Origin of the sequence: Mycobacterium sp. 94-17 (assembly GCF_035617725.1) — a bacterium.
Taxonomy (GTDB): Bacteria; Actinomycetota; Actinomycetes; order Mycobacteriales; family Mycobacteriaceae; genus Mycobacterium.
Genome location: NZ_JAPIYN010000013.1, coordinates 56,477 through 113,169 on the forward strand (window position 1 = coordinate 56,477; position 56,693 = coordinate 113,169).

52 protein-coding genes, 1 tRNA gene and 2 pseudogenes (2 of these 55 running past the window's edge) are annotated in these 56,693 nt (G+C 67.2%); 21 read left to right on the plus strand and 34 right to left on the minus strand.

The genetic code is table 11. The features are described from left to right. Together OQ789_RS16125 and OQ789_RS16130 are read right to left on the minus strand one after the other, a co-directional pair. Positions 1-338: the start of an amidohydrolase family protein gene (locus tag OQ789_RS16125; RefSeq protein WP_324686992.1), read on the minus strand. Its footprint begins 862 nt before the window's first position; only the first 338 of its 1,200 coding nucleotides appear in the window; its start codon is at positions 336-338; its stop codon lies off the left edge, out of view. Between the two features lie 25 nt (positions 339-363). Beyond that, the gene (locus tag OQ789_RS16130) at positions 364-1,188 is read right to left on the minus strand and encodes an enoyl-CoA hydratase (RefSeq protein ID WP_324686993.1); all 825 of its coding nucleotides are present in this window, start codon (positions 1,186-1,188) and stop codon (positions 364-366) included. A gap of 353 nt (positions 1,189-1,541) precedes the next feature. On the opposite strand from OQ789_RS16130, the gene OQ789_RS16135 reads away from it, so the two are divergent. Beyond that, positions 1,542-1,781 (plus strand): CsbD family protein, encoded by a 240-nt coding sequence (locus tag OQ789_RS16135; protein WP_324686994.1) that lies wholly within the window; start codon positions 1,542-1,544, stop codon positions 1,779-1,781. A gap of 61 nt (positions 1,782-1,842) precedes the next feature. Here OQ789_RS16135 and OQ789_RS16140 read toward each other — a convergent pair whose 3' ends face one another. Both OQ789_RS16140 and OQ789_RS16145 read right to left on the minus strand, forming a co-directional pair. Beyond that, positions 1,843-2,859, minus strand: a complete 1,017-nt coding sequence (locus OQ789_RS16140) for a dihydrodipicolinate synthase family protein (protein ID WP_324686996.1) — start codon at positions 2,857-2,859, stop codon at positions 1,843-1,845. A gap of 43 nt (positions 2,860-2,902) precedes the next feature. After that, a pseudogene (locus OQ789_RS16145) lies at positions 2,903-3,473 on the minus strand (SDR family NAD(P)-dependent oxidoreductase). A gap of 193 nt (positions 3,474-3,666) precedes the next feature. Here OQ789_RS16145 and OQ789_RS16150 point away from each other — a divergent pair. Next, entirely contained in the window at positions 3,667-4,464 is a 798-nt protein-coding gene (locus OQ789_RS16150; protein WP_324687104.1) for a TetR/AcrR family transcriptional regulator, read from the plus strand. A gap of 19 nt (positions 4,465-4,483) precedes the next feature. On the opposite strand, the gene OQ789_RS16155 is transcribed toward OQ789_RS16150, so the two are convergent. After that, on the minus strand, positions 4,484-5,392 hold the full coding sequence (locus OQ789_RS16155) for an enoyl-CoA hydratase/isomerase family protein (RefSeq protein ID WP_324686997.1): 909 nt from the start codon (positions 5,390-5,392) through the stop codon (positions 4,484-4,486). Beyond that, a complete protein-coding gene (locus OQ789_RS16160; protein ID WP_324686998.1) occupies positions 5,389-6,084 on the minus strand; it encodes a hypothetical protein in 696 nt (231 codons plus the stop codon). The genes OQ789_RS16155 and OQ789_RS16160 overlap by 4 nt, the downstream gene beginning before the upstream one ends. A 173-nt stretch (positions 6,085-6,257) precedes the next feature. Between OQ789_RS16160 and OQ789_RS16165 the strand changes: the two genes are divergently transcribed. Genes OQ789_RS16165 through OQ789_RS16190 form a run of 6 tightly spaced genes read left to right on the plus strand, consistent with a single transcriptional unit; the run spans position 6,258 to position 13,290 of the window. Continuing rightward, on the plus strand, positions 6,258-7,079 hold the full coding sequence (locus OQ789_RS16165) for an enoyl-CoA hydratase/isomerase family protein (RefSeq protein ID WP_324687000.1): 822 nt from the start codon (positions 6,258-6,260) through the stop codon (positions 7,077-7,079). A gap of 52 nt (positions 7,080-7,131) precedes the next feature. After that, complete coding sequence (locus tag OQ789_RS16170) at positions 7,132-7,944, plus strand: enoyl-CoA hydratase/isomerase family protein (RefSeq protein WP_324687001.1); 813 nt, start codon at positions 7,132-7,134, stop codon at positions 7,942-7,944. 8 nt (positions 7,945-7,952) lie between these two features. Then, a complete protein-coding gene (locus tag OQ789_RS16175) occupies positions 7,953-8,747 on the plus strand; it encodes an enoyl-CoA hydratase/isomerase family protein (RefSeq protein WP_420716127.1) in 795 nt (264 codons plus the stop codon). After that, a complete protein-coding gene (locus OQ789_RS16180) occupies positions 8,747-10,216 on the plus strand; it encodes a class I adenylate-forming enzyme family protein (RefSeq protein WP_324687003.1) in 1,470 nt (489 codons plus the stop codon). Before OQ789_RS16175 ends, OQ789_RS16180 begins: the two co-directional genes overlap by 1 nt. Beyond that, complete coding sequence (locus tag OQ789_RS16185; protein ID WP_324687004.1) at positions 10,206-11,759, plus strand: class I adenylate-forming enzyme family protein; 1,554 nt, start codon at positions 10,206-10,208, stop codon at positions 11,757-11,759. The genes OQ789_RS16180 and OQ789_RS16185 overlap by 11 nt, the downstream gene beginning before the upstream one ends. Further along, on the plus strand, positions 11,752-13,290 hold the full coding sequence (locus tag OQ789_RS16190) for a class I adenylate-forming enzyme family protein (protein ID WP_324687005.1): 1,539 nt from the start codon (positions 11,752-11,754) through the stop codon (positions 13,288-13,290). The genes OQ789_RS16185 and OQ789_RS16190 overlap by 8 nt, the downstream gene beginning before the upstream one ends. A gap of 151 nt (positions 13,291-13,441) precedes the next feature. Here OQ789_RS16190 and OQ789_RS16200 read toward each other — a convergent pair whose 3' ends face one another. The 5 genes from OQ789_RS16200 to fabG are packed head-to-tail and all read right to left on the minus strand — an operon-like array spanning position 13,442 to position 18,532. After that, positions 13,442-14,158: a GntR family transcriptional regulator gene (locus OQ789_RS16200; RefSeq protein WP_324687006.1), complete on the minus strand. Its 717-nt coding sequence runs from the start codon at positions 14,156-14,158 to the stop codon at positions 13,442-13,444. Between the two features lie 4 nt (positions 14,159-14,162). Next, positions 14,163-15,356: an acyl-CoA dehydrogenase family protein gene (locus OQ789_RS16205; protein ID WP_324687007.1), complete on the minus strand. Its 1,194-nt coding sequence runs from the start codon at positions 15,354-15,356 to the stop codon at positions 14,163-14,165. A 22-nt stretch (positions 15,357-15,378) separates the two neighbouring features. Continuing rightward, positions 15,379-16,578: a CoA transferase gene (locus OQ789_RS16210; protein WP_324687008.1), complete on the minus strand. Its 1,200-nt coding sequence runs from the start codon at positions 16,576-16,578 to the stop codon at positions 15,379-15,381. Continuing rightward, positions 16,575-17,801 (minus strand): acetyl-CoA C-acetyltransferase, encoded by a 1,227-nt coding sequence (locus OQ789_RS16215; protein WP_324687009.1) that lies wholly within the window; start codon positions 17,799-17,801, stop codon positions 16,575-16,577. Before OQ789_RS16215 ends, OQ789_RS16210 begins: the two co-directional genes overlap by 4 nt. After that, positions 17,798-18,532 carry a 3-oxoacyl-ACP reductase FabG gene (gene fabG / locus OQ789_RS16220; RefSeq protein WP_420716130.1) on the minus strand — a complete coding sequence of 245 codons (735 nt, stop codon included), beginning with the start codon at positions 18,530-18,532 and terminating at the stop codon, positions 17,798-17,800. Before fabG ends, OQ789_RS16215 begins: the two co-directional genes overlap by 4 nt. Positions 18,533-18,658: 126 nt before the next feature. Here fabG and OQ789_RS16225 point away from each other — a divergent pair, with 126 nt between their 5' ends. From OQ789_RS16225 to OQ789_RS16235, 3 genes are read left to right on the plus strand one after another with little or no spacing between them, the layout of a single operon-like run. Next, positions 18,659-19,831 (plus strand): acyl-CoA dehydrogenase family protein, encoded by a 1,173-nt coding sequence (locus tag OQ789_RS16225; RefSeq protein WP_324687013.1) that lies wholly within the window; start codon positions 18,659-18,661, stop codon positions 19,829-19,831. Positions 19,832-19,859: 28 nt separating this feature from the next. Next, positions 19,860-20,681: a mycofactocin-coupled SDR family oxidoreductase gene (locus tag OQ789_RS16230; RefSeq protein WP_324687015.1), complete on the plus strand. Its 822-nt coding sequence runs from the start codon at positions 19,860-19,862 to the stop codon at positions 20,679-20,681. Positions 20,682-20,730: 49 nt separating this feature from the next. Then, on the plus strand, positions 20,731-21,159 hold the full coding sequence (locus OQ789_RS16235) for a pyridoxamine 5'-phosphate oxidase family protein (RefSeq protein ID WP_324687017.1): 429 nt from the start codon (positions 20,731-20,733) through the stop codon (positions 21,157-21,159). Between the two features lie 4 nt (positions 21,160-21,163). Here the strand turns inward: OQ789_RS16235 and OQ789_RS16240 are convergent, their stop codons facing one another. From OQ789_RS16240 to OQ789_RS16250, 3 genes are all read right to left on the minus strand, one after another. After that, positions 21,164-22,240, minus strand: a complete 1,077-nt coding sequence (locus OQ789_RS16240) for a phosphotransferase family protein (protein ID WP_324687019.1) — start codon at positions 22,238-22,240, stop codon at positions 21,164-21,166. A gap of 87 nt (positions 22,241-22,327) precedes the next feature. Continuing rightward, complete coding sequence (locus tag OQ789_RS16245) at positions 22,328-24,064, minus strand: ABC transporter ATP-binding protein (RefSeq protein ID WP_324687021.1); 1,737 nt, start codon at positions 24,062-24,064, stop codon at positions 22,328-22,330. Further along, positions 24,061-26,673, minus strand: a complete 2,613-nt coding sequence (locus OQ789_RS16250; RefSeq protein WP_324687022.1) for an ABC transporter ATP-binding protein/permease — start codon at positions 26,671-26,673, stop codon at positions 24,061-24,063. Before OQ789_RS16250 ends, OQ789_RS16245 begins: the two co-directional genes overlap by 4 nt. 248 nt (positions 26,674-26,921) lie before the next feature. Here OQ789_RS16250 and OQ789_RS16255 point away from each other — a divergent pair, with 248 nt between their 5' ends. Beyond that, positions 26,922-27,347, plus strand: a complete 426-nt coding sequence (locus OQ789_RS16255) for a thiol-disulfide oxidoreductase DCC family protein (protein ID WP_324687023.1) — start codon at positions 26,922-26,924, stop codon at positions 27,345-27,347. A 6-nt stretch (positions 27,348-27,353) separates the two neighbouring features. Here OQ789_RS16255 and OQ789_RS16260 read toward each other — a convergent pair whose 3' ends face one another. The 6 genes from OQ789_RS16260 to OQ789_RS16285 form a co-directional block, all read right to left on the minus strand. Then, positions 27,354-27,683: a hypothetical protein gene (locus tag OQ789_RS16260; RefSeq protein ID WP_324687025.1), complete on the minus strand. Its 330-nt coding sequence runs from the start codon at positions 27,681-27,683 to the stop codon at positions 27,354-27,356. 442 nt (positions 27,684-28,125) lie between these two features. Beyond that, positions 28,126-28,254: a hypothetical protein gene (locus tag OQ789_RS16265; RefSeq protein WP_324687026.1), complete on the minus strand. Its 129-nt coding sequence runs from the start codon at positions 28,252-28,254 to the stop codon at positions 28,126-28,128. A gap of 178 nt (positions 28,255-28,432) precedes the next feature. After that, positions 28,433-29,218, minus strand: coding sequence for an SDR family NAD(P)-dependent oxidoreductase (locus OQ789_RS16270; protein WP_324687028.1), 786 nt, complete (start codon positions 29,216-29,218; stop codon positions 28,433-28,435). An 83-nt stretch (positions 29,219-29,301) separates the two neighbouring features. Continuing rightward, positions 29,302-30,387 carry an acyltransferase gene (locus tag OQ789_RS16275; protein WP_324687029.1) on the minus strand — a complete coding sequence of 362 codons (1,086 nt, stop codon included), beginning with the start codon at positions 30,385-30,387 and terminating at the stop codon, positions 29,302-29,304. A 141-nt stretch (positions 30,388-30,528) separates the two neighbouring features. Continuing rightward, a tRNA-Leu gene (locus OQ789_RS16280) sits at positions 30,529-30,612 on the minus strand. A 532-nt stretch (positions 30,613-31,144) separates the two neighbouring features. Next, complete coding sequence (locus tag OQ789_RS16285; RefSeq protein ID WP_324687030.1) at positions 31,145-31,807, minus strand: TetR/AcrR family transcriptional regulator; 663 nt, start codon at positions 31,805-31,807, stop codon at positions 31,145-31,147. On the opposite strand from OQ789_RS16285, the gene OQ789_RS16290 reads away from it, so the two are divergent. From OQ789_RS16290 to OQ789_RS16310, 5 genes are all read left to right on the plus strand, one after another. Next, the gene (locus OQ789_RS16290) at positions 31,767-33,029 is read left to right on the plus strand and encodes a cytochrome P450 (protein WP_324687031.1); all 1,263 of its coding nucleotides are present in this window, start codon (positions 31,767-31,769) and stop codon (positions 33,027-33,029) included. The two genes, OQ789_RS16285 and OQ789_RS16290, sit on opposite strands and share 41 nt — an antisense overlap. Next, positions 33,022-34,080 carry a dihydrodipicolinate reductase gene (locus OQ789_RS16295; protein WP_324687033.1) on the plus strand — a complete coding sequence of 353 codons (1,059 nt, stop codon included), beginning with the start codon at positions 33,022-33,024 and terminating at the stop codon, positions 34,078-34,080. The genes OQ789_RS16290 and OQ789_RS16295 overlap by 8 nt, the downstream gene beginning before the upstream one ends. 58 nt (positions 34,081-34,138) lie before the next feature. After that, positions 34,139-34,603 carry a hypothetical protein gene (locus OQ789_RS16300; RefSeq protein ID WP_324687034.1) on the plus strand — a complete coding sequence of 155 codons (465 nt, stop codon included), beginning with the start codon at positions 34,139-34,141 and terminating at the stop codon, positions 34,601-34,603. A gap of 4 nt (positions 34,604-34,607) precedes the next feature. Further along, the gene (locus tag OQ789_RS16305) at positions 34,608-35,282 is read left to right on the plus strand and encodes a hypothetical protein (protein ID WP_324687035.1); all 675 of its coding nucleotides are present in this window, start codon (positions 34,608-34,610) and stop codon (positions 35,280-35,282) included. A gap of 145 nt (positions 35,283-35,427) precedes the next feature. Further along, positions 35,428-35,883 (plus strand): SRPBCC family protein, encoded by a 456-nt coding sequence (locus tag OQ789_RS16310; protein WP_324687037.1) that lies wholly within the window; start codon positions 35,428-35,430, stop codon positions 35,881-35,883. Between the two features lie 91 nt (positions 35,884-35,974). Here the strand turns inward: OQ789_RS16310 and OQ789_RS16315 are convergent. Continuing rightward, positions 35,975-36,451, minus strand: a pseudogene (locus OQ789_RS16315) (integrase core domain-containing protein); the annotation flags it as partial. A 124-nt stretch (positions 36,452-36,575) separates the two neighbouring features. Here OQ789_RS16315 and OQ789_RS16320 point away from each other — a divergent pair. After that, on the plus strand, positions 36,576-36,956 hold the full coding sequence (locus OQ789_RS16320) for a hypothetical protein (protein WP_324687039.1): 381 nt from the start codon (positions 36,576-36,578) through the stop codon (positions 36,954-36,956). Beyond that, positions 36,953-37,303 (plus strand): DUF3817 domain-containing protein, encoded by a 351-nt coding sequence (locus tag OQ789_RS16325; RefSeq protein ID WP_324687041.1) that lies wholly within the window; start codon positions 36,953-36,955, stop codon positions 37,301-37,303. The genes OQ789_RS16320 and OQ789_RS16325 overlap by 4 nt, the downstream gene beginning before the upstream one ends. A gap of 110 nt (positions 37,304-37,413) precedes the next feature. On the opposite strand, the gene rdgB is transcribed toward OQ789_RS16325, so the two are convergent. The 8 genes from rdgB to clpS all read right to left on the minus strand — a co-directional run bounded on the left by rdgB (position 37,414) and on the right by clpS (position 43,308). Then, the gene (gene rdgB, locus OQ789_RS16330; protein WP_324687043.1) at positions 37,414-38,043 is read right to left on the minus strand and encodes an RdgB/HAM1 family non-canonical purine NTP pyrophosphatase; all 630 of its coding nucleotides are present in this window, start codon (positions 38,041-38,043) and stop codon (positions 37,414-37,416) included. A 28-nt stretch (positions 38,044-38,071) separates the two neighbouring features. Next, positions 38,072-38,851, minus strand: a complete 780-nt coding sequence (gene rph / locus OQ789_RS16335; protein ID WP_324687045.1) for a ribonuclease PH — start codon at positions 38,849-38,851, stop codon at positions 38,072-38,074. 42 nt (positions 38,852-38,893) lie between these two features. Beyond that, on the minus strand, positions 38,894-39,676 hold the full coding sequence (locus tag OQ789_RS16340; RefSeq protein ID WP_324687046.1) for a cyclic nucleotide-degrading phosphodiesterase: 783 nt from the start codon (positions 39,674-39,676) through the stop codon (positions 38,894-38,896). A gap of 79 nt (positions 39,677-39,755) precedes the next feature. Then, the gene (gene murI / locus OQ789_RS16345) at positions 39,756-40,583 is read right to left on the minus strand and encodes a glutamate racemase (protein WP_324687047.1); all 828 of its coding nucleotides are present in this window, start codon (positions 40,581-40,583) and stop codon (positions 39,756-39,758) included. Next, positions 40,580-41,257, minus strand: coding sequence for a rhomboid family intramembrane serine protease (locus OQ789_RS16350; protein ID WP_420716128.1), 678 nt, complete (start codon positions 41,255-41,257; stop codon positions 40,580-40,582). The genes murI and OQ789_RS16350 overlap by 4 nt, the downstream gene beginning before the upstream one ends. A gap of 81 nt (positions 41,258-41,338) precedes the next feature. After that, positions 41,339-42,400 (minus strand): P1 family peptidase, encoded by a 1,062-nt coding sequence (locus OQ789_RS16355; RefSeq protein ID WP_324687048.1) that lies wholly within the window; start codon positions 42,398-42,400, stop codon positions 41,339-41,341. Next, positions 42,397-42,978, minus strand: a complete 582-nt coding sequence (locus tag OQ789_RS16360; protein ID WP_324687049.1) for a DUF2017 domain-containing protein — start codon at positions 42,976-42,978, stop codon at positions 42,397-42,399. Before OQ789_RS16360 ends, OQ789_RS16355 begins: the two co-directional genes overlap by 4 nt. Before the next feature lie 24 nt (positions 42,979-43,002). Next, on the minus strand, positions 43,003-43,308 hold the full coding sequence (gene clpS / locus OQ789_RS16365) for an ATP-dependent Clp protease adapter ClpS (protein WP_297601935.1): 306 nt from the start codon (positions 43,306-43,308) through the stop codon (positions 43,003-43,005). Between the two features lie 67 nt (positions 43,309-43,375). Between clpS and OQ789_RS16370 the strand changes: the two genes are divergently transcribed. Continuing rightward, entirely contained in the window at positions 43,376-44,692 is a 1,317-nt protein-coding gene (locus OQ789_RS16370) for a nicotinate phosphoribosyltransferase (RefSeq protein ID WP_324687051.1), read from the plus strand. Between the two features lie 72 nt (positions 44,693-44,764). Then, entirely contained in the window at positions 44,765-46,759 is a 1,995-nt protein-coding gene (locus OQ789_RS16375) for an ATP-dependent DNA helicase (RefSeq protein ID WP_324687052.1), read from the plus strand. Positions 46,760-46,762: 3 nt separating this feature from the next. Here the strand turns inward: OQ789_RS16375 and OQ789_RS16380 are convergent, their stop codons facing one another. The 5 genes in view from OQ789_RS16380 to OQ789_RS16400 are tightly spaced (at most 7 nt apart) and all read right to left on the minus strand, a layout consistent with a single transcriptional unit that may run on beyond the window. Further along, positions 46,763-51,202 carry a protein kinase domain-containing protein gene (locus OQ789_RS16380; protein WP_324687053.1) on the minus strand — a complete coding sequence of 1,480 codons (4,440 nt, stop codon included), beginning with the start codon at positions 51,200-51,202 and terminating at the stop codon, positions 46,763-46,765. 7 nt (positions 51,203-51,209) lie between these two features. Then, positions 51,210-52,073, minus strand: coding sequence for a DegV family protein (locus tag OQ789_RS16385; RefSeq protein WP_324687054.1), 864 nt, complete (start codon positions 52,071-52,073; stop codon positions 51,210-51,212). After that, on the minus strand, positions 52,066-52,968 hold the full coding sequence (locus OQ789_RS16390) for a DegV family protein (RefSeq protein WP_324687055.1): 903 nt from the start codon (positions 52,966-52,968) through the stop codon (positions 52,066-52,068). Before OQ789_RS16390 ends, OQ789_RS16385 begins: the two co-directional genes overlap by 8 nt. Beyond that, positions 52,961-53,878, minus strand: a complete 918-nt coding sequence (locus tag OQ789_RS16395; RefSeq protein WP_324687056.1) for a DegV family protein — start codon at positions 53,876-53,878, stop codon at positions 52,961-52,963. Before OQ789_RS16395 ends, OQ789_RS16390 begins: the two co-directional genes overlap by 8 nt. Then, positions 53,871-56,693: the 3' portion of an MFS transporter gene (locus OQ789_RS16400; protein ID WP_420716131.1), read on the minus strand. It continues 411 nt past the right edge of the window; only the last 2,823 of its 3,234 coding nucleotides appear in the window; its start codon lies off the right edge, out of view; it ends in the stop codon at positions 53,871-53,873. Before OQ789_RS16400 ends, OQ789_RS16395 begins: the two co-directional genes overlap by 8 nt.

Sequence of the window (56,693 nt, forward strand, 5' to 3'; positions counted from 1 at the left end):
ATCTCCTGCGTATCCATCACCGTGATGCGCGCGTCGCGGTCCTGGTACTCGGGATGGTCCGCCAGCCGTTCGACCTTCATCAGCGAGGCCGGGTCGACGCCTTCGGGGATCTCGCCGCGGAACAGCAGATCGAGACAACCCGGCACGATGATCGGGTCAAAGGTCGGGTTGGGGATGAAGTGGTTCACCCGGTCCCCGATCACGGCCCAGGTGCGCTTGCCCTCGTTGACCATCTGGACGCCGCGCCGCTTGAACTTCTTGTCCAGGTGGCGAGTGAACGAGTCCACCGGCTCGTAGTAATGGTTGTCGACGTCGATCGCCCGATAGTTCAGGGCCATGACCGTAATCCTTTCCGTCAGCCTGTTACTCGCCCAGCGGCGCGAAATCCGGCGGCCGCTTCTGTAAGAAACTGGTGATGCCCTCGATGACGTCGGGCCGCAGCAGCGACTCGTGCATCAGCCTTTCGGCGCGGTCGCTGACGTCGGCCACCTCCCGCAGCGCGCCGCCGTAGGCCTGCTGTTTGACCACCGCCATGGACGCGGGGGAACAATTGCGGGCGATGTCGTCGGCGTACTCCATGGCGCGCGCCATCAGCTGATCGGGTGCAACGACTTCCTTGACCAGGCCGAGTTGCGCGGCCTCCTCGGCGGAGAAGGTGCGCCCGCTGAGCAGCAAGTCCATCGCGGCACCCCATCCCGCGAGGCGCGGCAGAATCCAGGAGATGCCGTACTCGGCGATCAGTCCCCGGCGGGTGAACGCGGTGGCGAACTTGGCGCCGGCGGCCGCGAACCGGACGTCACACATCAGGGCGTGAGTCAGTCCGATGCCGACGCAGGCGCCGTTGACGGCGGCGATGATCGGTTTACGCAGCGCGGTGAGGAAGTGCGGGTGCCGGTCACCGACCAGCTTGGTGACGTCGGTGTCACCATTGCCCAGCTTGTCGTCGATGGCCCCCGCGCCACCCAGATTCGCACCGGCGCAAAAGCCCTTGCCGGCACCGGTCAACACGATCACCCTCACGGCCGGATCGGCTTCGGCGCGGTCGATGCATGCGTAGAAGCCCGCCGAGATGTCGGGGCCCCAGGCATTGAGCCGCTGCGGACGATTGAGCGTCAGAACCGCAACACCGGTTTCAGTGGTCTCATACAGCACCACCTCATCGGTGACCACACGGTCGGCGGCGCTCATCGAACCGTCCCCTCATAGCTGACCAGTAGGCAAGTTTGTCCCCATACTGTATACCTATCGGTACTGCATTCCACAACTGCCGCCGCCCGGCCGGGAAACCCCGACTAAACTGCGATTTCGGGCGCCGAAGCGTCGCTTCATCCACCCTCGTATCGGCCCCTCGGGAGGCGACCGTTTTGGCGGACCCGTCACCCCCGAACCGCCATCACGCGGGGCGGATCTCTCGGACGTTAACTGTCGCCGACGTGGCAAGACTTAATTCGTGTGGTGTGTGACACATCGACAGCACGTTTGCGTCGGACGGGCGATCGGGAAACCCATCACAAGCCAGCTGACAATGGGAGGGAATTTCAATGGTTGACGTCAAGAGCGGCCCGATCGAACTTGTTCGAGGCATCATCGAAGATGCCCTGGGGAAGACCAAGCAGGTCATCGGGATCATCATCGGCAACAACGGCCTGGTCGAAGAGGGTAAGGCGCAGCAGGACAAGGCGGAGGCGCAGCGCAACGCCGGCAAGAAGGAAGCCGCCGCCGAAAAGGCCCGCGCCAAGGCCAAGGCGCACGAGCAGCGTGAGCGGGCCGAGCAGAACTAAGGCCGATCAAGCGAGCGGGCCCGGTCATCGACCGGGCCCGCTTCGCTGCGCGTAATCCCTTTTACCGCAACACGGTTTCGAGAAGGCCCAGGCGCTGGTAGGCATTTTCGATCTGGGCTTTCGCGGCGTCGGGCAATTCGGCTTGCGGCGGACGAGAATGCGGATAGGCGCCGATGGGCAGGCCCAGCAGAGACGCTGCGTACTTGAATGCGCCGCCCCAGTGGGTGAAGTAGTCCGCGCGCCCCGGGTAGCACGTCCACCAGGATCCGATGTCGAGGTCGAACTGGTCCAGGCCGGACTCGCGTCCGTAGTCCATGGCCTCGACGAGTTTGTCGCTCTGCACCAGATCCCAGTACTCGGAAAACAGTCGCCGCGTGGGTGTTTCGAACAGGTAGCCCGCGGTGCCCAGCTGGGCCGGGCAGACGATCCCGTCGCGCAGCCAGCCGGCGCGGTATACCGTCTTGTCGCATTCCCACACCGCAAGACCGGGCGCCAGTTCGTGCAGCATCCGGCTGCTTGCCGGGCGGAAGGCGCCCTCCTTGGTGGCACACACCGCCGGAACCTCGTGGTAAATCCGGGCGCTTTCGGCCGGCGTCAGCACATAACCCGACGACGGTGAATTGAACATGCCCAAGGCGATATCCGTGCGCACCGCCACGTATTCGAAGAAGCGCAGCACGCCCTCGCCGCCATGCGCCTCCATCATCGGCGTCTGGATGTAGGCGATGTCAGCGCCCGCCTCCTGGGCGTGCACGGTCAATTCCACGCAGTCCTTCGCCGACATGGCCGCCGTGCAGGCCTGGACCACGACGTCGGGATTGATGCTCCGGGCCTCCTCGACGGCCACCTCAAGCAGACGTTTGCGCTCGTCGAGCGTCAGCGACCAGAATTCGGCGATCCCGCTGGTACACCACAACATCGGATGCCCGAGATCACCCACGCAGTAGCGCACCAGCGTCCGGTAGGCGTCCCAGTCGATGTCATCGCCGTCGGTGCCGCAGAACGGGGTGTAGAGGGAGTCGCCGATCCCACGCAATGCGCCAGGCGCCCACGCACGCGCCTCTGCTGCCCTAGCCACAATCGACTCCTTTTGTCTGCCAATCGATTTCCTCGACCTGTCGTCAGGTGAAGTCTGAACCGCCATCGACGTTGACGTTGGCTCCGGTCACGTAGGAGTTGCGCCGCGAAGCGCTGGTCAGCATCGATTTCGCCGCCGTGTAGGCGGGCAGCATCACGCCGTGCCGCTGGGTGGAGTGCGCCGAGAAGTTGACGATCCGCGCCCACGGCGCCGTGCGCAGCAGCGGCAGCGCCGCACGCACGCAGCGCACCATTCCCAGCACACCGTCGTCGACGGACTGGCGCCACTGGTCGTCGGTCAGATCCTCGAAGCTGCCCGCGGCGCCGGGCCCCACCGTGATGACCAGAAGCGTTGAGTTCGCCGTCCCGGCGCTGGGCGAGCTCGCTGGACACCTGGCCCACCGCGCCGTCGTCCCCGATGTCGGCCGTCAGTCCGATCGCGTCCGGGCTGCCACGTAGTGTGAGGTCGGTCACCGCGGTGTCGAGGGCATCTGGGCTACGGCCGACCACCGCGACCCGCGCGCCTTCCTCGGCGAAGCAGCGTGGCGTCGCCAATCCCATACCCCGGCTACCACCGACTACCAGCGCCTTGGCATTCGCCAGCCCTAGATCCATTGCGCGATCCGTAGCTCCAGTCCGGTCATTTTCGCCCGTCCAGCCGGTTTACCAAAAAGCCTACGATAGGTATTACAGTAGCAGAGGAAGAACGCGACACGAAGGCATATACGCAGGTCAGACAAGAAGTGCCGGTAAATTCGACTCTACCGGCCGCACGGCCGCCGGACCGCATGCACGAAACGAAATGTTGATGGAGGTGCCCGTAGTGGCAAAACAGGCAACCGCCGATAAGCGTCAGCGACGCGAACGCGGGTCCATCAATCCCGACGACATCATCAGTGGCGCGTTCGAACTCGCGGAGCAGGTGTCGATCGACAACCTGAGCATGCCGCTGCTCGGCAAACATCTCGGCGTCGGTGTGACGAGCATCTACTGGTACTTCCGCAAGAAGGACGACCTGCTCAACGCAATGACCGACCGCGCCCTGAGCAAGTACGTCTTCGCCACTCCCTACGTCGAGGCCAGCGACTGGCGCGAGACCTTGCGCAACCACGCGCGATTGATGCGTAAAACCTTCATGGGCAACCCAATTCTGTGCGACCTGATTCTGATTCGCGCGGCCCTTTCTCCCAAGGCGGCGCGGATGGGCGCACAGGAGATGGAAAAGGCGGTTGCCAATCTGGTGCAGGCCGGCCTGTCACCGGAGGATGCGTTCGACACCTATTCCGCGGTGTCGGTTCACGTGCGCGGATCGGTGGTGCTGCAACGGCTCTACGAGAAGAACCAATCGTCGGACGTCGGACCCCGGGCCATCGAGGACGCCGTGTCCATCGACCCGGAAAAGACGCCGCTGCTTGCCCAGGTGACCCGGATAGGCCACCGCATCGGCGCGCCCGATGAAACCAACTTCGAGTACGGCCTGACCTGCATTCTCGACCACGCCGGCCGCCTGATCGACGAGAGCAAGGCGGGCTCGTCGTCGGGACAGCGCAAGCCGGCCAAGTCGACCGGCGCTCGGGGCCGGGCCAAGGCGGCGGCCTCGCGCTAGGGGTGGCCGAAACCGCCTGCTACGCATCGGGTTCTGGCACGTGAAAGTGCTCGTCGCGCAGCCGGAACGCCTCGCGTGCGCCGTGCTCTGCGCGGGTTTTGACGAAGTTGAATTCGTCCGGGCCGAATTGCAGGTTGGTGCCGAAGGCGTGGAACAGATAGCCGGCGACTTCTTCACCCTGGTACGCCTGGCTCTGCTCGACAAGCCGGAATGCCTCCTTGGCGATGACGACCCCGTCAGCGGGCATCTTCGCCGCCTTCTCGGCCCAGTACCGCGCCCGCGCCGTCACCGCGCCGGGATCGCAGGTGTCGGTGAAGATCCCCAGGTGTTCGAACTCACCGGCCTCGACGATGTCGCCGGTCAACAGCAGGCGCCGGGCCAGTACCGGCCCGAGCCGGTGAAAGAACATGTGCAGGCTGCCGAGCGCGGGCCCCAGGAAACGGGTGGCCGGCATGCCGATCTTGGTGTCGCGCGCGATGACCGAGATGTCGGTCATCAGCGCCATCTCGAAGCCGCCGCCGAGCGCGTAGCCGGCGATCTCCCCCACCGTCACCTTCGGGAAGCCCATGAAGTTGTGATAGAAGCCAAAAGACTTGCGGTCCACGGTGAGTCGCCGGCGCTGGCTCGGGCGACGTTTGGCTGCGCGGTCGTCGCCGTCCGCCTGCTGTCGTGGCGCGGACGAGCCGTACCACCCGTAGGCATTGTTCATGTCGGCCCCGGTGGAGAAGACACCCTCGGCGCCGCGCAGCAGCACCACGGTGAGGTCGTCGTCTTCGGCCACCCGGTCCAGGCAACGGGCGACGGCCTCGCGCATGGTCGCGTCATAGGAGTTGCGTTGTTTCGGATTGTTCAGCGTGATGGTGGCGATCCGCCGATCCGCATCGACATCGAAGAGCACGCGATCGTCGGAAGTGCTCGAGCCGGTCATCTGTCGGACTCCTTTCGGCGCTTGCCGAATCGCGATCCGGCAAGCTTCTCCGGGCGTGCGGCCAACGTGTCGACCTCGCCGGTACACAGGACTTCGTCGTCGAGCAACAGCCGCCCGGTCGACGTGATGCCGCGTTCACCCGTGGAGCGCGCGATGTCGAAGCGCAGCTCGGTCAAGACGGGTGTCGGTCTGCGGAAGGTCACGACCAAAGATCGCGTCTTGCCGGACAGGCCGGTGACGCAATTGTGGTGCTGGATCACGCAATCGAAGAAGACACCCAGAAATCCACCGTGCACCAGTCCCGGTGGCCCCTCGTACACCAGCGGGAACTCCACACTGCCCGTTGCGTTCTCGGCATCGAACCGGTCGAACCGGTATTCGGGGAAGCACGGGTTGTACGCACCGATATCGGTCGCGTGATCGAGGTAGACCCGTCGCGGGTCATCGGGCAATTCGCCGATGCGCGGCGCGTTGTCCTTCGGCGCCGCGGCCGCCAGTTCGCTCTCCCACTCGGTGAACTTCTGCAGCATGGCATCCACCGCGTGGTGCGGATGCTCGAGGGAGACCAACAGCGAGCTCAGGCGCCGCATGGCGGCCGCGGCGGCGACGGCCTGGGCAAGCGGCGCCTCACCGAATCTCCCGTCGCCGTTGCTCGTCGACGGGGGCGCGACATGCCTCTCCTCGATCGCCATAGGCGCCGCTCCTCCTCATCGCTTCGCTGGCATTGTCGCCGGCGCGGAGCCGTGGCCGTCTCTTTCACCCTGGTTGTTCCGCAGGCAGCGTATCCTTGCTAACTTATACAGCGTATCAATCGTATTGCCTACTGTATGGGTAACCGTATCGGCGAGGAAAGGCCGGATCGACGGTGAGTCAGGGGGCCGACACGGCCGATGCCGAGGGTTCGGTAACAGTGCACCGTGACGGTGCGGTGCTGGTGCTGACGCTCGATCGCGGGTCCCGGCGTAATTCGTTGACCCAGTTGATGATCGGGACACTGGTCGATGCCCTCACCGATGCTGCCGCCGACGATTCGCTGCGGGCCGTACACATCCGCGGCTCCGGCGACGACTTCTGCGCCGGCGCCGACTGGGTCGCCGCCAACAGGTCCGGCGGGCAGCGTCCCCGCACCGGCGACCTGGTGCGGCGGATCCCCCATGCGGCGCATCGGGTGATCGAGCTCGTGGCGAGTATCCAGCTGCCGGTGGTGTGCAGCGTGCGGGGCTGGGCGGTGGGATTCGGCTGCAACCTGGCGCTGGCCGCCGACTTCACCGTGGCGGCCGACGACGCGGTGTTCTGGGAGCCGTTCATCGACCGTGGGTTCAGCCCGGACTCGGGATCCAGCTGGCTGCTGCCCCGCCTCGCCGGCCTGGCCCGGGCCAGGCGGATGCTGCTGCTCGGCGAGAAGGTCAACGCGCCGGACGCGGTGGACTGGGGCCTGATTCACCAGGCGGTGAAAGGCCCGGACCTCGAGCCCACCGCCGGCGAGCTGGTGGGCCGGCTGGCTTCCGGGCCGACGGCCGCGATCGGCCTGGCCAAACAGGCGCTGACCTTCGGCCAGCATGCGACGCTGCCCCAGTCCCTGACCCAGGAGCTGTTCAATCTGGAATTATCCTGCCGGACAAACGATTTCAAGGAGGGCCTGGAGGCGTTCCGGCAGCGTCGGGATCCGGATTTCCGTGGCCGCTGACCGGAGCAGCGCCAAGCACGACGCGCCGAGCCGCTCTACGAAGGGACGATTGATGCCCACTGGTTCGTTCGACACGATCAAATACGAAGTCGACGGGCACACCGCGACCGTCACCCTGAACCGTCCGGATGCCCTCAATGCGCTCAGCCCGCACATGGTCACCGAGCTTCGGGCCGCCTACGACGAGGCCGAAAACGACGACAACGTCTGGCTCACCATCGTGACCGGCATCGGCCGCGCGTTCTGCTCCGGCGCCGACGTCAGGGAGATCCCCGAAGACGGCAAAGTGATCTACGAGAGGCCATACCTATCGACCTACGACCAATGGGAGGCCCCGCAGGAAGGCACGCCGCCATTTCGCACGACGGCCAAGCCCGTCCTGACCGCCGTGAACGGAATCTGCTGTGGCGCAGGCATGGATTGGGTCACCACGACCGACATCGTCATCGCATCCGAGCGGGCGACCTTCTTCGATCCGCACGTCAGCATCGGACTGGTGGCCGGCCGCGAATTGGTGCGGGTGTCGCGGGTGTTGCCCCGCTCGATCGCGCTGCGAATGGCGTTGATGGGCAAGCACGAGCGGATGAGCGCGCAGCGCGCCTACGAGCTCGGGCTGATCAGCGAAATCGTCGATCACGACCGCCTGCTGGAGCGGGCCCACCAGATCGCCGACATCGTCAATTCGAATGCGCCGCTGGCCGTCCGGGGCACCCGGCTGGCGATCCTCAAGGGCCTCAACGTACCGGTGCACGAGGCGGAGATACTCGCCGAGACCTTCCGCGAGCGGGTGCTGCGCACCGAGGACGCGGCCGAAGGCCCCAGGGCGTTCGTCGAGAAACGCGCACCGAATTGGCAGTGCCGATGAGTGACCCGATGACTTTTGAAACCATCCTGCTCGAGGTCGACGCGCAGGACCATGTCGCCACCATCACGCTGAACCGGCCCGATCAGCTCAACGCGTTCAACCGCACCATGTGCGAGGAGATGGCCCGCGCGTGGCGCACGGTGAAACTCGACGAGTCGGTGCACGCGGTGGTGTTGCGCGCCGCCGGCGACCGGGCTTTCAGCGCCGGGCTCGACATCAAGACACCGTACGGCCAGCCCGAAAACATCTGGAACCACGAGGATCCCGGCGAGCTGCTCAGTCCTAAATGGCAGAAGATGTGGAAGCCGGTGATCTGCGCGGTCCAGGGCATGTGCACCGCGGGCGCCTTCTACTTCATCAACGAATCCGATGTGGTCATCTGCTCCGACGACGCGACGTTCTTCGACTCTCATGTGTCGGCGGGCCTGGTCTGCGCATTGGAGCCGATCGGCCTGATGCGGCGCATCGGCCTGGGCGAGACGCTGCGTATAGCGCTGATGGGCAACGACGAACGGGTCAGCGCCGACACCGCAATCCGGCTGGGATTGGTCTCCGAGGTCGTCGCAGCCGACCAGCTGTGGGACCGCGCCCACGAGATCGCGGCGACCATCGCCGCCAAGCCGCCGACCGCGACCGCCGGTACGGTGAAGGCGATTTGGGAATCGCTGGACAAGCCCTACCGCGCCGCACTGGACCAGGGCCTGATCTACACCCGGCTGGGCAACCCCTTGGGCACCGCGGAGCTGGCCGCTCAGGGCGATCGCCAGACCCGGCGCGGGTCGCACACACCGAAGATTCGCTGATGTCGCGTCACCCCCTGGTCCAACGCATCGCCGACGTGCTCGACCTGCAGCCCGACGCGCACGCCATCGAGTTCGGCGGCCAGTGGATCTCCTGGGCGCGGGTAGCCGCGTCGGCGCAACGCATCTCGGCCATGACCGCCGGGGCCGAAGTCGGGATGCTGTTGCGCAATCGGCCGGGACACGTGGCCGCGTTTCTGGGCGTGCTGCTGGCCGGCGGAACGGTCGTGGTGGTCAACCCGTCTCGCGGTGACGAGCGCACCAAGGCCGACATCACGCGGCTGCGGCTTCCCGTGATCGTCGGTGAGCGCGGCGATCTGAGCGCGCTGGTCACCACCGGCACGGGGACGGTCGAGATCGCGGACCTACCGGAAGACGACGACGCCGCCACGCCGCCCGATGGCGACACCGCCGCGCCGTCCGGTGTCGCGGTGCGCATGCTGACCAGCGGCACGACCGGCCCGCCCAAGCGAATCGACTTGAGTTACGACATGCTCGCGCGCAGCGTGCTGGGTCCGGACCCCGATCATCAGCCCCCGCCGCGGGAGCTGCGCCGCGGCGTCGCGATCGTGAACTCGCCACTGGTGCATATCGGCGGGGTATTCCGCGTGCTGCAATGCATCACCGAGGCACGTCCGTTCGCGCTGCTGGAACGATTCGAGCTCAACGCGTGGGCCGAGGCGGTGCGCAGCCACCGGCCCCGTACGGCCTCGCTGGTACCGGCCGCCCTGCGCGCCGTGTTGCACTCCGATATTCCGCGCGCCGACCTGGCCAGCCTGCGCGCCGTCACCTGCGGCACGGCGCCACTGTCGGCCGAGGATGCCGACGCCTTCGCCGAGAAGTACGGCATCCCGGTGTTGACCTCTTATGCGGCCACCGAATTCGGCGGGGGCGTGGCCGGCTGGACCCTCCCCGACCATCGGCGCTACTGGAAAACCAAACGGGGCAGCGTCGGCCGGGCCAATCCGGGTGCACAGCTCAGGGTGGTCGCCGAGGACGGAATACCCTTGGCCCCAGGCGAAGTCGGCCTGCTGGAGGTCAAGCCCGGCCAGCTGGGGCCGGCCACACACTGGATGCGCACCACCGACCTTGCGCGGATCGATGCCGACGGGTTTCTCTGGATCGCCGGCCGCGCCGACCAGGCGATCATTCGCGGCGGTTTCAAGGTGATGCCCGACGACGTTCGCACCGCTTTGGAAAGCCACCCTGCCGTCGCCGGTGCGGCCGTGATCGCCCGTCCCGACGACCGGCTCGGCGAGACACCCGTCGCCATGGTGGAGCTACGCGAGCGGGAATGCGCCGACGCCGGCGCGCTGGTGGAGTACTTGCGGGGTCGGCTGGCCGGCTACGAGATACCCACCGAGATCGCGGTCGTCGACACCCTGCCCCGAACACCGTCGGGGAAGGCCGATCTCCGCGCGATTCGGGACTTCTTCAGTGAGCCCGCGATGCAGCGTGACCATGGTCCTTGATTCATTGACGGTCGCCGCTATCGTCCGACGGCAAGCCCGCGCGCGCGGCGACCATCCGCTGCTGGTCTGCGACGGCGACCGAATCGGTTACGCCGAGGCCGATCTGCGGTCGGCGGTGCTAGCCCGCGGGCTGATCGCCCTCGGCGCGGGTAAGGGCACCCATGTGGGCCTGCTCTACCCGAACGGAACCGAATTCGTGGTCGGTCTGCTGGCCGCGGCGCGGATCGGCGCCGTGGTGATCCCGTTCTCGACCGTCGCCACCACTCGCGAGTTGCGCGAGCAACTGGTCGACAGCGACACCGAAATCCTGTTGACCGCAGCGTCGTTTCGGTCTCATGATTACGTACACCGACTGTCCGAGATCGTCTCCGGCGCCGACTTCGGTTCACCGTTGTTCTGTGCCGCGGCGCCGCAACTGCGCCACGTCGCGGTCACCCACGCAGGCTTGTATCCGCGCGCGGATTCCATCGACCCCATGCTCCTGGAAGCGCTGGAAGATGACGTCGCAGAGGGTGATCCACTGACGATCGTGTACACGTCGGGCTCCACCAGCGCGCCGAAGGGGGTGGTGCACACCCACGGGGCGCTGCTCGCTCATCAGCGGAACCTCAATGGGATCCGCGGCTTGACGGCCGACGACCGGCTGTTCTGCAATTCTCCGTTCTTCTGGATCGGGGGACTCGCGTTCGGCCTGCTCGCGACGTTGACGGCCGGATCGACCCTGGTGTGTTCCAACGCCACCGATCCGGGTGCCACACTCGACCTGTTGGAGGCCGAAAGGCCCACCATGACCAATGGATTCGCGGCGGGGATCGCCTACCTGGCCGACCACCCGAGCTTTCCCCGCCGCGATCTGTCTTCGATGCGGCGCGGCAACCTATACCCGATCATGGCGCCCGCCGCCCGCCCGGCCGACCCGGAACTGCGGCACAACATGCTGGGCATGACCGAGGCCGGCGGCGTGGTGCTGATCGGCGATGACGAAGCCGACCAGCCCGTGCACCGGCGCGGGTCGTTCGGCAAGGCGGCACCGGGATTTGAGACCAGGATCGTCGATCCCGGCACAGCAGCCGACACACCGGTCGGCGAGGTCGGCGAACTGTGCCTGCGCGGGCCGTACCTGATGCAGCGCTACTACAAGCGCAGCCGCGAAGAGAGTTTCGACGCCGACGGGTGGTTCCACAGCGGCGACTTGGTGCGCGTCGATGCCGACGGAATCTGCTATTTCGTCGGCCGGCTGAGCGCGATGATCAAGACGGCGGGGGCCAACGTCTCGGCGGCCGAGGTGGAAAAGGCGATCACCAGGGTCACCGGCGCGCAGGCTCACGTGGTGGGTGTCCCCGACGCGCAACGAGGAGAGCTGGTTGCCGCGGTGGTCATCCAGCCGGATTTCGACGAAGCCGCGGTGCGCGAACGGCTCAAAGGCGAGCTGTCGTCGTACAAGATCCCCAAGCGGTTCATCACCCTGCCGCCCGACGAGGTGCCGCTGCTGTCCAGCGGCAAGGTCGACATGCGACGGCTCCGAGAGCTCTTCGATGCCTAGCACCGTCGACCGGCTGGTGCGATTGCGGGCTTGGCACGACGCCGACAAGCCGATGGTGATCGATCCCACCTCCCGGGTCAGCTACCGCGAACTCGATTCGGCCACCAGCGATTTGGCCGCCGCCTTGATCGGGGCCGGTGTGGTCAAGGGCACCCGGGTGGGACTCATCATGCCCAACAGCACCCGCTGGGTAGAGGTCGCCATCGCCCTGACCCGTATCGGCGCGGTGCTGGTGCCGCTGAGCACCTTGCTGACGGCCCCGGAGCTGGCCGCGCAGCTGCGGGCGGCCGCGGTGCAGTTCCTGATCAGCGTCGACGAATTCCGCGGACACCGCTACCTCGACGGCCTGAAGACGGTCCCGCACACCGAGCTGCCCGCGCTGCGCGAGATTTGGCCGGTCGAGCGGCTCGAGACCGTCCGCGTGGGCGAGCATGCCCGTGCGATCGTCGACCCGATGGCCGCGACCGTCACACCCGCCGACGCGCTGGTGATCATGTTCACCTCGGGCAGCAGCGGACCGCCCAAAGGAGTCATCCACTCCCACGGCAGCGCCCTGGGCGCCGTGCAGTCGGGCCTCGCGGCGCGATGCATCACGCCGACGACCCGCCTGTATCTGCCGATGCCCTTCTTCTGGGTGGGCGGTTTCGGCAGCGGCATCCTGTCCGCCCTGCTGGCGGGCGCGACCCTGGTGACCGAGGAAATCCCGCGGCCGCAAACGACCCTGAAACTGCTGGAAGGCGAACGGGTCAACCTGTTTCGCGGCTGGCCGGACCAGGCCGAGACATTGGCGCGCCACGCCGGACAAGTCGGCGCCGACCTGTCCGCCCTGCGGGCGGGAAGCCTGCAGGCCCTGCTGCCGCCCGAGCAACGCGCCCCGCCCGGCACGCGGGCCACGTTGTTCGGCATGACCGAAGCCTTCGGGCCGTACTGCGGTTATGCCGCCGACACCGACATGCCCGCGTCAGCGTGGGGCAGCTGCGGCAAACCGTTCGCAGGCATGGAAGTCCGCATCGTCGACACCGACAGCGGAACGTCCGTCGCGGCCGGCACCACCGGCATGATCCACATCCGCGGCCCGCACACGCTGCGCGGCATCTGCGGGCGCACCCGCGAGGACATCTTCACCGCCGACGGCTTCTACCCCACCGGCGACCTCGGCCACCTCGACGAGGATGGATTCCTGTTCTACCACGGGCGATCCGACGACATGTTCAAAGTCAGCGGCGCGACGGTCTACCCCAGCGAGATCGCGAGCGCGCTGCGCACCCTCGGCGGCGTGGACAATGCCTTCGTGACCAATGTTCCCGGCGTGGCGGGCAATCGGGTGGGCGCGGTGGTGGTGTGCCGCGGGCTGACAGGAGAACAACTGCGTGCCTCGGCGCGAACTGTGCTGAGCGCTTTCAAGGTTCCAGCGCTGTGGCTCGTGCTGCGCTCCGATGATGACCTTCCGCGCGGCGGCACCGGCAAGGTGGACACACATCGGCTGCGGGAGATGCTGCTCGAAGCCGACCAGTCGACGGCGCCAGGCTAGGACCCCGAACGCGTGGCCGAAAAGGTCAGCGCAGCCGGCTCAGTCGGTGCCCTCAGACCAGTCCGGCGGGTAACTCGGGCGTAGGTATAGATGAAGCGGTGCCCGGCTATCCCGGAAAGATCTTGGAGCGGAATGGGTTTCTCGATGCTGGTCATGGTTTCTTTCCATCGGTCATGCGCACCGGTCCCCCGGGCCCTTCATCCACCACCACGCCGCGCGCGACAAGGTGGTCGATCAACGGAATCGCGCCCGCAGCAAGGTGTTCCGACATGGCAGAACGGGCGAGCCTGGCATCGTGCTTGTTGAGTGCGGACATGATCCGCCGGTGGTCCTGCGTCGATTGCCCGGGCCAGCCCTCGATGGCGGGAAACACCGATTCGGGTGCGTAGCGAGTGATCTGGGACATCAGCTGGGCGAGCTTGGGTGAGTCCGCCGCGACATTGATGGCCCGGTGGAATTCGTGATTCAGCCGCACGGTCCGCTCGTGGTCGTCACCGGCGTACGCCTTCTCCAGCTCGGCCTGAATCTCCTTGAGCTCGAGCAACTGCTCGGGGCTGATGTTGACCGCGGCCCGCGCGGCCAACTCGCCGCCGACGTGCGCCTGCACGTTCGCCACGTCGGCGACGTCGCGCCCGGTGACCGGCAACACCACGAAGCCCCGGCGCGGTTGCTGGTTGATCAGGCCTTCGGCGCACAGCGCGAGCAGGGCCTCGCGCACGGGCGTGACACTGACACCCAGCTCCACGGCCAGTTGATCCAGCCGGACGTACGATCCTGCGCCATACATCCCGTCGAAGATCCGCCCGCGGATGATTCGCGCGACGTCCTCGGAAAGTTGAGGCCGCGCAGCGAAATCCGGAACGCCCATCTGTTTACACCTGATACTCGGCCAGCAGCCGCTTGCTGATGATGTTTTTCTGGATCTCACTGGTGCCCTCACCGATCAGCAGGAACGGTGCGTCGCGCATCAGCCGTTCGATCTCGTATTCCTTGGAGTAGCCGTAGCCGCCGTGGATCCGGAAACTCTGCTGGGTCACCTCGGTGCAGTATTCGCTGCACAGGTACTTGGCCATCCCGGCGGCGACGTCATTGCGCTCGCCGGAGTCCTTCAGTCGCGCCGCATTGACCATCATCAGGTGTGCGGCTTCGACTTTGGTCGCCATCTCGGCCAATTGGAACGCGATGGCCTGATGCTCGGCGATCGGTTTGCCGAAGGTCTCGCGTTGTTGCGCGTAGCGCACCGCGAGCTCGAAGGCACGAATTCCGACGCCGCACGCGCGCGCCGACACGTTGACCCGGCCGACCTCGATGCCGTCCATCATCTGGAAGAAACCCCGGCCGGTGGCGCCGCCGAGGATGTCATCGGCGCCGGCGTGGTAGCCGTCGAAAATCATCTCCGTCGTTTCGATGCCCTTGTAGCCCAGCTTGTCAATCTTGCCCGGAATGCGAAGGCCGGGAACGACTTCGCCGAAGCCGACCGGCTTCTCGACCAGGAACGCGGTCAGGTTGCGGTGCGGCTTGTCCGAGCCTTCGTCCGTGCGCACCAGGACCGCCACCAGCGTCGAAGTGGCACCGTTGGTCAGCCACATCTTCTGGCCGTCGATGGTGTAGGTGCCGGCGGAATTACGCCGGGCCCGGGTGCGGATGGCGGCCACGTCGGAGCCCAGCTCCGGTTCCGACATCGAGAAGGCGCCGCGCGTCTCGCCGGCCGCCATCCGGGGCAGGAACCGTTGCTTCTGTTCGTCGGTGCCATGCTGGCGCAGCATGTACGCCACGATGAAGTGCGTGTTGAGCACGCCGGACACGCTCATCCAGCCCCGCGCCAGTTCCTCGACACACAGGGCGTAGGTGAGCAGCGACTCCCCCAGCCCGCCGTACTCCTCCGGAATCATCAGCCCGAAGAGGCCCATGTCCCGCATCTGGTCGACGATGTCCTGCGGGTAGGTGTCACCGCGTTCCAGCTCGGCCGCGTGAGGAATGACTTCCTTCTCGACGAATTGCCGTACGGTCGCGATGATCTCGGTCTGGACCTCGGTCAACCCGAGGGTCTGGGCGAGTCTGGTCATGTGCTGCGTCCCTTCCGGCTGCTCAGCAGGCGATGGTCTTGGCGTTGGTCAGGCGCTCGATGTCGGCGGCGCCCAACCCCAGCCGCGTCAGGACGTCGGCGGTGTCCTGCCCCAGGGCGGGCGCGGGCGCGCTGGCCGGATGTGTGCCGTTGAAGGCGGCCGGCAGGCCCGGGGCGAAGTAGTCGCCCAGGCCTGGTTGACGCAATCGCGAAAACATCGGATTATCAGTTACTTTCGGCCCTGCCGCGACCTCGGCGAAGGTGCGGTACCGCTCGAACAGCACCGTCGTGTCCGACAGCGCGGCGGTGATCTCGTCGGCCGTGTGATCGCCGAACCACGTGGCGAACAGACTCGACAGCACGTCGCGGTAGCGGTAGCGGTCGCCCTCGGACCCGAAGTCGGCGCCCAGCGCCTCGCCGAGCGCCGACACCGCGGCGCCGGTGCCCGTCACCGCGAGCAAGTCGCGAAAGTGCCGACCGGTCAAGGTCACCACCATGAACCTGGCCCCGTCGCGGCTGACGAAGTCCTGCCCGTACTGGCCGTAGATGGCGTTGCCCAGCCGTTCGCGTTGTGTCCCAGTGACTTGCGGCTCGGTGAGCAGCCCGAGGTTGGCGGCTGTGGCCAGGGCGACGTCCTCCAACGCCAGGCTGATCCGCGCCCCCTCCCCCGACCGTTCGCGGTGACGAACGGCGGTGACGACGGCCAGCGCGGCGTACAGTCCGCAGCACACATCCCAGGCCGGCAGCACGTGATTGATCGCACCGCCATGATCCGCCGGACCGGTGACGAGCGGATAGCCGAGACCGGCGTTGACCGTGTAGTCCACCCCGGTGGAACCGTCTCCGCGCCCGAGCAGCTGGACGTGGATCACGTCGGGCCGCCTGGCCGCCAGGACTTCATGGCCGAGCCAGGACAAGCCCGCGGCGTTGGTCACCACGATGCCGTCTCCCTCGACGATAAGCCGCTGGACCAGTTCGTGCCCCTCCTGAGACCGCAGATCGATTGTGGCCGAACGTTTTCCCTTGTTCAGGCCGGTCCAGTAGATCGATGTGCCGTCCGCGGCCAGCGGCCACCGTTGCACATCGGAGGCGCCGCCGATGGGGTCGACGCGGATGACTTCCGCGCCGAGCTGACTCAGCGTCATGCCGCACAGTGGCGCGGCGACGAAACTCGACACCTCCACCACGGTGAGGCCGTCCAGCGGCAGGCCCGGCGCGGTCATCGCGACGCGACCCGCTCGAAGACGGCGGCCAGGCCCTGGCCGCCGCCGATGCACATGGTCTCCAACCCGTAGCGCGCCTCGCGGCGATCGAGCTCGCGCGCCAAGGTGGCCAGCATCCGTCCGCCCGTCGCGCCGACCGGATGGCCCAGCGAGATCCCCGAACCGTGCACATTGGTCCGGTCGTGATCGGCGGCGCCGAAGTTCCATTCCCGCATCACGGCCAGCGCCTGCGCGGCGAAGGCCTCGTTGAGCTCGATGAGGTCGATGTCGGACAGCCGCAGGCCCGCCTTGGCCAGCGCGACCTCGGTGGCGGGTACCGGGCCGATGCCCATGACGTCGGGCGCAACCCCCGCCACGCCCCACGACACCAGGCGCACCAACGGCCTCATGCCGTACTCGTCGGCCTTCTCCGCAGTGGTGACCACGCACATCGATGCCGCGTCGTTCTGCCCGCTGGCGTTGCCCGCGGTGACGGTCGCCTCCGGATCACCCTGCACCAGAACGGGTTTGAGCTTTCCGAGCGACTCGACCGTGGTGTCGGCGCGCGGGTGCTCGTCGGTGTCGACGAGTTCCTCGCCGCTACGGGTGCGCACCGCGACCGGAATGATCTCCGCGGCCAGTATGCCGTCTTTCTGCGCGGCGACGGCACGCTGGTGGGACCGCACCGCGAGCTCGTCCTGCTCCCGACGTGAAATGCGGTACTGGCGGCGCAGATTCTCGGCCGTTTCCAGCATCCCGCCGGGCACCGGGTAGTTTCGGCCTCCGGCGGTCGTGCGTCCCCGGGCCAGGCCGTCGTGCACCCGCACACCGTGGCGCGCGCCGCCCCAACGCATGTCGGTGGAGTAGAAGGCGACGTTGCTCATGCTCTCGCAACCCCCGGCGATGACGAGGTCGTTGTCCCCGGAGCCCACCTGCAGGCACGCCTGGATGACCGCCTGCAGGCCCGAGCCGCACCGCCGGTCGATCTGCATGCCCGGAACCGTCACCGGCAGACCGGAATCCAGCGCAACCACCCGCCCGATCGCCGGCGCGTCGCTGTTGGGGTAGCAGTGGCCGAGGATCACGTCCTGCACGGCGTCGGGCGCCAGTCCCGTTCGCTCGAGCAGCCCTTTCAGCGCGGCGACACCGAGGTCGACGGCGCTGTGCGCCTTGAAAATTCCGCCGTAGCGGCCGATCGGGGTCCGAACGGGTTCACAGATGACCGCCTCGCGCATCGCGCTCATAGGTGGCGTCCGCCGGTGATCTCCATAACGGTGCCGGTCATGTACGACGACAGATCGGAAGCCAAGAACAGCGCCACGCTGGCGACCTCGCTCGGCTCGCCGGCACGGCCCAGCGGCACCTCCGACACCTTGGAATCCCAAATACGCTGCGGCATGGCCTCTGTCATGGCGGAGCGGATCAAGCCGGGAGCGATCGCGTTCACCCGGACGCCGAGGTAGGCGAGCTCTTTGGCGGCGGCCTTGGTCATGCCGACGATGCCGGCCTTGGCCGCCGAGTAGTTGGTCTGGCCGATCATGCCGACCTTTCCCGACACCGAGGACATGTTGATGATCGAACCGCGTTTGTTTTCCCGCATGACCGCGGCGGCCAGCCGGGTGCCGTTCCACGTCCCCTTCAGGTGCACGTTGATCACCTGATCGAATTGCTCCTCGGTCATCTTGCGCATCGTCGCGTCCCGGGTGATCCCGGCGTTGTTGACCATGATGTCCAGGCCGCCGAAACGCTCGACCGCGGTCTGGATCAGGGTTTCGACGTCGGAGGACCGCGTGACGTCGCACCGCACCGCGATCGCGACGTCATCGCCGCCCAACTGCTTGGCCACCACCTGGGTTTCCTCGAGGTTGACGTCGCCGAGCACCACGCGCGCACCTTCGGCGACGAACCGCTCCGCGATGGCCAGACCCAGCCCTTGCGCTCCGCCCGTGATTACCGCGGTCTGACCTGTCAACATCGCCACCTGGCTCACATCCTTCACAGTCATCGCCTCCATGGGCGGGCTCGAAGCAAATATCATATTTGATATAGGATCCTGCTCGGAACCGGGGTGCCCCGGGACCGGGAGAGGAGTGAGGAATCCATGGCGACCACCGAAGCCGCAGCAGTCTCCGACGAGGACTTCGGCGAGATCCTCGCTCAGACAAGGCAATTCGTCCGCAATGTGGTCGTCCCCCGCGAGCAGGAGATCCTCGACACCGACCACGTCCCCGACGGCCTGCGCGACGAGGCCAAGAAGATGGGCCTGTTCGGGTACGCGATTCCCCAGGAGTGGGGCGGCCTTGGCCTCAACCTGATGCAGGACGTCGAGTTGGCGATGGAGTTGGGCTACACGTCGCTGGCCCTGCGGTCGATGTTCGGCACCAACAACGGAATCGCCGGGCAGGTGCTCGTCGGCTTCGGTACCGACGAACAGAAATCCCGCTGGCTGGAGTCGATCGCGTCCGGCGACGTCGTCGCCTCCTTCGCGCTGACCGAGCCCGGCGCCGGATCGAACCCGGCCGGCTTGCGCACCAAAGCCGTTCGCGACGGGTCGGATTGGGTGATCTCCGGGCAGAAGCGCTTCATCACCAACGCGCCCGTCGCCAACCTCTTCGTGGTGTTCGCGCGGACCCGTCCGGCCGACGACCAGGGTCCGGGGATTGCGGTCTTTTTGGTTCCCGCGGATGCCGCCGGCGTCGAGGTGGGCGCCAAGGACGCCAAGATGGGCCAGGAGGGCGCCTGGACCGCCGACGTCAACTTCACCGATGTCCGAGTCGGTTCCGACGCGCTCGTCGGCGGTAGCGAAGATCACGGATATCGGGCGGCCATGACGTCGTTGGCCCGGGGCCGGGTGCACATCGCCGCCCTCGCCGTGGGCGCCGCGCAACGCGCGCTCGACGAATCGGTGTCGTATGCCGCCACGGCGACGCAGGGCGGAACGCCGATCGGAACCTTCCAGTTGGTGCAGGGCATGCTCGCCGACCAGCAGACCGGCGTGATGGCCGGCCGTGCACTGGTGCGCGAGGCCGCTCGGCTGTGGGTCAGCGACGAGGATCGCCGGATCGCGCCGTCGGCCGCCAAGGTCTTCTGCACCGAAATGGCCGGCAACGTCGCTGATCTCGCGGTGCAGATCCACGGCGGCACCGGCTACATGCGTGGCGTTGCCGTCGAACGCATCTACCGCGATGTGCGCCTGCTACGGCTGTACGAAGGCACCAGTGAAATTCAGCGTTTGATCATCGGATCGAACCTCGTCAAGGCCGCGCGGCGATGAGAGTGGCCGAACCGGCACAGGAGCAACCATGAGCGGCAAGCTTGCCGGAAGAGTGGCGTTCATCACCGGCGCGGCGCGCGGGCAGGGCCGGGCACACGCGGTGCGGATGGCCTCCGAAGGCGCCGACATCATCGCCGTCGACATCGCAGGCAAGCTGCCGTCGTGTGTCCCCTACGATCCGGCGACTCCCGACGACTTGGACGAGACCGTGCGCCTGGTCGAAGCGGCGAACCGCCGGATTATCGCGTCAGTCGTGGACATCCGCGACTTCGAGGGCCTGCGGGAGGTCGTCGCACACGGCGTCGCCGAGCTGGGCCGGCTGGACATCATCGTCGCCAACGCCGGGGTCGCGGCCCCGCAGGCATGGGATGACATCACGCCGGAGAACTTCCGCGACGTCATGGACATCAACGTGACCGGCACGTGGAACACCGTGATGGCCGGGGCGGACAAGATCATCGAAGGGGGCCGCGGCGGCTCCATCATCCTGATCAGTTCCGCGGCCGGCATGAAGATGCAGCCGTTCATGATTCACTACACCGCCAGCAAGCACGCCGTCACCGGGCTGGCGCGGGCCTTCGCCGCGGAACTGGGGAAGCACTCAATTCGGGTGAACAGTGTGCACCCGGGTCCGGTGAACACCCCGATGGGCTCGGGCGACATGGTCAGCGCGGTGGGCAAGACCATGGAGACCAACCCACAGCTCTCGCACGTCCTCACACCGTTTCTGCCCGACTGGGTCGCCGAGCCCGAGGAGATCGCCGACACCGTGTGCTGGCTGGCCAGCGACGAGTCGCGCAAGGTCACGGCCGCGCAGATCCCGGTCGACCAGGGATCCACGCAGTACTGATCATCGGTCACCCGGGAATAGCTCCATCGCCGCGACGTTTGCACTCGTCATGAAAGCCTTCAGCGAAACCGAGCGCAAAGAGTTCCTCGCCGGCACGCACGTGGCGGTGCTGTCCGTCGCCGCGACCGAGGGGCGGCCGCCGGCCAGCGTCCCGATCTGGTACGACTACACCCCCGGTGGGAACGTCCGGATCATGACCGGGGCGTCCAGCCGCAAGGCCCGCCTGATCAGGCAGACCGGCGCGGTGACGCTGGTGGTCCAGCGCGAGGAGCCGCCGTATCAATACGTGGTGGTGGAAGGCACCGTGGTCGAGACCACCCAGCCGGCCCCGGCGGACCTGCAGGAGTCGATCGCCATCCGTTACCTCGGGGAAGAAGGCGGCCGGGCGTTCGTGCAAAGCATGGAAGGCGTCGAGGAGGTGCTGTTCACCATCCGGCCCGACCGCTGGCTGAGCGCCGACTTCACCGGCGACCTCTGAGGACTCAGCCGATTAGGTCGAGCGTCCCCAGGTCGCGGATCGCCTGGCAGCCGCGGCTCAGCATCGTCAGCACCATGTCATCGCCACGCTCGGTGGCCGCGGCGAACGCGAAACCCAGCGCCGAGATCAGCGGTGCCTGCAACACCCCGAGCCGGTAATCGCGCCAACAGGTTTCGCGGTCATAGTCGCCGACGCCGCCGGCCGTCAACGTCCGGTGATAGTCGGCGACCAGCTCTTCTTCGATAACGGCGCGCAGCTGCGAATTGAGGCTGGTCGCGGTGAAGTAAGCAAGATCTCGCGCCGGCAGGCCCACGCCGAGCGTCTGCCAGTCGACCACGCTGACCCTGGTTCGCTCGGGATCGAACAGCAGGTTGTCCAGCCGGTAGTCGCCGTGCAGCAAGGCGAACCGGTCATACTCCGACAGCAACCACGGGGCAATCAAACCCATTGCCGCGCCGAAGGTGTCGCGGTCTTGTGCGCTCATCCGATCGCCGAGCCTGTCCAGCGTGATGTCGGCGCTCATCTTCGCCACCTCGCCCATGCCGCCCGCCGCGGCCTCATCCGGACGCCCGAACGCGATGCCCGGAAAATCGAGCCAGACGGGATCGCACCAACTGGGTGCGTGCAGGCCTGCCAGCGCGGTAACCGCAAGGCGCGCTTCGGCTTCGCCGCACCCGACGAGCTGGTCACCCTGAACCGCCGGTGCCTGATCGGCCAGCAGCAGGGCGAAATCCATTGCATCAGCGGTGATCTCGGAGTAAAAGCACCGCGGCGTCGGCACGTGGACCCGATCCGCCACCGAGGAGTAGAACGCGCATTCGCTGCGGTAGCCGATGACCACCCGGTCACGGACGGTGTCGTCCTGGGCCGGCAGCTTGATCACGAACGTCTGCGGCAGGTCGCCGGGATCGCTCGCATAGCGGGCGGCCACCCGGTAGGTCGCCCCGGTCTGTCCGGTGCCGATCGCGACCACGTTTACGTCGACGACCTCGACGGGTGCGCCGCTCCCACTGAGCGCTGCCGACAACCATTGCGGGGTCACGTCGCCGGGGTACCGCGGTATCGACAGCACAGCACTCATGAGCAGCACGCCTCCTGTACGCAGACAGCTCGGTCCGACCGACCAACTGTAAGGCATACCGCAAGAGTTGCGGTCAATCGCGGTGCGCTAGTCGGCCAGAATCCGCCATTCCGCGGCTTCGTGCTGTTGCCGCCAGAATTCGTTGAAACGGCCGCCCGCAGCAAGCAATTCGTCGACGGTGCCGTCCTCGACCACTCGGCCGTTGTCGACGAACAGGACGCGGTCGGCGTGACTGATGCTGGCCAGCCGATGCGCGACGATCACCTGGGTGCGTGCATGGGGGTCGGCGGTGAGCGCGTCGACCACCGCGGCCTCGTTCTCGGTATCCAGGGCGCTGGTCGCCTCGTCTACCAGCAATATCGGTGCGAGCTTGAGCAAGGCGCGCGCGATGCTCACCCGTTGCCGCTCACCACCGGACAGTGCCGAGCCCGCCTCGCCGACGACGGTGTCGGCGCCGTCGGGCAGCCTCGCGACGAGCTCGTCGACGCGCGCGAGTGCCACCGCCCGCCCGAACCGCCCGTCGGCGGCGCTGGGGTCTCCGGCGAGCACGTTGTCGCGGATCGACCCATGGAACAGGTAGGGGTGCTGGAACACCACACTGCTCACCGCTTGCCGCGCATCGCCGTTCAATGTCGCCGCGTCCACCCCGTCGATCAGCACCCGGCCGGCCGTGGGCTCGTGCAACCCGGCGATCAGCGCCAGGATGGTGCTCTTACCCGAACCGGACGGCCCGACGATCGCCGTCGTGCCACCCGGCTCCAGGGTGAAGCTCACGCCATCGAGCACCGGCGCGCCGGCATCGTCGTAGCGGAACACGACGTTGTCGAACTCGACGCGGGGCTCAGTGGTACCCGCCAGTGCGGCGGCGCCGACGTTGATCAGCGGTGCGGTGAGCACCGAACGGATGTTGTCGAGCGTGGCGCGAGTGCTCTCCAGCGCGGGGCCCAGCTCGCTAATGGTGGTGAACGGCTCGAGGTAACGCACGATGACGACGATCAACGCGACCGCCTGGGCCACGGTGAGCGTTCCGTGCACGGTCAGCACGGTGGTCGCCCCGGCTAGCAGGATCAGCGCGAGCTGGCTGGCGAGGCTGAACAGCAGCTGGCCGGGGACCTGCATCGCGAGCAGGCGCATGGTGGCGCCGTGTTGTGCGGCCAGCGCGTCGCCGACGAGGCTTCTCGCCGGCTCGACGCGCCGCGCGGCCCGCAGCGCCTGCTGGGTCCGCGCGAACTCGATGATCCGCTCGGTGAGCGCGCTATTGGCGTCGGCGGCCGCGGCATCGGCTCGCCGGGCCAGGCGGGCCGATGCCCACAGCGCGCCCAGCAGCAGCGGCAGGCCACCCAGCGCTGCGGCCCCCAGCTGCCAGGAGACCGGCAGCAAGGCCACCGCGATGGCCGCGGGTAGCAGGACGGCGGAGATCAGAGGCGTGAGCAGGTTGACGACCAGTCCGACAAGTTCCGGGCCGGTGGCCGCGATCGCCTGCCGTGCCGTCGCGGTGTGCCCGGTGGTGAACCAGTCCAGCCGCACGCCGGGCAGCCGATCCGCCACGTCGTGCTGACTGTGGTCCAGCACGGCGAAACCCAGGTTGAAACCGATACGCGCCGTTGCGGTGTCGATCACCCAGCCGGCCACGGTGGCCGCGGTGAGCCAGCCCACCCACGCCAGCGCGCGCTGCGGGTGGTCGCCGAACAAGGCGCCCACCAAGGGGACCAGCAGCACGGTGGCCACCGCGCGGACCACCACCGAGATCAACGCGAGCACCGTGTAGGTGATCACCCCGTTGCGGCGATCCGCGGGGATCAGCCTCAACCATGTGCGGATCATCGTGCCCCCTCGCCAGTGGTCCCGGCGGCAACCTCATCGCGGCGGCCGCCGTCCCATAGCCGCCGGTACCGGCCGTCGGCAGCCAGCAGCTCGTCGTGGGTGCCGCGTTCGACGATGCGGCCGTGGTCGAGCACGACGATCTGGTGGGCCCGGGTGATGGTGTGCAATCGATGCGCGATCACCAGCACGGTGCGGTCTTGCGTCAGCCGGTTGAGTGCTTGCTGCACCAGATATTCCGATTCGGGGTCGGCAAAGGCCGTGGCCTCGTCGAGGATCAGCACTGGGGTGTCGGCCAGAATCGCGCGGGCGATAGTGAGCCGTTGTCGCTCGCCACCGGAGAGCCCGCTCGCGGCGCCCAGCATGGTGTCGTAGCCGTCCGGCAGCCGCACGATGCGGTCGTGGATCTGCGCCGCGCGCGCCGCCTGTTCGATTTGTGCCACGTCGGCATCCGGGACGGCCAGCGCGATGTTTTCCGCGACGGTGCCGTGCACCAACTGCGTCTCCTGCAGCACGAATCCGACCCGGGCATAGAGTTGGTCGGCGGTCAATGACCGAATGTCTTGTCCCCCAACCCGTATCGAACCGTGGCCGACGTCGTGGAACCGGGCCAGCAAGGCGGCCAGCGTCGATTTGCCCGATCCGGAGGGGCCGACCAGCGCGGTGACCGTGCCGGGCCGCAAGGTCAGCGAAAAGTCGTGAATGACCGGAACGTCGGGGCGGTAACCGAAGCCGACGTTGTCGAACACCACCGTGGCCGCCGGATCCCGCGGTGCCTCGTCGTCTCGCACGGTGAGCTCGGCCTCGTCGAGCGTGTTCTGCAGTCGCCGGGCGGCCAACAGGCCGGCGCGGATGCCGCCCAGGCCGTACGCGATGCCGAGCAGTCGCGCGCCGAAGGTTGTGCCCAGCAACAAGAACGGCAGCAGATCCACCGGATTCATCCGGCCCGCGACCACCAGCAAGGTGCCGGTGACCGCGATGATCCAGAGGAATGTCGAGGGACGGGTCACCAGGTCCATGAAGGTCTTCTTGCCCGCGAGTGGCCGCTGCCAGGCGACCAGGAAGCCGACGTACTCGTCCAGGCGACGCCGGAAGCTGGAGGCGGCGGCGCCACCGAAGACGCGGATCACCGGCTGGCCCTCCAGGTAGGCGCCGGCCTCGCCGTTCATCGTCTCAGCCCAGCGCTGCGATTGCGGGATGCGCGGGCCCGACTGAATCGTGAGCGACGACGTCAGCACCAGGTACACCAGCACGGGCACGAACAACACCAGCGCCACCCGCCAGTCCACGACGAACAGGTAGACCAGCACCGCGACCGGCGCGACGGCCGCGGCGACGGCATCCGGAATGGCATGGGTGACCAGGTAGTGCAAGGACAGCGTGTCGTCCTGCAGCAGTTGCTTGATCGACCCCGACCCGCGCGCGGTGAACCAGCCCAGCGGTAGCCGAGACAGCTTGCTCAACAGTCGCGCTCGCAGATCCCGGGCGAATCGCGCGTCAACGATATGGAGCCAGAGTGTGAGGGCGGCACCGAGCAGCGCGCCCAGGCCCAGCAACGACACCGCAGCGATGCCGACGTCCCATAGCCGCGAGGCGGGCGCCCCGGCAACGAGGCGGCGGGCCAGCTCGACCAGCAACACGAACGGCGCCAGCTGCACCAGCGTGATCACCGCCTGCAGCACGCCCGAAAGGATCAGCGCCGACCGCAGCGGCGAGAGCAGCCGGCCGGCGCCCTGGGCACGCCAGTTCCCGCGGGCCGCCGGGACGTGCGTCGCGTCGGATACCTGCTGAACCGACTCCAGCTGCGCCGCAACGTCTTCCGCGGACGCGCTGGGTGCGACCCCCTCGGTTGTCGCCCCCTCGTCACCGCGTCGGGTGCCCATCGCGCGCCCGGCGCTCCAATAGGCCTGGGCGTGTATCTCCGATTTGGGAAAGCCGAACTCGTCGCGTAGCCGCGCGCGCACATGCTTGAGCGTGGTGGCTTCCGGCGTCGCCCACGCATACCAGTTCGACCAATCCCGGCTCTCGATCGCGGCGGCGAGCGATTTCTCGTCATGGCGGGCCACCCAGTGCAGCCGCAGCCGTGGATGCGACGTGACCGGGATCAACGGATCGTTGTCGTCGTGCTGTTCCAGGTACATCTCGATGGGGACGTCGTCGGGGACGACTCCGATGATGCCGTTCATGCCCGGGATGGACGCCGAGTCACCGATCAGCAGGTAGCCGGCCGGTTGCTCATCGGGCACGTCGAACCGCGACGAGCCCATCAGGGCCATGACCGCGATGGTGGCGCCGGGCTGCACGGTGCGCGCCCACAGCGACGCCGGGCCCGCGGGATCGTGCAGCACGATATCCACCGCGAAACGTCCGGCGGGAACGTCTGCCTCCGAGATCGTGTACGCGCGCTGGAATTCCGTTTTCGATCCGTCCGGATCCGGGAACCAGAACCGCAGCCACGCGGCCGGTTCGGCATCGACGTCCTCGAAGAGCGTCGGCGATATCATGCGCACCCGCACGAAGTGCGGAGCGATCCGGACGGTTTCGACGACCGTCGCGATGTGGTCGCGCGCGCCGAAGCTGCGCAGCACCACACCCTGGAATCCGCGTGCCATTAGCGGTCCTTTCTCGCGGCGCTCCGCGCCCCGACGGCCTCGGCGACTGGATGACCCGGCGGATTCACCGTTACGGAGCCACGGGCCGGGGCGGCCGGCATGGGCCGCGCAGACCCTGAATTGGGAGCCTGCCCCGACCCGCCGCAGGTGGCACGCGGGTCACGCCTTGGTAGGTTACCCCCACAAACTAAGGGTCGCCTAACCATGGGTCAACCTCGGTGCGCGCCCCATTCACTAACCTGGGAGACATGAACGGCGAATCGGCGGCGCCCGTGTTGCTGTACGACGGGGTCTGCGGGGTGTGCAATCGGTCGGTGCGCACGATCCTGCGCTTCGACCCCACCGGCCCCCTGCGCTTCGCGGCGTTGCAGGGCGCCTTCGCCAAAGCGATCGCCGAACGGCACCCGGAGATCGGCGGCGTCGACTCAATGGTGTTTGTGGACGACCCCGGCGGGCCCTCGGAACGGGTGGCTGTCCGATCCCAGGCGGTGCTGCGCGCGGCGAAGTATCTCGGCGGAGCGTGGCGGTTGTTCGCGGTCGCCCGCGTGATCCCGGGGCCGCTGCGCGACTGGCTCTACGACAGGTTCGCCGCGATCCGGTACCGCGTCGGCGGCAAGTACGACAGTTGCCCGCTGCCGGCGCCGGAAGTCCGCGCCCGCTTCGTGCAAGAGTGACCCGCGTCAGTCCATGACCGGCGGCCAGGCAAGGTCCGCTTCCGATTCTTTTCGCTTGCGCTCCGCCAACCTGCGGTCTTCTTGCGCCGCCTGCCGGTGCTTGATCCCGGACCTGCGGTGCACCTCCGTGTGCAACACGCCTTGTTGGACAGCTTGATCCTGGACGCGCGCGACCCGCTCGTGCCGAGCCGCGGACTCCTCGAAGCTGCGCGCCGCGGACAGTCCCGCGCGAGCGGCGCGTTCGCGCGCGACGGCGACTTTCTGTTCGGCGAGCTCGATATCTTCTGCGGTGACGGCTTTTTCGCCTCGTGCTGACGGCTCGTTTCCCGTGGGCATGGCATCTCCCTTGTGTTCCGGTGAGTTCGGAGATACCCGCCAGGACGCGTTTGACGCTGACGCCGCGCAAGATTTCGTTTCGGGGCGCCCGGGCCGACCGGCAATCGGGGCTGCGCAACAAAGGGGGTTCTTAATGGGCGCGCGGCGAGGCGCCCTTATGTCCGCAATCCGGGGCCATTGCCCAGGACGAGCGGGGCCCAATAGAAAGCGGTGCGCCAGCAGCGCTTTCTATTGGGCATTCGCGTAAACGTCTAGGCCCTGGAATGGCGTGTCGTAATTCACCGGTCGGCGATTGCCTCTCACCGCAGCGGGGATCGCAACAGCTTTCCGGCAGCCGCAATGGCGAGCCTCAGGGGCTGGGCGACGAATGGGCTATTCGCATTGCGCAATCGGTCGCACGCCGGCCAGTTCACGAGTCACTGGCCGCTGCCGACGTCGGCGATTAATCCGCCGCGACTACGGGTGCCCCGTGGGTGATCGTTATGCAGCCCGACGACCCGAGCATCACACCGGTCAGCACCGCTGCCACTGCGACAGCCTTCAGCATCTTTTTGGTGGTCTTCGTTCTCATCGGTCGCGCCTTTCTGTTAGGCAAACGCCGTGGCATATAAGTGCCTCCGGTTATGTGATGCTATCGCCGCCATTCGCCGCGTGTGCAATATTCCGTGGACCGCCGGAAGGGTTTTGAAAACTTTCCGAAAGCGGTGCCGAACGCATTTTTCACGGCGGTGCGACGAGTGCAGCGACGATCAGACAGAGGCGACGATTCCCCCGTCGATGCGATAGTCCGATCCGGTGGTATTTCCGGCGCGGTCGCTGGCCAGGAAGACAACGAGGTCCGCAACCTCCTCGGGGGTGGTGAATCGCCCCGTCGGCGCCGAGGCCGCGAACTCCGCCCTGACCTCCTCGGCCGTCTGACCGCTGACGGCGGCGAACCCGTCGGCCAGCCCACCCCGCTCCATCCACCGCTTGGTGGACACCACGCCCGGGCTGACCGAGTTCACGCGAATATTCTTTGGCGCCAAGCCTTTTGACAATGCTTTGGCGAAATTGGCGACAGCCGCCTTGGCGGCACAGTAATCGTAGGTGTTCGAGCCGGGAGCATAGGCACTGATCGAGCTGACGATGACGATGGAACCGCCGCCGCGGCGCTCGATCTCCGGCAGGGCCGCGCGGGTCGGTCGCACGACGCCCATCAGGTTGAGATCCCACGACGCGCGCCAGTCGTCGTCGGAAATGCCGGCAAGTCCGCCCGGGCGAACCTTGGCACCGCCGACGTTGTTGACCAAAACGTCGATCCCGCCGCGGCGGCCCGCCGCGGCGATCAATTCTTCGGCGGCACCGGGCCGGGTAAGGTCCACGGATACATACGACACCTGCCCGCTCCCTTCGAGAAGCGGCAGCTGCTCACCGGGGGTCCGTGCCCCCGCCACCACATGGGCGCCTGCGTCGACGAGAGCCCTGGTGACCGCGAGACCAATGCCTTTACTGGCTCCCGTGACGACGGCGATTTTTCCCGACAGATGCAGATCCATGCGCGCTCCTTCATCCGCCGTGCGCGCACGACGCTACTCGGTCGTCACGGCCGGTGGCAGCGCTTTGCCGGGCGCCTCGGGAGCTACGAGGTCGCTGCTTTCGGCAGTTGTGGACCGGGCGGGGCAGACGATTTCCGCTTGAGACGAGACTTCAACGACAGCGCGCGCTTCTCCACTATGAACCAGCTCAGCGCGGCTTGCGGCAGGGTCGCCATCGTCGACAGGACGAAGAACACCAAGGGGTTCAGGTTGACGAGTCCACAAACGGCCATCAACTGTTGAGTCGGACACCCGTAAATGTATGTGCCATAGGACAAATCGGTCCGCAGTCTCAGTCTCTTGTTGCGGACCAACGCACCCGACACGATCACGGCGTAGGCCAGAGGGACAGCGGCGACCACCCGATAGTCAGGCAGCAGGCTCGCCGCCAGCAGGACGGCCACGCTCACCGTGACAAAGGACCATCGAGCCGGAATCACGTCTTTGAAGTGGTACAGCAGGGCTCCCGCCGCAAACATCAGGGCGAAACGCGCAGCCAGGCCCGGGACTGTCCACAGCGCAGCCTCGTCGGTGATCGGCGGAAGCAACACAGCCGCGACCAGTGCCAGTGCCAACAGCACGGGCGAAATCCAGCGGCGGCCGGCCAAGCCGATCACGCCGAGGCCGGCAACAGCGACGTAGCACATCACCTCCCATATGAGGGTGTACAGGGGACCGTCCCAGCCGCCCGCCCTGGGAACGCCGCGCGGGGTCCCGCCGACATCGGGCTGAAGCCACACCACCGCGCTGTTTTTCAGGACGTACCCGAACGGCGCCCGGGACATCAGCAGATCCGCGGCCTGTCCGCCCTGTATCGCGACACTGATCGGGGCCAGGACAAACGCGGTGACGATCAGGCAGACCCACAACCCGGGAAGGATGCGAAGAGCGCGAGCGACGAAGAACTCACGTAGCTGAGGATTGTTGAGCCAACTCGCGGTTATCAGGAAGCCTGAGATTGCAAAGAATCCGTCGACACCCACCGACGAAAGTAGGTGGCGAACCGGGGCGGGCGACAGCTGGCGACCGGTCAGGGGGAAGGAGTGGTACAGGATCACCGACGCCGCGAACGCCAACCGAAACGCGTTGAGTGCATTGTTTCGCGGATCGAATGCCTGCCCGAGCTTCATCGCCCCCCCGTATATCGCGCACCGACTCCCAGCACTACGCGTCGCTGCGTTTTATACAACTCGCCGTTGCTGTATCACAAACCCGGGGACACTTGGCGCCCTCTGCATCTTTCGCGCGGCAGCCGCTTGCGTAAGCCTCAGTGCGGGCGGAGGGACTCGAACCCTCACGCTCTTTCGAGCACCGGCACCTAAAGCCGGCATGTCTGCCAATTCCATCACGCCCGCGGCGTGGCGATCGTACCTCTCAGTTCATCGCCGGAGTTGTCGGCGGTGCGTCCCACTTTGGGTTCATTACAGCGGCATTAGGAGAGACGCGGGACGCAACCGGTGGAAGACTTCGACGGCATCCGGCGCCTCATTACTACGGGTTTGAATGACCGCACTACGGGTTTGAATGACCGCGCGATCGCGCGTCAGGCGGGCATACCGCGAAGGACCGTATGGGACTTGATAGCCCAGCGCGGAATGCCGGCGGGCGCCGAGAAGCATAATTTCGTTGATGGCGCGTCTTGAGCGCAGTCTTCCAACGAGCCGCACTCGTCGTCGTTCATCCTGGACAGCTTCTCCGCCTCTTTTTGGCGACGGCACGCTGATCTGATCGCGGTATGCCGAGGATGTCCGTGATCGTCACGGTCAACAGCCGGGCCGAGGACGCAGTCGCGAAATCGACGTCTCCGACGCCGACGGTCGGCGATTGCACAGACTCGACAACCGGTATTCGCCTGCTCGGCCCTATAAGCGCGACGTCGCGGCCTACTCACGAATGAGAACCATCATCGGATCTCAGTCCTGAGATCAGCCGGGACAGGGCCGCGCCGGCGTCGCGGCGGGCGGTAGCGCGGTCGTCGGCCGCCGCGATCATCAGTGCCGTGTCGTTGACCAGCATCAACAGGATCATTGCCAGCGGCCGGGCCGGCTGCTCGTCGATGACGCCGGCGGCGATCGCCGCGCCAACCCGTGCCTCGATGGGCGCCAGACCACGCGCCTGTTCGGCCTGATGCCAGCGAGTCGGGCCGAACACTGCGGGCCCGTCGACCAGCAGGGCCTGCACATCGGGCGCTTCAACGACGATGTTCAGGAATGCCAGCAGCACCATCTGCAAATCGATGAGCGGATCTTGCGAAGGCGTCACCTGCTGGTCGAGTTCGTCGGCCAGCCGCTGGCTCACATCGTCGAGGACCGCCAGGAAAAGCTGCTCGCGATCGGAAAAATGAGCGTAAAAGGCACCGCGGGTGCCAACCGCCGCCGCAACGACGATGTCGGACGTGCTGGTCGCGAAAAATCCTTGGCGGGACCATAGTTCGCGTGCTGCACCGATTAACGCCGCGCGCGTGGCGCGTGCTTGTTGCTGTCGGTTCATCGGTGTTATCGTATCCCACATGCAGCCTGCATCTGAAACAATTGGCGGCGATGCGCGCACTGATTCCGGTTATGACGAGGCGTCGTGGAAGCTCTTCCAGGCGTTCAACCTGAGCGTTGGGTTCGGCCAGCCCGCGCCGTACGAGGCCTACACGGCGTTGCGCGCAGAGTCCGCGGTGCATGCAGGTCTGCCGCACCTGGGCATGCCTGGACACGTCGAGGGCATGCCCCCCACGTTCAGCGTCTATTCCTACGACGCGGCGTCGACGGTGCTGCGGGACACCGAAACGTTCAGCAGCATCGCCTATCACGACATGATCGGAAAGGTCATGGGCCGCTCGGTGATCGAGATGGACCCGCCCGAGCACAAGGGCTATCGCGGCCTGCTGCAGCCCGCGCTGGGACCCAAGACCATGCGCGGCTGGCAGTCCCGGATCGTGACACCGCTGCTCGCCGGCATGGTCGCCGATTTGCGTCCGGCCGGCCGCGCGGACTTGGTGCGCGGATTCCTGTTCGCCTTCCCGATGCGAACGTTCGCCGCCATCCTGGGCCTGCCGCCCACGCAGTATGCGGCATTCCATTACACCGCAATCGAACTCGTCACGTCGTCCCATGACCCGGATACGGGCCTGGCTAACGCGGCCAAGCTCGCCGACATGTTCGCGCCGCTGCTGGCCGAGCGGCGGCGGGACCCAGCCGAAGACCTCATCTCTGTGCTGGCTCACTCCGAGCACGACGGCCAGCAACTCACCGACGAGGAGATCTACTCATTTCTGCGCCTGCTGTTGCCCGCCGGCGCAGAGACCACCTATCGGTCGTCGTCCTCGCTCATGGCGGCACTGCTGTCGGAACGCGACCAGCTTGACGCGGTGCGTGACGATCCGGCCGCGCTCACCGCGGCGGTCAACGAAGCCGTGCGATGGGAAACCCCGCTACAGTTTGTGCCGCGGTTGACCACCCGGGACACCGAGCTGGCCGGGGTACGAATACCGGCGGGAGCGACCGTCATGGTGGTGATCGGCGCGGCCAATCACGACCCGGATCGTTGGGAAGCCCCTGAACGCTTTGATCTGCGCCGGCCCTACAAGGCCGCGCTGGGTTTCGGTCACGGTGTGCACATGTGTCTGGGCATGCACCTATCCAAGATGGAGACCGAGGACCTGGTGCGCGCGCTGCTGGATGGGTTGCCAGGGTTGCGACTGGATCCCGCAAGCCCACCGCCGAGCATCGAGGGCACCCTGATGCGCTCCCCGGCCACGCTGAATGTGGTGTGGGATGCCTGAGGCGCGCAAGCCTATCCGGGTCGCTCAGTGGACCAGTGGCATCGTCGGCGCCAGCGCGATCCGCGCGATCCTCGACGACCCGCGGCTGCAGCTAGTCGGCCTCTACAGCCACGGCCCCGACAAGCGCGGACAGGACGCCGGTGTCCTGGCAGGGCGTGACCCCGTCGGCGTCACCGCCACCGACGATGTCAACACCGTGCTGGCATCCAAGCCGGATTGTGTTGTCTACATGCCACATTGGCCCGACATCGCCGAATTGGAGCGCATCTTGTCCGCCGGCATCAATGTGGTCACCACAGCCAGGCTGGTCAACGGCGACCACTACCCCGACAATGCCGGCGCGCGTTTGCGTAGCGCTGCACATACCGGGAACGCCACGTTGGTCGGCACCGGGTGCAACCCCATGCACGTGCCCACGATCGCCCTGGCGGCCACCGCCATGTGTCGGCACGTAAGCCGGATCAGCGTCACCGAATCGATGGACTGCTTTCTCTACGGCAACGCGCCCACCTGGTCGGGATACGGCTTCGGCGGCCGACCCGACATCGAGACCATCTCCGCGGGACTGCGCAAAGCCGAGCCCGACTACCCCGAAACCGTCGTAGCGATGGCGCGCGCGATCGGCGTCGAGATCGACGACGTGGAGCTGACCGTGGAGTTGGCAGTCGCCCTGTCCGACCGTGATCTGGGATTCCTTCAGATACCTGAGGGTTCCGTCGCAGGGATTGACGCCACCTGGACGGGAACCCGCAACGGGGAACCGGTCACCGACCTGCGTACCACCTGGACGCTGGGCACGATCCTCGGGCACCCGCAGGAGCCGGAGTGGAAACTGGCCAACGGCTACCTGATCGATATCACCGGTGATCCGAATATCAAACTCAAGATGTCTTTTGCACCAGCCGATTTCGAGACGTTCGACATCGGAACCACCACGGCGATGCCCGCCGTCAACGCCATCCCCGCCGTGGTGGCGGCACCTTCGGGCGTCTTTACCCCCTTGGACCTGCCGGTCATCACCGCTCGGTCGCCATATGCCACGGTCGGTTGAGTCCACCAACCCTCGGCACTCAGCACCTATTCACTGCATAGAAGGGACCGGCTAGCCGATGAACGACGTTGAGGAACAAGCTATTCAGGGCCGCAAGCACGCGATCTACGCGTTGACCGCATTCTGCTTTCTGTTCTTCGGCGGATGGATCGTCGCCAGCTACGCGGTGGCACTGCATTACGGCTACGGCACCGGTATCGGCGACGGCGTCGTGAAGCCGATCGGCCCTTCACATGGTCACGGATTCCTCGGCGACCTCTTGATCCTGGCCGGCAACGCTGCGGTCGTCGGCGCCCTGCTGTACTGCTGGCACTGGCTGCAGAGCCGGCTGGAGGCGATCACCGCCGACGACCCGCTACCGCCCGATGACGGCGCGGATCTGAGCAAAGATGCGAACTGGTACTACATCCAGATTCCCGGACTCACCAAGTTCCTCGTCGCAATCGCCGCGTTCTGCACCGTCGGGGTGTCGGTGCTGATGGCTGCGGTGCTGCCGGTCGTGCTACTGCGGTTCGGGTGGTAAGGCGATGACCGCTCTGACATCGGCAACGAACTCCCGGCACGCGACCCCACTGGTCGACGATGCCGACCGCTGGTTGTTGTCGGGAGCGCTGTGCTGCGGGACCGTCGTGCTGGCGCCGATAGGGCTCGTACTGATTGTTGTGGCGCTCCGGAAGTTGACTCGCGCCCGCACCGCCGGCGAGGTCGTGCGCCCGGCCGCGGTCACGATCTTCGGCGTGTTTTCCATGGTCGACGCCAGCATCAACTTCGTCGGCTGGTCGATGGACCTGTTTTCCCACAACACCCATCTGCTGCAGACGATGTCACGGGGCTTCGGCCGATTCATCGACGGCGGCTACTACTTCGACTACAACTCCACGTGGTTAGGTGGCGTCTTCGACGACGGCGAAAAATCGATGGCCTCCATGGCGGTCTTCATGATATTTCCGGCACGGATCATCGCCGCATGGGCGTTCATCAAACTCAAACGTCGAGGACACCGCTGGATGGTGCTGACGTCCTGGTGCTACGTCCTGCTGTGGACGGCCTACATGGCCAACCTGCTGCAAAACTTCCCGAATCGACTCGGCAACACGCTATTTGGAGTCACCGGCTGGTGGGTGTTCGACATCTTCTACATGACACCGTTTTTGACGCTGCCCTGGCTCTACGCCCTGGACCGACGACGATGGAATCGCTGACCCCAATAGTGAAGGCCGAGTTGAAAAGAGCCACCGCCCATATGACGACCGCCGGCATGTACAGATGTTTGCGACCGGGGCGGTTCACGACCACACCCTGCCCATATGACCCAACGGATTTACCTACGCTGGCTATGCTTCGGTGATGCATGAGTCTGTGACGCTGCACATGAATGCGTCAGCCGAGGACATCTGGCGGCTGGTAGCCGATGTTCGCAACATCGGACGCTTCTCCCCAGAGACATTCGATGCTGAATGGCTTGACGGCGCAACCGGCCCTGCCGTCGGCGTCCGCTTCCGCGGCCATGTCAGACGCAACGAAGTCGGCCCAACCTACTGGACAACGTGCAGGATCACGGCGTGCGAACCGGGTCGTGAGTTCGGCTTCGAAGTGCTTGTCGGTAACACACCAGTCAACAACTGGCACTATCAATTTGACCCGGCGCATTCGGGGACCGACGTGACGGAATCGTTCCGAGTAAAAGATTATGGCATGCCGCGGTTCGTCCAATTTCTGTTTGGCGAATTGCGGCGAAGACGCAACATCCGCGATATGACAACCACGCTTGAACGGATCCAGAGCGCGGTCGAGACGACCTAATGGAGTTCTTCGGCTCAGCCCTGATAGATCGATTGACGGGAGCCCGTGAACTGGTCCACGGCTGACGAAAGCCGTGCATTGGTGGGTACAGGGGTTGGTTTCCCAGCGCGGAGTGTCGGCGGCAGTGGTTGTAGTCGTGTTTCCCGTTGCTGATGACACACGGGCCTGGGCCAATGACCAGAAGCTGTTGATATTGAGGCGTTCGTAGAAGATGCGGGAGTTGAACGATTCGACGTAGCCGTTGCGCCAGAGCTCGCCGGGCGGGATAAAGTGCATGCTGACCTGTCCTGCTGACCAGTCAGCCAATGCGGCGCAGGCTAATTCGGGTCCGTCGTCGCACCGCAGCACCGCCGAGTAGGTGCTGGGTCAGTCGGCAGATGGGTGAGTTCACCGATCAGGTGCCCACCAGTGATTCTGCGCTCGATCACGCCGCCGAGGCATTCGCGAGGTGTGCTCGTCGACGATCGAGACGATTTTGACCGGTCGCCCGTCGATGGTGACGTCGAACTGGAAGTCCACGGCCACATCGGGTTGGTGCATCAGCGATCACCTCGGGCGGCGCGGTGGAAGGCATCCGCGGGTTGTCTACCGCGTCGCTCGGCGACCTTGCCATTCCGTGGACCCAGCCGAGCCGCGGTGGCTCCGCCTCGATGAATTCGTCGAGCCCAAATCATGAGCGGTACGGTCAAGGGGTGTCCACTACACACCGTCGCAGACCCGCGCTGATCGCCTTGGTGATCATCGCCGCCTGCGGCTGCCTGGCCCTGGGCTGGTGGCAGTGGACCCGGTTCCAGTCCGTCTCCGGCTCGTTCCAGAACCTCGGCTATGCGTTGCAGTGGCCGCTGTTCGCGTGGTTCTGCGTGTACGCGTACCGCAAATTCGTGCGCTACGAAGAGGAACCGCCCCCGCCGCGCAGCACCGAGGCCATGACGGAGATACCCGCCGGGCTGCTGCCCGAGCGACCGGTGTCCCCGCCGCCGGCACCGGATGACCCGGCGCTGCGGGAGTACAACAACTACCTGGCCGAGCTCGCCGCGCAAGACGCCGAAAAGCAAAGAAGGACGATTGCATGACCACACCGGAGACGCCGGGCGGAGCAGTGCCCGCGGTGCCCGCCGACAAGATCCGCACCGCCTTGCTCGGCTACCGGATCATGGCCTGGACGACGGGCCTGTGGCTCATCGCGCTGTGCTACGAGATCGTCTCGCACCTGGCCTTCGACCACGAGATCCGGTGGATCGAAGTGGTCCACGGCTGGGTGTATTTCATCTACGTGTTGACCGCTTTCAACCTGGCGATCAAGGTGCGCTGGCCGATCGGCAAGACGGTCGGCGTGCTGCTGTCCGGGACCATCCCGTTGCTGGGGATCATCGTGGAGCACTTCCAAACCCGCGACGTCAAAGCCCGCTTCGGCTTGTAGGCCAGATCGGTCAGACTCGTCTCTCCGCGGGACGAGACGAGAAGTGCCTGTCACACGACCCAGGGGACCGGTGTGACCCGCGTTGCCCATGCCTCGCAAAGCGAGGGGATTCATCCCCCAGACCGGGCCAGCGCTTCGAGCGACGGCAACAACAGCCGCAGCGCCCGGCCGCGATGCGAGACGGCATCCTTTTCCATCGGGCTCAGCTCCGCCGCGGTCCGGTCATGCCCGTCGGGAACGAAGACCGGGTCATAGCCGAAGCCACCGGCGCCGCGCGGTTCGCTGGCGATGCTGCCCGGCCACTCGCCCCGGACGACCACCTCCCCTGCCGACGAGACGAGCGCACAGGCGGACACGAACGCCGCACCGCGACGTCGGTCGGGCACGTCGCGCAGTTGCGCCAACAGCAACGCGGTATTCCCCGCGTCGTCGCCGTGCGTCCCCGACCACCGCGCCGACAGCACCCCGGGCATGCCGTTGAGCGCGGCGACCTCTAGCCCGGAATCGTCGGCCACACTTGCCAGCCCGCTCGCGGTGAACGCATCGCGCGCCTTGGCCAGGGCGTTGTCCTCGAAAGTCGCGCCGGTCTCGGGCGCTTCCTCGAATGGCGCGACGTCGTCGAGCGACACCAGGGTCAATCCCGTCAGACCGGCGGCATCGAGCACCCGGCGCAGCTCGGCCAGCTTCTTCGGGTTGCGGCTGGCGACCAGGAGCTTGGCTGAAGCGCCGCTCCGCCCCATCGCTTCGCTCTGCATCGTCGCCGGCGCGTCAGCTGCCGAATGCCTTCGGCGTTGGCGCCCCCTCGGGCAGCACACCGGGGTAGGGGAGCTCGAGCGCCTCGCGCTGAGCGGCGAACAACTTGTCGCACGCGGCCAGCGCCACGTCGAGCAATTTGTCCAGCGTCGACCGCGGGAAGGTCGCCCCCTCGCCGGTCCCCTGGACCTCGACGAGCGTCCCCGTGTCGGTGGCGACGACGTTCATGTCGACCTCGGCGCGGGAGTCCTCCTCGTAGGGCAGGTCGACCCGGATCCGGCCGTCGACCACGCCGACGCTGATCGCCGCGATCGCACAGGACAACGGTCGGGGATCCGACAGCTTCCCGGCCGCCGCGAGATAGGTCACCGCGTCGGACAACGCCACGAAGGCGCCGGTGATGGCCGCGGTGCGGGTGCCGCCGTCGGCCTGCAAGACGTCGCAGTCGACGGCGATGGTGTTCTCCCCCAGCGCCGCGAGATCGATGCAGGCGCGCAGCGACCGCCCGATCAGCCGGCTGATCTCCTGGGTACGCCCGGACGGGCGGCCCTTCACCGACTCGCGGTCCGAACGAGTGTGGGTCGCCGACGGCAACATCGCATACTCCGCGGTCAGCCACCCCAGGCCCGAGCCCTTGCGCCAGCGCGGCACCCCCTCGCTCACGCTCGCGGTGCACATGACCTTGGTGTGGCCGAATTCGATCAATACCGAACCGGCGGGATGATCGGTGAAACCGCGGGTGATGACTACGGGCCGCAGCTCGTCGTCAAGGCGGCCGTCTTCTCGTCTGGTCACGCCGCCCACCCTAGCGGGCGATTCGGCACCGCCGCGGCTGACTCAGACCCGCTCGGAGCGGCGGATATCGAACGTCTCCCCACACACCACCGCATGCACGGGACCGTCGAACTCGGCCTTGGCCTCGCTGATCACGTCCTCACGCGAGGTCCACGGCGGGATATGCGTCAGCAACAGTTCGCGAACGCCGGCCTCGGCCGCGGCCCGGCCGGCTTCGGTGCCGGAAAGATGCAGCGCGGGCGGACGGTCCGGCGAGTGCGTCCACGAGGCCTCGCAGAGGAAGACGTCGGCGCCGCGGGCCAGCTCGACGAGCTGATTGCAGGCGCCCGTGTCGCCGCTGTAGACGAACGAGGCACCGGAGGGATCGGTGATCTTCAAGCCGTAGGACTCGGTCGGGTGAGCCACCACGCGCGGTGTCACGGTGAGTGCGCCAACCGTCACCGGCTCACCGTCGACCCAGTGACGCACGTCGAAAATGTCGGAACAGTCATCGATCTCACCGCCATAGGGCGACGACGCGGCACCCAACCGCGACCAGGTGTCCCCCGGGCCGTAGAGCAACGCCTTACCCAGCGGACGCGTCGGGTGGTAGCGCCGCCACACGAACAATCCGGGCAGATCCAGACAGTGGTCGGCGTGCAGATGCGACAACAGCACGTGCACGGAACCGGGATCGGCATACCGCTGCAGCGCGCCGAGCACGCCCCCACCGAAGTCGATGACCAACGGCGGAGTGTCCGATGCCCGAAGCAGGTAGCCCGACGCGGGCGAATCCGGACCCACCACGCTGCCCGAGCAGCCGAGCACGGTTATTCGCACGGACACTACTGTGCCATGCCCGATGGGACCGTGACGAAAACATCGCCGCATTGATGTGACGAGAATCTCGTCCGGTCGCTAGCCGCTACTCAATGTGCGCCTGATGCACGGGCCGCACACCGGTGACCGCGGGACCGAGGAATCGCGCCGCCAGGGCGGTGAAGGCCTCGGGGTCGCCGGTGGCTTCGAACACCCTGGAAGGCGGGGCGGTGCTGGGATCATCCGGGTGTGGGCGCAGCAGGTCCCGTTCGGTCAGCACCCGAAGCACTTCCTTGGCGGTTTCCTCGGCGCTGGAAACCAGCGTCACATGGTCACCCATCGCCAACTGGATGAGCCCGGAGAGCAGCGGATAGTGCGTGCAGCCGAGCACCAGCGTGTCGACCTGCGCGCGCTGCAACGGCTCCAGATAGCCCTCCGCCAGTCCGAGCACCTGACGGCCGCTGGTCACGCCGCGCTCCACGAAGTCGACGAAGCGCGGGCAGGCCACCGCCGTGATCTCGGTGTCGCGGGCGGCGTCGAACGCATCCTGATAGGCGCGCGAGGTGATGGTCGCCTGGGTGCCGATGACCCCGATACGCCCGTTGCGGGTAGTGGCGACGGCGCGGCGCACCGCGGGCAGGATCACCTCGACGACGGGTACGTCGTAGCGTTCACGCGCGTCCCGCAGGCACGCCGCGGACGCCGTGTTGCACGCGATCACCAACGCCTTGACGCCGCGGCCGACGAGGTCGTCACCGATGGCCAGCGCGTGCGCGCGGACCTCCGAGATGGTCAGCGGTCCGTACGGACCGTGGCCGGTGTCCCCGACATAGATGATGTCCTCGTCGGGCAACTGGTCGATGATCGCCCGCGCGACGGTCAGTCCCCCGACACCGGAGTCGAAGACCCCGATGGGTGCCAGCGCCGAGTTCATGCCTTGGGCCGCGGCACGGCGGTGCCGGCCTTCCTCGCCGCGCGGCCTTTGCGCTCGGGACCGGACAACACGTACGCGGCGACAACGCCGGCGACCGCGCCGGACAGATGTCCTTGCCAGGACACCCCGCCGCATTGGTGCAGCACCGGCATCGCGCCCAGCAACACGCCCCCGTAGAGAAACAGCACCACCAGCCCGATGACGATGTCGCGCATCCGGCGGACGAAGATGCCGAACACCAGCAGAAACGCAAGGTAGCCGAAGATCAGGCCGGACGCGCCGATGTGGTCGGTCGGGCCGCAGCTGCTGCCCACATTGCCGATGAGCCAGGTGCCGAAGCCGCCCAGGATCCAGATGATCGCGGTAGCCCACACGAACCGCGCGATTCCGGCCAGTGTCATGAGAAATCCCAGCACCAGCAGCGGGATCGTATTGGCCATCAAATGTGCCCAGTTGGCGTGCAGGAGCGGGGCGAAGATGATGCCCCGCAAGCCGTCGGTCGTCTTCGGCCGGATGCCGTTGTCCTCCAGGGAGTGGTTCGTCAGCAGGTCGATGAGTTCCACCAAATAGAGCAGCGCCACGAAAGTGAGGATGGTGACGGCTCCCACGGCCGCGGTGGACCGCTTCCTGGTCTGAGCGGCGGCCGCGCCTTGACCTCCCCGCGATTTAGTCACGGGCGCCGCTCCTCATACATTGATGCCCTTCCGGCCTGTTACCAGCATCGTCAAGGCTACCGGCGCTGCGGCCGTTGGAGCTCATCGACCGAATGCGCCGGGCAGCACGTCGCGGTAGCTCGGGATGCCGGCGACCGACTCGGCCGCCAGCACACCGCCCAGCACCGCGTGCGCGAGGCAATCGGCCGCTGCGATGCCCACCTCGGTGACGAGCCGGGTCTCCGGCGAGAACGCGGCGGGCACCGGCTTCGAACCGGCCGCCGCGCCTACCTCCACCGCCCCGGTAGCCAGCACGAACACCGCGTCACCGTCGACCGGCGTGTGCGCAGGCCGGATCGCGCGGGCCAAGCCGTCGTGCGCGGAGATCGCCACCCGCCGGCAGGCTGCCGGGCTCAGGGCGGCGTCGGTGGCCACCACCGCGATGACGGTGTTGAGCGGGCTGTCCGCCGAATTCAACGGGGACGGCAACCGGGCGAAGGCCTCGATCTGCCCGGGTGGCGGCGGCTGCAGCGCGAACTCGCGGGTCAGGTCCGCCATCCACGGCAAGCCGGTGACCGGGTCGACCACCTCGCCCGCCGCGTTCGCCACGGCCAGGGCCCCGACGGTCACGCCGGACGGCAAGGTCCTCGACGCGGTCCCGACGCCGCCCTTGAGCGCGCCGGCGCGGGCACCCACCCCGGCGCCGACGGTCCCGACGCCCACCGGCGTGCCGTCGTCGGCGGCGGCACAGGCCGCGTAACCGAACTCGGCCGTCGGACGGCATTCCCATCCGCCGACCGGCAGGTCGAAGATCACCGCCGCCGGCACGATGGGCACCACGCCGCCGTCCATCGCCACACCACGTTCGCGTTCTTCCAGATAGCGCATGACGCCGTCGGCGGCGGCCAGCCCGTAGGCGCTGCCCCCGGCGAGCAACACCGCGTCCACGAACCGCACGGTGTTGGCCGGGTCCAGCAGGTCGGTCTCCCGGGTGCCGGGTGCGCCGCCGCGGCAATCCACCGCGCCGACGGTGCCCGGGGGGGTGAGCACGACGGTCACGCCACAGGCCCAGCCGGCGCCCGGGGACGCGTCGGGATCCAGTCGCTGGTAGTGGCCGACCCGGATGCCCCCGACATCGGTGATGGCGCCGGCCGGCGAGGTCATCGGGTTCCCATCAGCACCAGCACCAGGTACTCCTGCAACACCGTCAGCCACTGATACACGTCGAAGTGCACGGCCAGCGGATGGTCGGCCGGCAGGCGCTCCGGGCCCTGGGGCCCGACCTCGAGCATGACTCCCAGGGTCAGCCGAATGTCGTTGACCGCCGTGACCCACGAGTTGGCGTCGTCCTCGGTCAGCTCGAACTTCCCGCCATCGCCGGGGACCGTGCCCAGCAACCGCTGTGCGGCAACGCGTTTGGCGTTGACGATGGCGGGCTCGTGCAGGCTGCGCAGGGCGGCATTGAGGCTGTCCGCGGCGTCGGGCCGGGCGGTGTCCTGGCCGTCGGGGCGGTAGAAATCGGGCAACAGCCGGCGCAGCGTGGGATCTTTCGGCGGCTCGGCGTTGCCGGTCTTGATCCCGGTGATCTCTTCGAGTTCGTCTGCGGGCGAAGAAGAGTCACGCTCGTCGAGCAAGCCGATCATCGCCGTGGCCAGGTTGGTGAGCAGCGCAGCCTCATGCGATGCCAGCGAGGACCGAAAACGGGGACCGCTCGCGGTCTCGACCCGCTTCCATTTGCGCACAGGGAATCGCCAGCGCCTCGAGTTTCAGCGGTCCTGCTGCAGCGTCGCCCACAATCCGGCGGCGTGCAGCTTGGACACATCGACTTCCATGGATTCCCGGCTGCCGGCGGAGACGACGGCCTTTCCTTCGTTGTGTACCTGCAGCATCAGCTTGGTGGCGTGCGGTTCGCTGTAGCCGAACAACTTCTGGAACACGTACGTCACGTAGGTCATCAGATTGACCGGGTCATCCCAGACGATCGTGACCCACGGGCTCGCCGTGGCCTCTACCGGAGCGGACTCTCGTTGTCCTGTAGTGCCCGGCTTAGTGGGCGCTGACATAACAACCATGGCGTACACGATACCGAGGGATGGACGAGGTTACCGAGTCTTGTCCGGCGGCCGATACCTTTACGGAATGGACGGCCCGGTCGTTAGTGGGATGCTGACCGACAGGTACGAGCTGACGATGTTGGCGGCGGCGCTGCGCGACGGCAACGCCAATCGGCGGACCACCTTCGAGCTTTTCGCCCGCGGGCTTCCCGAAGGCCGACGGTACGGCGTGGTCGCCGGAACCGGCCGCCTGCTCGAAGCGTTGCCGCAGTTCACCTTCGATGACCAGGCCTGCCGGTCGCTGGGCCGGTTCCTGGACCCGGACACGCTGCGGTATCTCCGCGAATTCCGGTTCGGCGGTGACGTCGATGGCTACGCCGAAGGCGAGCTGTACTTCCCCGGATCGCCGGTGTTGTCGGTGAGCGGGACGTTCGCGGAATGCGTGGTGCTCGAGACCCTGGCCCTGTCGATTTTCAATCACGACACCGCGGTGGCGTCGGCCGCGGCGCGCATGGTGGGCGCGGCCCGGGGACGCCCGCTGATCGAGATGGGGTCGCGGCGAACCCACGAGCACGCCGCGGTCGCCGCGGCCCGCGCCGCTTACCTGGCCGGCTTCGCCGCGTCGTCCAATCTGGAGGCGCAGCGCCGCTACGGAATACCGACCGAGGGCACTTCCGCGCACGCGTTCACCATGCTGCACGCGCGCGCGGACTCCCCCACGAAATCGACCGAGCTGGCGGCGTTTCGGGCACAGGTCGACGCGCTCGGCGTCGACACCACCCTGCTGGTGGACACGTACGACGTGACGACCGGCGTGGCCAATGCGGTGGCCGCCGCCGGGGCCGGGCTCGGGGCGGTGCGCATCGACTCCGGCGAGCTGGGCGTGCTGGCGCGCCAGGTGCGGGACCAGCTCGACGGGCTGGGCGCCACCGGCACGCGCATCGTGGTCTCCGGTGACCTCGACGAGTTCTCCATCGCGGCCCTGGCCGCCGAACCGGTCGACAGTTACGGCGTGGGCACGTCGCTGGTGACGGGCTCGGGCGCCCCGACGGCCAACATGGTGTACAAGCTCGTTGAGGTGGACGGCTTGCCGGTGCAAAAGCGCAGCAGCCACAAGGAATCCCACGGCGGCCGCAAGGAGGCGCTGCGCCTGTCGCGCGACTCCGGCATCATCACCGAGGAGGTGGTGTATCCCGCCGGCCGTCGGCCCGCCGTCTCCGGTCCGGCCCGGGTGTTGACCGTCCCGCTGGTGCGTGGCGGCGAGCTGGTGTCCAAACCGAACCTCGCCGCGGCGCGCGAGCTGGTAACTTCCGGGCTGCGCAGTCTGCCGTGGGAGGGATTGAACTTGTCCCACGGCGATCCCGCGGTCACGACGACGCAGATTCCCGCCGGCAGGCGCTAGCACCGCGGCAAAGACGCCGCGGCGCGAGCGCCGCCTCCAACAGCGAAGAGGGTAGCCACGTCCGACGTTTCCGTGTCTGAGCTGCTCGCCACCGCGGTCGCCGCGCTCGGCGGTAGTGAACGCGGCGGCCAGCAAGAGATGGCCGCCGCGGTGGCTCGGGCCTTCGCCACCGGGGAGCACCTGGTGGTGCAGGCCGGCACCGGTACCGGCAAGTCGCTCGCCTATCTGGTGCCCGCGATCGTGCACGCACTCGACGACGACTCCCCCGTCGTCGTGTCCACGGCCACGATCGCGCTGCAGCGCCAGCTCGTCGACCGCGATCTGCCCCGGCTGATCGATTCGCTGGCCGACGCGCTGCCGCGGCATCCGCAGTTCGCTTTGCTCAAAGGCCGGCGAAACTATCTGTGCCTGAACAAGCTTCACAACGGCGGGGCGGCCGACGGTGACGAAGACGACCGGCCGCAGGAGGAGCTCTTCAACCCGATGGCGGTCAGCGCGCTGGGCCGCGACGTGCAACGGCTCACCCAATGGGCGTCGAGCACCGACACCGGCGACCGCGACGATCTCAAGCCCGGCGTCCCGGACCGATCCTGGTCGCAGGTCAGCGTTTCCGCGCGGGAGTGCCTGGGCGTGGCGCGCTGCCCGTTCGGCACCGAGTGCTTCTCCGAACGGGCCAGGGGCCGCGCCGGCCGCGCCGACGTGGTGGTCACCAACCACGCGCTGCTGGCCATCGACGCGGTGGCCGATTCGGCGGTGCTGCCCGAACACGCGCTGCTGGTCGTCGACGAAGCACACGAGCTGGTGGATCGGCTGACGTCGGTGGCCACCGCGGAGCTGACGTCGACCGCCCTCGGGGTGGCAGCCCGGCGGGTCGGCCGCCTGGTGGACCCGGAGCTGGTCCAGCGCCTCGAGGCGACGACGGCGAACTTCGCGGCGCTCATCCACGACGGCGCGCCGGGCCGTGTCGATCGCCTGGACGAGGAGCTGGCGACGTACCTGACGGCGCTGCGCGACACGGCGACGGCGGCGCGCTCGGCAATCGACACCACGAACGACCCCAAGGCGGCCTCGGCGCGCGCCGAAGCAGTTGCGGCGCTGAGCGAGATATCGGACACCGCCTCGCGCGTGCTGGACTCGTTCGGCCCGGCCGTTCCCGACCGCACCGACGTGGTGTGGCTGGAGCACGAGGAGGTGAGGGGTTCATCGCGACCGGTGTTGCGGGTGGCTCCGCTGTCGGTCGCGGGGCTGTTGCGGTCCCGGGTGTTCTCGCGTTCGACGGTGGTGCTGACGTCGGCGACGCTGACCATCGGCGGCTCGTTCGACGCCATGGCCGAGGCGTGGGGGCTGACGGCCGACGATGACGCCGATACGCGGTGGCGCGGCCTGGATGTGGGCTCGCCGTTTCAGCACGCCAAGGCCGGGATCCTGTACGTGGCCGCGCACCTGCCCCCACCGGGACGCGACGGCACCGGCTCGGCCGAGCAGCTGAGCGAGATCGCCGAGCTCATCACCGCCGCCGACGGGCGCACGCTGGGGTTGTTCTCGTCGATGCGGGCGGCCCGGGCGGCGGCCGAGGCCATGCGCGAACGGCTGTCGACGCCGGTGCTGTGCCAGGGCGACGACAGCACATCGGCGCTCGTCGAGCATTTCAGCGCCGACCCCCAGACGTCGCTGTTCGGCACGCTGTCACTGTGGCAGGGCGTCGACGTGCCCGGGCCGTCGCTGTCGCTGGTGCTGATCGACCGCATCCCGTTTCCCCGGCCCGACGACCCCTTGCTGGGCGCGCGGCAGCGCGCGGTCGCCGCGCGCGGCGGCAATGGCTTCATGGCCGTCGCGGCCAACCACGCGGCGCTGCTGCTGGCGCAGGGGTCGGGGCGACTGTTGCGCCGCATCACCGACCGCGGGGTGGTCGCGGTGCTGGACTCACGGATGGTCACCGCCGGCTACGGCGGCTACCTGCGCGCCTCGCTGCCGCCGTTCTGGCAGACCACCAACGGGGAGCAGGTGCGTCAGGCGCTGCGGCGATTGCGCACCGCGCCGGCATCGGAAGAGGGCCTGACGGCCTGAGCCCTATTCCCAGCAGACCTCGTAGACGCGCTGGGGATCTTCTATCCCCTTGAGCTGCTCCTCGCGCGTTTCGCCAAACACGAACTCGTGACTGCCGGCAACCAGCCCACGCAGTACCGCAGAGACGAGGATCCCGTTGCCATTGGCCTTCGCCCCGATGCGCGCCGCGAGGATCACGGTGTGCCCGAAGAAGTCGTCCTGCTCGCGAATCACCTCTCCGGCGTGCAGTCCGATTCGGACGCGCAGCACCTGACCACCGGACTCATCGCGATAGGCCGCCAAGTCGCGTTGGATTCCGATCGCGCAGCGCAGCGCGTTGCGGGCGCTGGCGAAGGCGACCATGAACCCGTCGCCCTGCGATTTGACCTCGAAGCCGCTGTGGGCTGCCAGCTGACGACGGATGACCGTGTTGTGGCGGTGCAAGAGCTTCAGCCAGCGCTCATCACCATGCTGCTCGGCAAGTACCGTCGAGCCCTCAATGTCCGAAAACATGATCGTGACCGTTCCGTCCGGAGCGGCCACCTTGCTGAGGTCGGGCCGGTCCGCCTCTACGGACTCTGCAACGTCTTCCATCACCGACCACCCGAGCTGCTGCTCCCGGCGCTCCTCGTGCCCTCGGCGCAGCTGCACGAGTCGTTCAACCTCGACGCGCATGCCGTTACGCTGCGCGAAGTCAAGTCCCCGATCGATCAGGGCCATCGCCTTGTCCCAATCCGCCGGCTCAGATCTGCTGAACAGCATGCGTGCGTACTCGTAGCAGACCCGCGGCGTCACATAGTCACTGCCGATTTCCGCATTGCGGGCGAGGGTCAGGTCGAAGTGATGCACGGCGTCCTGTTGACGGTTCGCTGCCGCGGCGGCGAAGGCGAGGAACGTGTGGTTGGAGCCGAGGCACCCGGCTCCGGCCAGAAACAGAGTGCAGCGATCTGCGTAGGGCACGAGCAGCTCGTAGAGTGCGCTTGCGGCCTCTGGATCACCGATCGGAATCGACGCCATCGAGAGCACGCAGACCGAAGTCAACCAGTCGCTGGTACGGCGGAGCGCCTGGAAGCCCTCGGCCGCCAGCTCGGCGAACCTTGCTCGCGCCTCATCGAGCTGATCGATCTCGGTCAGCAGCCACACGTACGAGGCCGGCCACGCCTGGCCGTAGCGCGCAGCGGCTTCGCGGGCGGCGTCGCGCAGCTGGTCCAGGGTGCCATCCGCGAGTCGGGTCAGAAACGAGTGGGCGCCAAATACCACTGCCGCGACCTCCGGCTCGGCGCGCTGGCCGATCGACAGCGCCGTTTGGGCAAGACGCTCCGACTCCTTGTAGCGGCCCTGCATCAGCGCTCGCATCGTGCGGAACACCGCCGTCTGCCACAGGTAGCGCGGCTGGTGCAGTTCGTTGGCCAACCGGTCGCACGCCGCGATCTCTTGATCTACCGCCCGGAAATCGCCGAGCTGGGCAAGCGCGATCAGCCGCAGTTGGTGGCCCTCGAACTCCATGTCCCGGTCACCGACGATCCGGGCGAGCCGCGCCATCTCTTCGCCGGACGCAATGGCTTCGTCCGTCCGGTCGGGGCCCAAGGTCGACCACTGCCGGCTATGCATGGCGAGCAGCAAGATCTTCGTGTCGCCGACGCGTTCGGCCATCTCGGTGGCCTGCGCGCTGGCTCGGTCGGCTTCCGCCAGCGCACCCTTCCGGCGCAGCTCCAGGGCCAGCCGAGCAAGGACGGTCACTCGCAGGGCGCTGTCGCGCGCCGGCAGCACCTCGAGCGACTCGTTCAACATCGCCACCAGCTGTTCATCGGCACGATCGGTGATCGAGAAGCCGCCCGGACCTCCACCGTATCCAAGTGCGGCACGGGTGTAGTGGTCGTTCAGCGCCAGCTCACGCGCGATCGTCGCCGCCTCGCCGAATGTCTCGCGGGCGCCTTCGGCTTCCCCGGCCCGCCACCTGGCATCCCCGAGGGCCAGCAGCAGATCGCATCGGCGCTGCGGCACCACCTCCGAGATCGCGTCGAAGAGCCGCAGCGCCGTCGCATAAAGGCTGACCGCGTCCTCGTAGGCATACGTCGCAGCCGCGCGTTCCCCCGCCCACCAGGCATAGTCGGCGGCCTTCGCGGCGTCACCGTAGGGCGCCGCCTTCGCGAAGTGGAATGCGATCGCGGACAGATGGGACTCGATCCGGTCCTCGTAGAGCTCCTCGATTGCCTCGCCGGCGGCGATATGCAGCTGGGAGCGCCGCGGCGCGGGCAGGTCGTCATACAGCGCGTCGCGGGTCGCGCCGTGCGCGAAGCCGTACCGGCCCGGCTCGCCGGTGGCCTGCCGAACGATTGCTCCGTTCAGAGCCGGCTGCATCCGCGCCAACACGGCGTCTGCCTCCAGCCCGCTGACGTGCGTCAGGATCGGCAGATCGAACTCACGGCCGATCACCGCCGCCGTCGACAACAGCTCGAGTGTTTCAGCCGGCAGCTTCTCCAACCGACGGGAGACCACTTCGTGGACACCCCGAGGGATGCCGAGCTCCTCGCCGTCCCGGATGTTTGTAAACCACCGGCCGTCGCGCCAGTCGAGCACTTCGGAGTCGATCAGATGGCGGACGATTTCTTCGGTGAAGTACGGATTGCCCTCCGACTCGCGGCAAACCGCGTCTGCAAGTGCGAGTTCACTTCGTCGCTCCAGCGGTTGTTGCAGCACCGCTTCGAGCATCGCCTTGACATGTTGATCGGAGAGCCCTCGAAGCTTGATGCGTGCGTATCCGCGCTCCTTGCTGAGCCCGGTGAGCACCTCGTTGAAGTAGTGGTCGTCGGAAAGTTCGTCGTCGCGGTAAGTGCCCAGCACGAACACCCGCGAGTGAGCCAGCTCGCGCAGGACGAACGCCAACAGCATCAGCGAGGGGTGGTCGGCCTGTTGCAGGTCTTCGAGGAAGATCGCGAGGGGCTGGCGGTCGGAGGCCCCGATCAGGAATCGCGACACCGAGTCGAACAGCCGAAAGCGCGCCTGCTCAGCGTCCAGCGGTGGCGATTCAGGGATCTCCGGCATCCGCTCGCGGATCTCGGAGACGATCTGAGCGATCTCGAACGCGCCCGACCCCAGAGCAGAAGCCACCGTCTCGGTGTCGTGGCCGCGTGCGTAGTCCCGGATCACCTGCACCCACGGCCAATAGGCGGGAGCACCCGCACCCGCATAGCTGCGACCCCACAGAACCTGCGCGCCCCGAAGGGCGGCGTACGCCGCGGCCTCCGACGCAAGCCGTGTCTTGCCGATTCCCGACTCTCCACTTATCAGGACGGTACGGCCGCGGCGGCCCACGGCGTCATCGATCGCGGCACGAAGCTCACGGGTCTCCCGCTCTCGCCCAAGGAAAGTGCTGTCGCTGATCCGATCGAGCGCCGCCAGGTCCTGAGTCGCGCCATCGCCGCCCGCGACCGCACCGGCTAGCGCCCTCAGCGCATCGCGAACCTCGCCTGCTCGCTGCGGACGCGCGTCTGGCGACTTCGCGAGCATCTTGAGCAGCAACTGGTCGAACGCTGCCGGAACACCGGAGCGGTGCCCGCTCGGAGCGACCGGAGCAGTCGAAACATGCTGGGAGACAACCGCAGCCGTTGACTCACCAGCGAATGGTGCTGTCCCGCATAACAATTCGTACAGCAAAGCACCAAGCGAGTAGATGTCGGAACGGGCGTCGGCACCACGGCCAAGGGCCTGCTCGGGGGCCATATAGGCGACGGTCCCGATCACCGTCCCCACTGCCGTCAAGCGCGTGGCGCCTTCCGCGACCGCAAGCCCGAAATCTCCGATCTTGGCGGTGCCGTCGGGCGCCAGCCACACATTCTGGGGCTTGACGTCACGATGCACTACACCGTGCGCGTGCGCGTGCGCGAGCCCACTGGCGACATCCCCGCCGATCCGGACCACCTCTTCGACAGCGAGCCGGTGATCCGCCGCGTCTGAAAGCAGACCATAGAGGTCACCGCCGGACATGTACTGGCTGATCAGGTATAGCTGTCCCTCCTGCTCTCCGAAGTCGTACACGTTGACGATGTTGGGGTGCTCGCCAAGCTTCGCCATCGCCTCGGCTTCGCGGTGCGCGCGGCGCATGGAGTTCTCGTCCGACCCGCCGCCCTTGAACAATGCCGCGGCCACCTCGCGCTGCAGGCGGGTGTCGGTGGCCAGGTACACGCGCTTGCCGGCACCCTCGCCGAGCAGGCGACCGAGCGTGTAACGCCCGTCCGCAAGTTTCCGGGGGACCGGTGGGCCCGCGGGCGGCGCCGGCGCCGACCGCGCGCTCAGCTCGGTGCCGCATTCGTCGCAGAAGCGCTGCGAGCCCGGCTGACGCGCGCCGCAGCCGGGGCATGCGACCTCGGCCACGATCGGGGCGCCACAGCTGCTGCAAAATTTGGCCCGAGGCCGGTTCCGCGCCCCGCACTTGCTGCACTCGACACTCGCGGGCGCACTCATTGATCGGTCACCTCAACGCCGCCCCGGGAAGTCCACCTACCAGCAGCGTCCCTGGGCCGACATGTGTTGCGACCACCGGTCCGACCTCGGAGACGAATTCCGGCTGGGTGCCGAACTCAGTTCCCAACCGGTCCACCAGCGTATGCGCATCGTCAGGAGCGTGGACATGCTGGACGAACCACCGGTCGGCGCCCGCCGCGCGGCGCTGGCGCAGCAGCTCGACCAGCCGCTCGACGCCGCGCCGGTGGGTGCGCACGCGCTCGACGGCCTTGAGCTCCGATCCGATCGCCAGAATTGGTTTGAGGTCAAGCGCCGATCCGACCCATGCGGTTACGGTGCCCACCCTGTTGCTTCGGCGGAGGTACTCGAGCGTATCCACCAGAGCCCAGCCCTTGACTTCCTGACGTGCTTGGCGCACCCGCTCGATAACGCCCTCCGGATCGGCTCCGGCGGCCGCGGCACGCGCTGCCACCAGCGTCTGGAGCCCAAGGTGGCCGCCGAAGCCGGCCGAGTCGATCACTGCCACGCGCCCGCCGCGGTCGTCCTCTAGCTTTGCGGCCGCCTGCCGAGCCATCGAGCAGGTCTCGGAAACACCAGAGGAGATGAGCACCGAGACGACGGCGTCATGCTGCTGCAGCATCCGCTCAAAGGCCGCGACGAAATCGTCGACAGTGGGCGCCGACGTCGTCGCGATGTTCTTCGACTCTTCCAACTCCGCATAGAACCGTCCGAAATCGCCGTCGAACTCCGACTCACGCAGGGGCCCGCCACCTACGTCGTAATACTGCGACACCACCGTGATGCCAAGGCTGTCGACGAGCGCACGCGGCAAGTAGCCGGTGCTGTCGGTGACCACCGCGACATCAGCCATACGCACCAGCCAACGCCGCGCCGGGAAGACCACCGACCGTCACCATCCGCGGACCGGTATGAGTTGCGAGTACCGGCCCGACCTCGGTAATGAACTCCGGCTCGGTGTCGAACAGCCCGCGAAGGCGCTCTGCCAGTCGCTGCGCGTCGTCGTGCGCGTGAGCGTGCTGGACGAACCATCGATCGGCGCCCACCGCGCGACGCTGCCTCATCAGCTCAACCAACCGCTCGACCCCGCGCTTGAACGTGCGCACGCGTTCGACGGCCTTCATCTCCGATTCGATCACCAAGATCGGCTTGAGGTCGAGCGCCGATCCAATCCAGGCGGCCGCGGTGCCGACTCGCCCGCCGCGCCTCAGATACTCGAGCGTGTCGACAAGGACCCATTGCCTGACTTCCTGGCGCGCCCGGCGCGCCTGCTCGGTCACGCCCACGAGGTCGGCTCCTGCCGCCGCGGCACGCGCCGCCGCCAGCGCCTGACAACCCAGGTGGCCGGCCACGCCGGCCGAATCAATGACCACTATCCGCTCGCCGTCCACGCGCGCCGCCGCCTCGCGAGCGAACTCGCACGTCGGAGAGAGGTTTGAGCCAAGCATGACGGCGACCACGGCGCTGTGTTGCTGCAGCAGGCGTTCATAGGCCGCGATGAAATCTTCGACCTTGGGCGGCCCGGTCGTCGCGACGGTCTTCGACGCGTCGAGTTGGGCGAAGAACCGTGCCCAATCACCGTCGAAGTCCGCCTCGCGCTCCCCTCGGCCGGGCAGCTCATGACCGCCGGTGGGCGACGCGGCGCCAGTGATGTCGTAGTACAGGGACACCACCGTGATGTCGAGCCTCTCGACAAGCGTCCGCGGCAACGCGCAGGTGCTGTCGGTAACCACGGCGACCTTAGCCATATGCACCCTCCAACGCGGCGCCGGGAAGACCTCCGGCGGACAACATGCCTGGACCGAGGTGCGTTGCGAGCACGGGGCCGAGCTCGGAGACGAACTCGGGCGGTGCATCAAACACAGCGCCCAGACGATCGACGAGCATCTGCGCGTCCTCGTGCGCATAAGTGTGTTGGACGAACCATCGATCCGCGCCCACCGCTCGGCGCTGGCGCATCAGCTCGATCAACCGCTCGATGGCGCGCTTGCGTGTCCGCACGCGTTCGACGGCCTTGAGCTCCGACTCGACCATCAAGATCGGCTTGAGGTCGAGCGCCGAGCCGATCCATGCGGCCGCGGTGCCGATCCGGCCGCCGCGCTTCAAATACTCAAGCGTGTCGAGAACAAACCACTGCCTGACCTCCTTGCGTGCCTTGAGGGTCCGCTCGATCACGCCCTCCAGGTCGGCTCCCCGAGCCGCCGCATGCCCCGCCGCCAAGGCCTGCATACCCAGGTGACCGGCCCCGCCGGCCGAGTCGATCACCACCACACGCCCGCTGCCACGGCCCTTAGACTCGACTTGTTCGGCTGCTTCCCGAGCCAGCGCGCAGGTCGGGGAAAGGCTTGTGGCGAGCATGATGGCGACCACGGCGCTGTGCTGCTGCAGCAGCCGTTCATAGGTCCCGACGAAATCCTCGATGGTCGGCGGCGACGTCGTCGCCACCGTCTTCGACGCATCCAGATCTGCAAAAAAGCGCCCGAGATCACCGTCAAAGTCCGACTCGCGCTCCCCGCGGCCAGGTATCTCGTGGCCACCGGTGGGCGAGGCGGCACCGTAAACGTCGTAGTACAGCGACACCACCGCGATGCCGGCACTGTCGGCCAGCGCGGGCGGCAGGCAGGCGGTGCTGTCGGTAACCACCGCCACATCAGCCATGCGCGCCCCCGCCCTGCACTACCTCCATGATCCGCGGCAAGGCCTCACGAGTTGCGATTCGCCCTGCCTCCCGGGCGCGGTCGATCTGGTGCCATTCGAGGAACCCAATGCTGCTGGTGTCGGGATGGATCGCCAGATCAGCCTGCTCCAGCACCACAGACGATGCCATCGCGCTACCGATCGTCATTGTGCGCATGAGCGTGTCGACGACGTTAGGTACCCGCGGCGAGCGCGCCAGCGTCCGGTCGGAGGCGGGGGTGGCCTGCTGGCCGGTGCCAATGCTCACCGCGATCAGCGGACCCTCGTGGCGCGCCAGTGTCGCTACCGGCAGGTTGTCGAGCACACCGCCATCGACGTGTAGCGCACCGTTGTAGACGACCGGTGCATACAAACCGGGCACCCGCAAGGAGCAGCCGACAACGTCAGCGAGGGGCCCTCGTCGATGCACGATGGCCCGGCGCGCCAGTAAGTCGACGCTGACACAACGGAATTCCTTTGGGAGTTCCTCGACCAGCTGGCCCCCAAAGACGCTCTCGAGAGCGCCCAGAGTGCGGCGCCCCCGGATAAGCCCCTTGCTCGGCAGGGTGTAGTCGCTTGTTGGATTGCTGCGGATGAAGTACTCGTAGATATTCGCGTCTACCCCCGCGGCATCCTTACCGGTCGCAGCGAGTGCCGCGATGATCGCGCCCATACTCGTTCCGGCATAACGGTCGACCGCCACGCCCGCGGCCTCCAGCTCGTCCAGTACACCAAGATGCGCAAAAGCTCGCGCGGCCCCACCGCTGAGGACCAATCCGACCGAGCGGCCCGCGATGCGCGCGGCGAGCGGGCGCAGGTCGGCCGCCGCGTGTTCGGCCCGGACTGTATGCACCGATCGCGGCGTGATTAATTCGTCCCACAGGTGCCGGTGTTCGCGGCTGGCAGGCGATCCGGCGAGGACTAGGTCGGCTCCCGCTGCTCGTGCCGGCATCGACGCCACCGGTGGTGCTGGATTCGCGGCCACCAGGACAACACGATCGGCCGACCGCAGGCAGAAATCGTGCCAGTCCTCGTCATTGGCCGCCGCGTGCAGCACCACCTTGTCCGCCACCCGCTCGGCGCGTTCCAAACCATCCCGATCCACACGGCCCGGGGCCACCACCTGGAGCCGACCCGACAGAGCGGCGACCAGTTCGGTGGCCACCATTGACACGGGCGCGTCGGCGTCGACACCGATGATCGCGACGACCGCCTCGGGTGTCGCCGCCCGCGGCACCGCGGGCGGCGGGGCCTGGTGCAGGCGTGTCGCCAGCACCTGGACCAGTGCTCCCAGGACACCCAAATCGGCAATCCTCTCGAATTGCTCCTTGGTGAGTCGTATCAGCGTCGAGTCGCGCACCGCACGAACGGATGCGGAACGGGACGCGGCGATCAGCAATCCGAGTTCGCCGACGACTTCGCCGCGGCCCAATTCCGTTACGACGACATCGTTTTGGAGCACCTGCAGGCGGCCGTTACGCACCACATACAGGGAATCGGACGCCTCACCGGCGCGAAACAGGAACGAGCCCGCCTCCAGATTGATTTGCTCGGCGTGTTCGCGCAGCTCTGCCAGGGTGATCGGGTCCAATCCGGCAAACAGCGGCAGGGCGGAGAGGGGGTCAACCTCGCCGTCTGTGGTCGGGCGGGCGGGTAGGGACACTGGCCCCGCTGCCGACGGCGATCCCGATGGATCGATTTGCAATGCGGGCCCGGACTCTTCCGCGCCTGCGATGACGTGGCGGGTGCGGCCAAGCAAAACGCCGCTGACAGCGACCAACGCAAAGCAAACCGCTGCCAGGACCCAACCGCGCCGCAACGTCGCTTCGGTGGCGCCGTGAGCAGGCGTTCCGACCACAATCACCAACAACGCGATGCCTATGACGGCGCCGAGTTGGCGCGTGCTGCTGACCACCGCCGAGGCAGTGGCGTAGCTGCCGCCTGCTGCCAACCCAGCCAGAGCGGCACTGCCAAGCATTGGCAGCGTGGCCCCGACACCGATGCCCTGCAGCAGTTGACCAGGCAACCACTGTCCGAGGAAGTCGGGTTTGGACCCGACGCGTTCGATGTACCACAGCAGACTTCCTGTCCAAATGACCGCACCGGCGACGATGATGAGGCGATAACCATGCCGGTCGGCGACGCGACCGAGTACCGCGGCGACGACAGCCGCGACAAACGCGGCGGGTGCCACCGCCAGGCCCGCACGCAACAAGTTGTAACCCCACACGTAGTTAAGGAACAACACATGGGTCAGGAGGTAGGCATAGAACCCGGCGCTGGCGATCAGCGTCAGGGCGTTGCCGGCCGTGAACGACCGAATGCGCAGAAACGCGGGCTCTATCAACGGTGTTGGATGACTTCGCGAACTCATCACGAAGCCGAGCATCGAGACCACTGCGGCCAGGAACGACCCGAGGGTCATCAGGCTGACCCAGCCCCAGTCGGGACCCTTGACCAAGCCGAGAGTCAAGCACCCGAGCCCGCAGGCGAGGAACACCGCGCCCCGCAGGTCGGGCACGCGCCGCCGTCCTGACGCGCGGCTCTCGACCAGTCTCCGCCGGGCCACCGCCACAGCCACTACGCCGAGCGGCAGGTTGACCAAGAAGACCCAGCGCCAACTCGACGCCTCCACCAGAGCCCCACCGATTGGCGGCCCGAGACCGGACGCAATGGCGGCTGCCGCGCCCCATAGGCCGACGCCGTGTGCGCGGCGCGCCTCGTCGAAACTCTCGACCACGAGCGCCAGGGAAGCGGGCACCAGGACCGCCGCTCCTACGCCTTGCAGCACCCGAAA

What these genes read in the sequence shown, in the direction of transcription:
- OQ789_RS16155 (WP_324686997.1), bottom strand. Translation starts at nt 5,392, where the DNA reads ATGACCGGCTCGAGCACTTCCGACGATCGCGTGCTCTTCGATGTCGAT.
- OQ789_RS16240 (WP_324687019.1), bottom strand. Translation starts at nt 22,240, where the DNA reads ATGAGTGCTGTGCTGTCGATACCGCGGTACCCCGGCGACGTGACCCCG.
- OQ789_RS16190 (WP_324687005.1), top strand. Translation starts at nt 11,752, where the DNA reads ATGCCTAGCACCGTCGACCGGCTGGTGCGATTGCGGGCTTGGCACGAC.
- OQ789_RS16160 (WP_324686998.1), bottom strand. Translation starts at nt 6,084, where the DNA reads ATGGCGATCGAGGAGAGGCATGTCGCGCCCCCGTCGACGAGCAACGGC.
- murI (WP_324687047.1), bottom strand. Translation starts at nt 40,583, where the DNA reads ATGAACTCGGCGCTGGCACCCATCGGGGTCTTCGACTCCGGTGTCGGG.
- fabG (WP_420716130.1), bottom strand. Translation starts at nt 18,532, where the DNA reads ATGTTGACAGGTCAGACCGCGGTAATCACGGGCGGAGCGCAAGGGCTG.
- OQ789_RS16325 (WP_324687041.1), top strand. Translation starts at nt 36,953, where the DNA reads ATGACCACACCGGAGACGCCGGGCGGAGCAGTGCCCGCGGTGCCCGCC.
- OQ789_RS16390 (WP_324687055.1), bottom strand. Translation starts at nt 52,968, where the DNA reads ATGGCTAAGGTCGCCGTGGTTACCGACAGCACCTGCGCGTTGCCGCGG.
- OQ789_RS16175 (WP_420716127.1), top strand. Translation starts at nt 7,953, where the DNA reads ATGACTTTTGAAACCATCCTGCTCGAGGTCGACGCGCAGGACCATGTC.
- OQ789_RS16305 (WP_324687035.1), top strand. Translation starts at nt 34,608, where the DNA reads ATGACCGCTCTGACATCGGCAACGAACTCCCGGCACGCGACCCCACTG.
- OQ789_RS16170 (WP_324687001.1), top strand. Translation starts at nt 7,132, where the DNA reads ATGCCCACTGGTTCGTTCGACACGATCAAATACGAAGTCGACGGGCAC.
- OQ789_RS16275 (WP_324687029.1), bottom strand. Translation starts at nt 30,387, where the DNA reads ATGAAGCTCGGGCAGGCATTCGATCCGCGAAACAATGCACTCAACGCG.
- OQ789_RS16180 (WP_324687003.1), top strand. Translation starts at nt 8,747, where the DNA reads ATGTCGCGTCACCCCCTGGTCCAACGCATCGCCGACGTGCTCGACCTG.
- OQ789_RS16245 (WP_324687021.1), bottom strand. Translation starts at nt 24,064, where the DNA reads ATGATCCGCACATGGTTGAGGCTGATCCCCGCGGATCGCCGCAACGGG.
- OQ789_RS16185 (WP_324687004.1), top strand. Translation starts at nt 10,206, where the DNA reads ATGGTCCTTGATTCATTGACGGTCGCCGCTATCGTCCGACGGCAAGCC.
- clpS (WP_297601935.1), bottom strand. Translation starts at nt 43,308, where the DNA reads ATGGTTGTTATGTCAGCGCCCACTAAGCCGGGCACTACAGGACAACGA.
- OQ789_RS16135 (WP_324686994.1), top strand. Translation starts at nt 1,542, where the DNA reads ATGGTTGACGTCAAGAGCGGCCCGATCGAACTTGTTCGAGGCATCATC.
- OQ789_RS16270 (WP_324687028.1), bottom strand. Translation starts at nt 29,218, where the DNA reads ATGGATCTGCATCTGTCGGGAAAAATCGCCGTCGTCACGGGAGCCAGT.
- OQ789_RS16150 (WP_324687104.1), top strand. Translation starts at nt 3,667, where the DNA reads ATGGAGGTGCCCGTAGTGGCAAAACAGGCAACCGCCGATAAGCGTCAG.
- OQ789_RS16205 (WP_324687007.1), bottom strand. Translation starts at nt 15,356, where the DNA reads ATGACCAGACTCGCCCAGACCCTCGGGTTGACCGAGGTCCAGACCGAG.
- OQ789_RS16225 (WP_324687013.1), top strand. Translation starts at nt 18,659, where the DNA reads ATGGCGACCACCGAAGCCGCAGCAGTCTCCGACGAGGACTTCGGCGAG.
- OQ789_RS16310 (WP_324687037.1), top strand. Translation starts at nt 35,428, where the DNA reads ATGCATGAGTCTGTGACGCTGCACATGAATGCGTCAGCCGAGGACATC.
- OQ789_RS16260 (WP_324687025.1), bottom strand. Translation starts at nt 27,683, where the DNA reads ATGCCCACGGGAAACGAGCCGTCAGCACGAGGCGAAAAAGCCGTCACC.
- OQ789_RS16265 (WP_324687026.1), bottom strand. Translation starts at nt 28,254, where the DNA reads ATGAGAACGAAGACCACCAAAAAGATGCTGAAGGCTGTCGCAGTGGCA.
- OQ789_RS16210 (WP_324687008.1), bottom strand. Translation starts at nt 16,578, where the DNA reads ATGACCGCGCCGGGCCTGCCGCTGGACGGCCTCACCGTGGTGGAGGTG.
- OQ789_RS16380 (WP_324687053.1), bottom strand. Translation starts at nt 51,202, where the DNA reads ATGAGTGCGCCCGCGAGTGTCGAGTGCAGCAAGTGCGGGGCGCGGAAC.
- OQ789_RS16235 (WP_324687017.1), top strand. Translation starts at nt 20,731, where the DNA reads ATGAAAGCCTTCAGCGAAACCGAGCGCAAAGAGTTCCTCGCCGGCACG.
- OQ789_RS16370 (WP_324687051.1), top strand. Translation starts at nt 43,376, where the DNA reads ATGGACGGCCCGGTCGTTAGTGGGATGCTGACCGACAGGTACGAGCTG.
- OQ789_RS16250 (WP_324687022.1), bottom strand. Translation starts at nt 26,673, where the DNA reads ATGGCACGCGGATTCCAGGGTGTGGTGCTGCGCAGCTTCGGCGCGCGC.
- OQ789_RS16130 (WP_324686993.1), bottom strand. Translation starts at nt 1,188, where the DNA reads ATGAGCGCCGCCGACCGTGTGGTCACCGATGAGGTGGTGCTGTATGAG.
- OQ789_RS16215 (WP_324687009.1), bottom strand. Translation starts at nt 17,801, where the DNA reads ATGAGCGCGATGCGCGAGGCGGTCATCTGTGAACCCGTTCGGACCCCG.
- OQ789_RS16255 (WP_324687023.1), top strand. Translation starts at nt 26,922, where the DNA reads ATGAACGGCGAATCGGCGGCGCCCGTGTTGCTGTACGACGGGGTCTGC.
- OQ789_RS16200 (WP_324687006.1), bottom strand. Translation starts at nt 14,158, where the DNA reads ATGGGCGTTCCGGATTTCGCTGCGCGGCCTCAACTTTCCGAGGACGTC.
- OQ789_RS16300 (WP_324687034.1), top strand. Translation starts at nt 34,139, where the DNA reads ATGAACGACGTTGAGGAACAAGCTATTCAGGGCCGCAAGCACGCGATC.
- rdgB (WP_324687043.1), bottom strand. Translation starts at nt 38,043, where the DNA reads ATGGGGCGGAGCGGCGCTTCAGCCAAGCTCCTGGTCGCCAGCCGCAAC.
- OQ789_RS16295 (WP_324687033.1), top strand. Translation starts at nt 33,022, where the DNA reads ATGCCTGAGGCGCGCAAGCCTATCCGGGTCGCTCAGTGGACCAGTGGC.
- OQ789_RS16290 (WP_324687031.1), top strand. Translation starts at nt 31,767, where the DNA reads ATGCAGCCTGCATCTGAAACAATTGGCGGCGATGCGCGCACTGATTCC.
- OQ789_RS16385 (WP_324687054.1), bottom strand. Translation starts at nt 52,073, where the DNA reads ATGGCTGATGTCGCGGTGGTCACCGACAGCACCGGCTACTTGCCGCGT.
- OQ789_RS16355 (WP_324687048.1), bottom strand. Translation starts at nt 42,400, where the DNA reads ATGACCTCGCCGGCCGGCGCCATCACCGATGTCGGGGGCATCCGGGTC.
- OQ789_RS16395 (WP_324687056.1), bottom strand. Translation starts at nt 53,878, where the DNA reads ATGGCTGATGTGGCGGTGGTTACCGACAGCACCGCCTGCCTGCCGCCC.
- OQ789_RS16230 (WP_324687015.1), top strand. Translation starts at nt 19,860, where the DNA reads ATGAGCGGCAAGCTTGCCGGAAGAGTGGCGTTCATCACCGGCGCGGCG.